Below are 55,341 nucleotides of genomic sequence, written 5' to 3'. Positions count from 1 at the left end.
GACCAGGTGAGCCCGAGCCACTCGAGCGCGGAGCGATGAAAGCGGGCGCGGAGCGATGAGAAAAGGAAGCCGTCGAGGCGTCGCGTGAGTGGCATGGATGACAATCCCCGCCTTCGGACTGGAGAGCACGTCAACGCTTCAGGCGTGTCCGGGCAGGGGGCGCCCGATGGCGTGTCCGGGCAGAGGGTGAGCGATGGCGTGTCCGGGCAGGGGGCGGCAGACGACGTGAGCCGTGCCCACCGGCATGTGTTTCCCCGGGCCGTCAGGTTCGCCGATGTCGACTCGCTGGGCCATGTCAACAATGTCCGGTTCTTCGACTACCTCGAAGACGCGCGCCTGGAGATGTTCCACATCGACCTCCACCGGGAGGGCGGGACTCCCTTCCGGGGGCTCGTCGTCGCCCGGCACGAGATCGACTACAGACGTCCTCTCACCTTCCGCGCCGACCCGGTCCGGGTGGAGTCGTGGGTGACGGAGATCCGTCCGGTGCGGTTCACCCTCGACTACGAGATCCGCGACGGCGAGGAGATCTTCGTACGGGCCCGCTCGGTGATGGTCGCCTACGACGTGGAGCGGGCCGGCCCCCGGCGGTTGAACCCGTACGAGCTCAGCTACCTGCGCAGGTTCACCGCCGGGTAGCGGGCGTCGGCGGTTCCTCGCGGGTCAGCCGGTTTCCGCCGGGCGGATCTCCGGCGGATGCCGCGAGTCCTCCGCCGAACGCGGCGAGCCAGCGCCCACCTGGACGTACGGCGAGCCGCCGTCCGCCGGCCGGTCCCTGCCGGGTGGCCGTGTCCGCGGGCGGCGGCTCGCCATACGGGCGCGGGGGCGGTGCTCCTACGGGGTGTGAAGCCAGGCGGCGGTGTCCGGGGGGAGGAGGTAGCCGTCCACGGGGGCGCTGCCGATCAGGACCCGCTCGTGCGGCGGGAGCTGTACCGAATCGGAGCCGCAGTTGATGACGCAGGTCAGCGGGCCACGGCTGAAGAAGAGCGCACCCTCGGGAGAGTCCAGCCAGGTGATCCCGTCGGTGAACGAGCCGCGCAGCTCGCGGCGGGCGCGCAGGGCCTCCTGGTAGAAGCTCAGGGTCGAGCCCGGGTCGCTCGCCTGGTGTTCGGCGCTCAGCACGGCCCACTCGACCGGCTGGGGCAGCCAGGGACGGGCGCCGTCGGGCGAGAAGCCGTACGGCTCGGCGACGCCGGACCACGGGATGGGCACCCGGCAGCCGTCACGGCCGGGCAGTGTCCCCCGGGAGCGGGCGAAGATGGGGTCCTGCCGCGACTCCGGGGGGAGGTCCGTCACCTCGGGGAGACCGAGCTCCTCCCCCTGGTACAGGTACGCCGATCCCGGCAGGGCGAGCATGGCCAGCAGAGCCGCCCGCGCGCGGGCGAGGCCCGTGGTGGAGTTGATCAGGCCCCCGCCGTACCGGGTGACGTGGCGGACCACGTCGTGGTTGGAGAGCACCCAGGTGGGGGCGGTCACGGCGGCCAGGGTGTCATCGATGACCTTCTGGAACGCCGTCGCCGACCAGGGCGCCTCCAGCCAGGCGAAGTTGAAGCTCTGGTGCAGCTCGTCGGGGCGGACGTAGAGGGCGAGATCCTCGGCGGAGTCGGTCCACACCTCGCCGATGGCCATCCGCTCGTCCGGGTAGGAGTCGAGCACCTTGCGCCATTCGCGGTAGACCTCGTGCACCTCGGGCCGCCCCCAGATCGGTGACTCGGCCTTGAACGCCTGGTCCTCCGGAGGGGTGTCGGGCAGGCCCTCGGCCTTGTAGAGGCCCATCGCCACGTCGATCCTGAACCCGTCCACGCCCCGGTCCAGCCAGAATCTCAGCACGTCGAGGAACTCCGACCGCACCTCGGGGTTGCGCCAGTTGAAGTCAGGCTGTTCGGCGGCGAACAGGTGCAGATACCACTGCCCGTCGGGCGTCCTGGACCAGGCCGGGCCGCTGAAGGTGGACTGCCAGTTGTTGGGCGGCAGTTCCCCGCCGTCGCGGAAGAGGTAGCGGTCGCGCCCCTCGCCCCGCAACGCCGTCTTGAACCACTCGTGCTCGGAGGAGCTGTGGTTGGGCACGATGTCCACGATCACCCGCAGCCCGTGGCCGTGGGCGTCGGCGACGAGCGCGTCGAAGTCGGCCAAGGTGCCGAACAGCGGGTCGACGTCGCGGTAGTCGGCCACGTCGTAGCCGCCGTCGGCCATGGGGGAGCGGTAGAAAGGGGTCAGCCAGATCGCATCCACGCCCAGCTCGGCGAGGTAGGGCAGACGCTGCCGGATGCCGGCCAGGTCGCCGACGCCGTCTCCTGAGGCGTCGGCGAAGCTGCGAACATAGATCTCGTAGACGACGGCATCACGCCACCAGGGGGTTTCCATGTGCATGGATTGCCCCCGCCTGACGGGGTTTATGCGTCAGGGGCGTTGACCATGCTGTGCGCCGCGTAGACGAGGTAGTCCCACAGGCGCTTCTCCAACTCGTCGGGGAGATCCAGCGAGACCACCGCGTCATGCATGTGCTTGAGCCAGGCGTCGCGCTCGGCCGAGCCGATGACGAAGGGGTTGTGGCGCATTCGCAGCCGCGGGTGCCCCCGCTGCGCGCTGTAGGTGTTGGGGCCGCCCCAGTATTGGATCAGGAAGAGGCTCAACCGGTCTTCGGCCCCGGTGAGGTCGTCCTCGGGATAGAGCGGTAGCAGCAGCGGGTCTTTCACGACGCCCTGGTAGAAGCGGTGGACCAGAAGCCGGAAGGTCTCCTCGCCGCCGACGGCGTCGTAGAAGGTCTGGGGTTCCTCGGGGATAGCGGACACGGCTCCAAGCCTAAGTGACGTCAGCCGGCGATCGGGATGGAGGCCCGATCAAGGGCGGACTTGATCCGGATGCGGAGCTCACGGGCGACCTCGGCCTGCCGGGAGGGGATCGTCTTGGCGCTGATCCGGAAGACGATGGCGGTGTCGGAGATCTGCTCGATCCCCCAGACCTGGGGCTCCTCCACCATGACGCTGTCGCGGTAGGTGGTGTCGTTCCACATGTCCTCGACCACGTCCTTGAGCAGGGCGCGGACCGCGGGGATGTCGGAGGCGTACGACACCGGGACGTCAACGGTGGCGCGGGACCAGCCCTGGGACTCGTTGCCGACACGGGTGATGGTGCCGTTGCGGACGTACCAGACCCGGCCGTCGATGTCGCGCAGGCGGGTGATGCGCAGGGTGACCGCCTCGACGGTGCCGATCGCGGCACCCACGTCGATCACGTCGCCCACGCCGTACTGGTCCTCCAGGAGCATGAACATGCCGGCGATGAAGTCCTTGACCAGCTCCTGGGCGCCGAAGCCGACGGCCACGCCGACGATGCCGACGCTGGTCAGCAGGGGGGCGATGGGGACGGAGAGGCGCTCCAGGACGGTCAGGGCCGCGGTGCCGAGGATGACGATCGAGGCGACGGGCCGCAGCACCGAGCCGATGGTCTCCGCGCGCTGCCTGCGCCGTTCGGCGGCGACCGCGTCGAGCCCCTCCAGCGCCACCGACTGCTTTCCGCGGAGGCGCCCGGCGATCGAGCTGCCGTTGGAGGAGGAGGCGCGCTTGACCACCCGCGTGATCAGCCGGTTGGCCACATTGCGCAGGAGCAGTGCGATGACCACGACGAGCATGATCGCGATCGCGCTCGCGATCACGGGAGCCCAGGTGGGGGGCAGGACGGATTGCATGAGGCTGCAGATTACCCCGCCGCCGTTCTCACAGCCCTTGGTTAGGCCCGCGCCCGCCTTGAGAAGGTCATCGACTATCAGCTCACCGGTGGGTTGGGGGGTGGGGGTGGAGGCGGGGACGGGCAGGAACACGGAGCGGATCCCTCTCGGATCGGATCGGTCGGCGAAATGGGCAAGTCGCGTTGCCTACCCATATTGCCTACCGAACCGGCCGCCGTCACATCACGCCGGGGAAGACGGGGACATCCGGACCCCGGGGCCGCGGGGGGCGGGGTACGGACGCTCCGGTGACGGGCGGCTCGGACGGGGCACGCACCCGGAAGCGTGTCCCGTGCCGTTTCCGAGGGGGATCCCTCCGATCACCGTCCGGACGGATCCGGACGGCAGCTCGCGTTTGCCGATCTTCTTGCGTTCGCAGGGCCCGTGTTCACGGGTCTTGGGGTCGGCGGGGTGCCCAGCGTCCGAGGACGCTCCGCACCGGTCACCCCGCCGGCCCCGCAGAGCCGCGTTGGGGACGGTGGTCCGGACGGCTGCGACTCCGTCCGGACCACCGCTCGTCTCACTCCCCCACCGCGGCGAGTACGCGTGCGACCTTGGTCGCGGCACCGGCCGGGTCCTGCGCCGTGTGCATCCGTTCCCCCCAGGACCACCAGTAGTACCAGTCCCGGTGGCTTGGAGCGGCCTGGGCTCGGCAGGTGACGTTCTCCGCCAGGCTGGTTGCGCTAGGGTTGATCACGCGCACGAAGGCGCGACCCGACTGGGTCCGCACCACTCGGGCGTGCAGCCCGCGAGCGTCGAGTTCCGACACCAGCCGCTCCAGGTGCCCGAAGTCGTCTTCCCCCACCTCGTCCCTCCTCTTGGTCGCCCATACCGCACCGAATCGTGTTCGCTTGGTTACGCGAATCAGTGCTGGTTGGCCAAAGATGACTCACCTGGGCCGATGGGTCAACGGAGGGAAACCCAAGATCGGGTTGTGCCTTCTCCCAAGTAGGTTGAAAGAAACAGTCCGGTGGTGGACGATCCTTAGCCGATGGCTCTATTCGCGCGTTCCGGATGAGCCAAAGTTGGTCCATCATTCTCGGTAGGCACAGTGCGACAGCTGAATCACACTGAGTCACGGGAGAGGACCGGTCGGGACTAGTGTGCCAGCCAGCCCCGCTGGCCACGAGAGAGGGGCCGGTATGTCCGGCAGGCAGCACAGGGAGACAGAGTTAGCTCGGCAGATCCGGGCCAGAGGCCTGGCGGCAGGGCGTGGCTCGGCTCAGATCGCCGAGGAGATCCACGACAAGTGCGGTCCCCAGTTCGGGACCACGCGCATCAAGGGTCACCGGCTCGCACATGGCGTCGCCCTCGCCGACGTGATCGAACAGATACGGGCACTGTTCGAGCGCGACGGCAAAGCGGCGCCGGGTATCGGCGAGACGCTCCTGTCCGCTTATGAGAGCGGGCTGAAGCGTCCGGGGCCCGAATACCTCCACTACCTGTGCTCCGCCTACCGGGTCGAACCGGCATCTCTCGGGTACGACGGCCCGTGCATCTGTGGTCACGGCCACAAGACGCCCGGTGCCCTCCGAGGTGATCTCCAGGATGGAAGACCCGACACTTCCCCTGGTCCGCGTGAGCGGCTGATCCAGTCGATCGGCGGCGACCCTTCCGCGGACGGGGGCGAGGAGGACGAGAACGTGCTACGGAGGACGCTTTTACTGCTTCTGGCCGGCACCGGCACCGGCGCCACGCTGGACGGACAGGTGCTTGGATCTGTGGAGAACATTCGCAGGAGGATGGACGAGACCCTGGTGTCGGCCACCGTTTCGCCTGCGATGCTCGATCAGTGGGAGGAGGCCACCGTCGGCTTCGGCCGCCAATACATGAACACGCCGCCGCTGAGGCTGCTCTGCGACGTGTTGCTGGAGTTCAGCGCCGTGCGCAAGGCCATGGAGCGGCGCCAGCCGGTGGACCTGCAGGAACGGCTGTGCCGCATGGCGGCCCAGCTCGCCGGGCTCAGCGGCATGATCATGGTGAACCTCGGCGACCACAGGATGGCCCGGTCCTTCTTCAGGACCGGCAGGACGGCCGCCGACGACACCGGCGACCGGGCGCTCCGCGCCTGGGTCATCGCCAGAGAGGCCCTGGTCCCGCTCTACTACGGCGACCCGCGCGAGGCGCTCAACCTCGCGAGGAAGAGCCGCGATCTGGCCGGCCAGACGCCGTGCGCGGCCCAGGCCATGGCCCCGGTCTTCGAGGCCCGCGCGCTGGCGATGCTGTCGGGTTCGGGGAAGAAGGACGTGGTCGACCAGGCCAAGCGGGCGCTGTCCCGGGCCAGGGCGGCGTTCTCCCAGATGACCGCGGCCGATCAGGAGGACTCGACCTTCGGCTACACCGAGCGCCAGCTCTACTTCCATCAGGGAGACGCGCTGGTGAGGCTGGGGCAGGCGATGGAGGCCGACCTCATCCTGGAACAGGCGCTCACCAAGTACGGCCCAGCGGACTGGCTCGATCCCACGATCATCAAGCTCGACCGGGCCAAGTGCAAGCTCCTTGAGGGCGACCTGGAGGAGGCGCTGACGATAGCCAGGTCCGCGCTCGCCGGGCTGAACCAGGGCGGCAGACCGGACATCCTCATGCAGCGCGCCCACGAGGTGGCCAAGGAGGTGGAGGCCAGGAGTCCCGACCACCCCGAGCTCAAGCTCTATCTGGAGGCACTGCGCCCCGCGCCGGCGGATCCGTCCGGGGGCGATGTATGAGGCTCCGGCGCTATCGCTGGTCCGATCTGGAATCCATCTGGGCGCTCCATCAGATCTGCCTTGCCCAGGTGGGCCTCGCGCCGGGAGACGGCGTCTACTACGAGGACGACTTCCCGAGGATCAACGAGATCTACATCGCCGGCCGGGGGGACTTCTTCGTGGGGGAGATCCCGGGAGGGCGCATCGTCGCGATGGGCGGCCTCCGCCGGATCGACGACGAGACCGCGGAGCTGTGCCGTCTGCGGGTCCATCCGGAGTTCCAGCGGCGAGGCTTCGGCGCCCAGATGAGCATTGCGCTGGAGACGCGGGCGGTCGAGCTGGGTTACGTACGGCTCCGCGGGGACACCACGCTGAACCAGCCGGCCGCGATCGAGCTCTACCGCAAGCACGGTTGGCGTGAGATCAGCCGGGAGGAGCGCGGCGGATGCGTCGTGCTTTATGGCGAGAAAGAGCTAGTTGTCACCATGTCCCATCTTGCTGCATTTAAGTAAATTCAAGACTGTTTTATAGTCAAGTATTGCGATCTAGTGAAGTGGCAGAATACTTGTTCTTCGTACCTGTAGTCATTTTCCCGTGGGGGGTACGATGAAGAAGATCATTGTTCGCAAACCTGGCACCACCAAGCTGAGCGGTGCTTCCAGCGTCATCCACAAGGGGTGAGGGAGCATCTCTGGCTGATCGGGCCGCTCTCCGGTGACCGTGCGGACCCGTCCCCCCTGGTGGTGAACGGGCACCGGCGGTCGCGTGGGCCCTACACGGTCGGCGGCGCCATTTTGCGCGCGATCGTGCCGGAGGTCCTGGAACGGGCTCCCGCGCACGTCGCGTCTCACGACATCGAGATCCGTAGCGTGGCCCCTGATCTGCGAGATCGGGTGGCCGCGCGACGGGAGACCATAGACGCGCGGATCGACGACGACGAGCGGATCCTCGTGCCCGCGCCCCGCCGTACCCTCAGGCTCGCCAACGGGGTGGCGGAGTTTCTCGGCGCGGGCCTGAGCGGGCCGCGCACGCTGGTCGTGGAGAACCTCCACGAGGCCGACCCGACCGACCTCGAACTGCTCGCGGTGCTGGTCAGGCGGCTGGATCCGGCACTGCTGACGATGGTGCTCGCCTCGCGGCAGCCACCGCCGCGATGGTTCCGCGGCCATGTGGCGGACTCCGCCGGGGCCGGGCAGGTTCACGCCGAGCCCGGCCAGGGGTGGCCGCCGCACGCCGGCGGCGCCGCCCATGTGGCCTCCGACTGCACCGACGAGCGATCGCGTGCCGACTACGAGGCGCTGGACCCGGCGGAGCGGGCCAGGCTGCACGACCTGCGGGCCGACGAGCTGGAGGCCGCCGGGGAGTTCTCCCCGCGCCTGGGCGCCGTCCCCTTCCACCGGGAGCATGGCGCCGACCCCCGCGGACGCGGGGCCGAGGCGCTCTGGACGGCCGTCGACCACTGCGTCAGGGAGGGTTTCCTGGACGCGGTGATCGAGCTGGGGCGGCGCGGGCTACGGCTGGCCGGGCCCGGGTCGGACCTCTGGTGGCGCTTCACCCAGCGCACGGCCACCGCCTTGGGAGCCCTCTCCCGCCAGGACGAGGCCCGTGACCTCTATGAGCGCGCCCGCCGCGGCAGCCAGGACCCCGCGGTGCACGCGGCGTCGGCGTACGGCACGGCCATGCTCGACGCCCGTCACCCCGATCCGGACCGGCGGGACCTGGGCCGGGCCAGGGGCTGGATCAACCAGGCCGTCGCCATCTCCACCCTGCTGCCGGACCGGCAGGAGCGTGCCTTCAAGCTGGGCTTCGACCGCAACGGCCAGGCCCTCATCGAGGCGCGGGCGGGCGAGCCGCACAAGGCTCTCTCCCTGGTCGAATCGGCCATCGAGCTGGCGCGGCGGGATCTGCCGCCGGGCCGGCACCCGCTGCACCGGATGGTGCTGTACGCCAACCGGGGCCGGCTCCTCGCCGAGCTGGGCCGTACCAAGGAGGCCCGGGAGGAGTACACCGAGGCGATCGCCGTCGACCCGCTCTTCGCCGACCACTACCTGGACCGGGGCAACCTGCTGTTCCGGCTCGGGCTGACCGATGAGGCGCTGGCCGACTACGAGGCCGCGATCCGGGTGAGCCCGCCGCTGCCCGAGGCCTACTACAACCGGGCCGAGGTCCGGCTCGCGCTGGGGGATCTGGCGGGAGGCCGGGCCGACCTGGATCATGTTCTGGAGCTGGACCCGGACCATCTGGACGCCTACATCAACCGGGCGGGCGTGCTGGCCGTGCTCGGCCTGGCGGCCGAGGCGCGGGCCGACGTCGAGACCGGGCTGGCGCTCATGCCGGGCAATCCCCACCTGCTGACCGTGAAAGGGCAGCTGGACACCGCGTCCGGGCACTTCGAGGAGGCCGCCCGCGCCTTCGACGCGGCCCTGGACAGGGCCCCCGGTCTCGGTACGGCCTGGGCCAACCGGGGCATCCTCCGCTACGAGACCGGTGACGCGGAGGGCGCGGTGGCGGATCTGTCCAGGGCGATCGAGATCGAGGAGGGGCCGGAGCTGTACTTCAACCGGGCTACCGCTCTGCGGGCTCTGGGCAGGGGGGAGGCGGCCACGGATGATCTGCGTCGTGCCCTCGACCTCGATCCCGGTGATCCTGACATCCGGCGAGCTCTGGGACTGCGGTGAGCTCCGTGTCGCGGATCAACGGCTCGCCAAGCCTTTGCCCGCTTTGGTCCCGGTCCGGCCTGAGCGCATATGGCCCGGGGGGGCGTCTCGAGTAGCGTCGGAAGAAGTCGGACAAAATAGACCAAAGTAGGCAGTTATGGACTACGACCGGTTTCTCTCGATCGTCCAGCACGCGGCCGGTGCCGACCGGCAGACCGCCGAGGCCACGGTCCGTGTGACGCTCGAAACACTCGTCAAGCGGCTGACACCGGATCAGGCCCGGGAACTCGCCGAACACCTGCCACGGGAGCCGGCACGGCTGCTGCCGCAGGATCACGTCCAGGAGAACGTCTACGCCGACGAGTTCCTGCGCCGGATCGCCGAGGGTGAGCAGGTCGACCTGCCGGCCGCCGAACGGCGCGCGGGCGCCGTCCTCCTGGCACTGAGCCGGGCCGTGCCCACGGCCGTGTTCACCCGGGTGGTCTCGGAGCTTCCGGAGGACTTCCGACTGCTCATCGAGAGGACCGTCGCGGCGGCCGGTCCGACCCTCACGCTGGAGGAGTTCCTGAACCGGGTCGCCGGCCGGGCGGGACTCGCCGACAAGCAGGGAGCCTGGCGGGCCAGCGAGGCGGTGCTGGAGATGCTGGGGGAGCAGATCAGCGTAGGTGAGATACGCGACCTGATGGAGGCGCTGCCCGCCGAGCTGTCCTCCGCGCTGGAGCGCGGCAACGAGGGGAGCGACAACGCTCCCGGGACGACGCCGCTGGAGGATTTCCTCGCGCTCGTCGCCTTGGAGGAGGGGGTCTCCGTGGACGAGGCGCTCAGGCACGCCCGCGCCGTCCTCGCGACGGTGCGGGACGCGGTGACCAAGAAGGAGTTCCACGACCTCACCTCGCAGCTCGCGCGCTCCTACGTCAAGGAGCTGGTGCCCGCGTGAGGTGACGCCGGGCGGCCTCCCCGAAGAGCGCGGCCGGGGAGGAGGCGGGTGGCTCAATTGTTTTTTCCTCCAGGCACCCCCAGGTGTTGATTTTTCCACCATGGGTGGATTTATCCACACCTTCGCTATCCGAGGTGGATAGCTTTCCCCCGAAGAGGGTGGTGTTTCCGCTCAGGGGGAGATGTCTTGCACTGCGGTAGGGGGCCTTCCGGTGCCTGGCCTTCGGCATGTCCCGGATCCAGACCACGGACGCCCCGCCGAACACCGTAATGATGATCCACGCGAACGGCCGGCGGGGCGCGTTCGGTGATCGGGCCGAGGGGTCCGGTCTCAGCGATGCCGGGCCGCCAGCGCGTAGCCGGCGTCCTCCTGGCCGGACGGCGTCACGTCGCCGCCGAGCAGGATCAGGGCGTGCTCCGAGGGGCTGGCGGGTTCGGCGTGAATGGTGATCAGTTGCTGGCCGGGAGCGCTGCTGACGTCGAACACCTCGCAGGTGAGGAGCAGGTCGCCGGCCTCGTGGTGGCGGAGGGGCGTGGCCGCGTGCGACAGCGGGGACACGTCATGCCGAGCCCATAACCGGCGGAAATCCGCGCTTTTGAAGGAGAGTTCATCGACGAGTTCGGTCAGGCGAGGATCGTCGAGGTCCGCTCCCGCGGCGGCGGCGGCGACGGCGTCGATCCGCCGTGGTGATCGTGACCGGTGTGCCGAGGGCGGACCGGCGGTGCCGGTCTTCGCGCGGGTCTCCCCCTTGCCGGCGCTCCGAGAGGTTCGCCGGCGGCGGGGACCGCCCCCTGGGAGTGACACTCCTACCTTCCTCGGAGGCATCCCGCCTAGCGTGAAATCCAGGCGCCGTGTCGGTGTCCTGCACACCACCGATTCGGTGTTCCGTCAGCCCGGGGCGCGACCGATTCGACATGGAGTGATCTGTCATGATCAAGCTCAGGAGCGCACTCGCGGCCGAAGCGCTGATGGCTTTCGCCCTTATCGCGCCCGCGATGATGCCGGCTGACGGGCCCGGCCCGGCTCGGTGACCGTCCGCCGGATCGCCACGCCGTAGGCGTTTCACCCGGTACGGCACGACCACCGCCGCGATCCGGGACGTGCCCCGCGGCGTGGCATCTCGGTCCGCCAGGGGCGACGGTCGTGTCCCAGGGCGGGGGGCAGGCGTCCGGGATCAGCCCAGCTGGGTGATCCGGGAGACCACCTCCACCAGGTCGGGCGGCTCCAGCACGTCGGGGAGTCCGGCCATCTCGGCCGGGGAGAACCAGCCGGAGCCCAGGTAGGTGTCGTTCTCCTCGGCCGTGAAAGCGCCGGGGCCCACCGCCGGGGTGCCCTCGAACCTGGCCAGATAGAACCGTTCGGTCTTGACGTAGTGAGTGCCCAGCCAGTCGAACTCCCGGCGCACCGGCACCCACCGGTCCAGCACCGCCTCACCCGGCAGCCCGGTCTCCTCGGTCAGCTCCCGCCGCGCGGCCTCGAAGGGCGTCTCACCCGGATCGATCCCGCCGCCCGGCGGTTCCCACAGGGTCACGCCGGCGACCGTGTCGCGCCAGTGCATCAGCAGCACCCGGCCGTCGCCGTCCACGCAGACCACCCGTGCCGCGGCCCGGTCGCTCGCCGGGGAGGCGTCCGTGCCCGCCGGTGGTCCGCCCGCGTCCGTCCGAGGCGCGCCGGCGCCCGTCTGGGAGTCGCTCATAGACCCCGGACGCTATCACCACCTATCGCCCCAAGAGGCCCACAGCGGCTGCCGAAAAGCGCGATGACCTGCGGAGACGCCCTCAACCTGGCAACCTTTACGCGGTCAACCGTGCCGGAGGTCCTCGCGCAGAGCCGGAGTGCCCCGGCCCAGCAAGGAAGGACGTTCATGCGCTTACGCAACGCGGCGGTGGCGACGGCGGTCGCGGTCATGATCCTGATCCCGGCGACGGCGGCCCTGGCCGGACCCGGCACTTCCACGCCTGTGGCCCCCGCTCCGAGCTCCACCCCCGGCAAGGTCCTGAACACCACGGCCGCCCCGGCCGCCCCCGTCCCGGTGCCCGACGTCCCGGACGGCATCAGCACCAGCAAGGTCCTGGTGATCGGGCTGGACGGGCTGCGGCACGACCGCATCGCCGCCGCCGACGCGCCGAACCTCGACTCGCTGATCGCGAACGGCACCTTCGGCACCAGCCTGCTCTACACCGACCCGATGGCCGCCACCTCCAGCGGGCCGGGCTGGTCCACCGTCGCCACCGGCACGTGGCCGGACAAGCACGGGGTCAGGAACAACGTCTTCGCGGGCAAGCGCTACGACCTCTACCCCGACTTCCTCACCCGGCTGGAGAAGGTCGACCCGGCCTACTCCACCTACGCCGCCATGGACTGGAAGTCCCTCGGCGACCAGGGCACCTTCGGCCCCGGCATCGACGCGCGGATCGTCCTCAACGGCGACTCCACCGGATACCCGGCGGAGGACGGGCGGATCGTCGAGGTGTCCGAGAAGGTGCTGCGCGACCGCAACCCGGACGTCGCCTTCGTCTACCTGGGCAACGTCGACGCCACCGGGCACCGCAGCGGCGCCGCCGGCCAGGCGTACCTGAACGCGATCGCCGACGCCGACGCCTCCATCGGCCGCCTGCTGAGCGCGGTCCGGACCCGCTTCACCTTCCACAACGAGCGATGGACCGTGATCGTCACCACCGACCACGGCCACACCGACGCCGGCGGCCACGGCGGCTCCAGTGTCGAGGAGCGCCGTACCTTCGTCCTCGCCGCCGGCCCCGGCATCGCCGCCGGAGCCACCCCGTCCGACACCCGTCTGGTCGACGTGGCCGCCACCGTCTTCGGCCAGTTGGGTCTCCCGCTCCCGGCGGGCCTGGACGGCAGGTCCGTGGTGCTGCGCGCCGCCGACCCCTTCGACCGCCTCTCCCTCAAGGGGAGGGTCGACGAGGGCGGCATCCCGGCCGGGGTCAGGGGGTTCACCCACACCGCGCCCGCCGGCTGGTCGGTGGAGAACAGGGGACTGCCCTCCGGCGGTGTCGAGGAGTGGCGCGGCTGGTCGTTCACCACGGACGAGTTCTGGTCCCGCGCCCAGCGCGACCAGTGGCGGGAGCTGTTCGTCCGTGGCCGCGGCGTGTTCGCCGTGGCCGACTCCGACGAGTGGGACGACCGCTCCCACAGCACCGGCACCTTCAACTCCACCCTGGTCAGCGCGCCGTACCCGGTCGCGGGCCGTCCGTCGGTGCGGCTCGGCTACGTCACCCACTACCGGCAGGAGGGCGACCAGAAGGGCCGGGTGCTGGTCTCCTTCGACCGTGGCCGTTCCAAGATCGTGAAGGTCTACTCCGCCGACGCCGTCGCCAAGGTCGAGTCGGTCCCCGTCACCGTCCCGGCGGGCGCCACCAGGATGACCGTCCGCTTCCGCTACTACGACGCCGACAACAACTGGTACTGGGCCGTCGACGACCTGCGCGTCTCCTGAACCGCCGCGCACGGGCCGTACGGGGGATCCCGTACGGCCCCGCACCCGCTCCCGGAGGCCGGGTGAGGCGTGCGGGGTCAGCGTTTCATCGCCCCGTCGGCGATTGCGTCGGCGGCCTCGCTGATCGCCATGCCGACGATCTCCAGGCGCCGGACCAGCTCACGCTCCTTCATGGTCTCGGCGCTGACCGGTCCGGAGAAGATGCGGGCGATCTCGTACTGGTACATGCGCCGGATGGTGCCGCCGATCTTCTTCGCCTCCAGCGCGTCATGGGTGATCACCGAGGGGCGGGACGCCAGGTCGCGGACCGCGGCCTCCAGGGCCTCGATGCCGACGATCACCTGGTCGAGCATGGGGGCGAAGCGCTGCTGGTCGTGGACGCGGTAGAGATGCGACTCGCGGACGAAGTCGCGCAGGGAGTCCAGCACGTCGTCGATCGAGCGCGACAGCCGGAACAGGTCCTCGCGGTCGATCGGCGTCACCAGGGAGCCGGACAGCTCCTCCACCAGGCGGGCGCGTTCGGTGTCGCCGCGATGCTCGATGGCCCGCATCCGCTCGTGGGCGTCAGTGCGGCCGGTGTCACCGCCGATCATGGCCATGGCCAGCCAGGCGCCCTGCTTCGTGGCCTCCAGCTGCCCGATCAGCGCCTCGGCGAGCGCGCTGTCCATGCGGCCCGCCATCAGATCCCGCACCCGCCGCAGCCGTTTCACGCGATCACCCCTCGGACGATGAGCGCCGTCGCCGCGGCGAGCAGCCCGCTCACCGGCAGCGTCAGCGTCCAGGCTAGGACGATCTTCGTGGCGGCGTGCCAGCGCACCCGGCCGGAGCTCTCGGCCACCCCGGCCCCGATGAGGGCGCCGGCGATCGTCTGGGTCATGCTCACCGGCGCGCCGATCGCCGCGCAGCCGATCACGGCGGCGCCGCTGGCCAGCTCGGCGGTCACCCCGTGCAGCGGGCGCGAGGCGATGATCCCCCGGCTGAGGGTACGGCCGGCACGCGGCAGGCCGTACAGGGCGCCGATCCCGAACAGCGCCGCCACGGCCAGGCAGACGAGGAGTGGAGGGCTGGAGAGGCCGAGGGCGAGCATGAAGACGGCCAGCATCTTCTGGCCGTCGTTGGCGGCGTAGGCCAGGCACTGCAGGGTGAACCCGGCCCGGTGCCACTGCCGCAGCGTGCGGCCGTGCGCCAGCCGCATGAGCAGCCGGATCGTCAGGATCGCCAGCAGCCCTCCCACGAACGGCGAGGCCAGCGCGACCGCGAGCACGAACAGTACGGTGCCGGCCGAGACGGGCAGGCCCCAGCCCAGGCCCGCGCCGGCGAGGGCGCCCACGATGGCGAGGGTCAGGCTGGTGGGCAGCCCCCGGTTGTTGAGGACCGCGACGACGGCCAGGGCGGCGAGCACGGCCACGACCAGCGCGATCTGGCCGTAGGGGCCCTCCATGCTCGCCAGCCGGGTGGTGAAGGTCCTCGCGACCCGGTAGGTCACCAGGGGGACCAGCGCGACCGTGACCATCATCATGATCACACCGGCCAGTGGCGGGATGCTGGGGATCTTCAAGCCGGTCGCCAGGAGCGCGCCGCCGTCGTTGACGCCGGTGACGACCGCGAAGAGTCCGGCGAGCGACGTCAGGGCCACCAGGCTCACGCTTCCACATCCCAACTGAACGGCAGGCGAAGGACCAGGCCGGTTCGGCTGCGACCTCCACAGGCGAATGGCGGCTGCCCTCGCTCGTGATCCATGGGTAGCGTCCCCAGTGCACCGATAAGGACATACCTACCCAGAGGTCGAGCGGATGATGGACGGAGAGCTCATTCTGTTGAACCCCCGACCGGCCTGTACCGCGCAGCGCGCCAAGAACGCCCTGCTCCGCGGGGACCTGTGCCGCCGCGACCCGGAGTCCGTCGAGCCGCTGTCCCGGATCCGCCGGTGACCACGCCTTGGACACGGTGCGGGTGGAGGCGGGCGGGGCGCTGTACTCTGCCCAGGTCGGCGTGAGGGCGCCGTACGATCCGACCTCGTCGAGGGTGAAAGCATGAACGAGCGAGTCAGAAGGCCCGGCGCGGGCTCCGAGCCGCTGGGCGAGGAGGGCGCATGAGCTCCGCCGCCCAGTATGTGCTGACGCTGTCCTGCCCGGACCGGCCCGGCGTGGTGGCCGCGGTCTCCGGCCTGCTGGCCGCCCAGGGCTGCAACATCATCGAGAGCCAGCAGTTCGGTGACCCCGTGGCCGAGCGGTTCTTCATGCGCGTGCAGTTCGCCTGCCCGATCTCCGACGCCGAGCTCCGTACGGCCTTCGCCGCGCTCGCCCCCGACTTCGGGATGGACCTCAAGCTGCGGGACCTGGCCGTCAAGCCGCGCGTGCTGGTGATGGTCAGCAAGTTCGGCCACTGCCTCAACGACCTGCTCTACCGCACACGCTCCGGCCTGCTCGACATCGAGATCGTCGCGGTGGCCTCCAACCACCCCGACATGCGCCCGCTGACCCAGTCCTACGGCATCGACTACCACCACCTGCCGGTCACCTCCGAGACCAAGTCCCGGCAGGAGGCGGAGGTCCTGAGCCTGGTCGACCACTACCAGGCCGACCTGGTGGTGCTCGCGCGCTACATGCAGGTGCTGTCGGAGGACCTCTGCGTCAAGCTCGCCGGAAATGTGATCAACATCCATCACTCGTTCCTGCCGTCGTTCAAGGGGGCCAAGCCGTACCACCAGGCCCACTCCCGCGGGGTGAAGCTGATCGGCGCGACCGCCCACTACGTGACCGCCGACCTCGACGAGGGGCCGATCATCGAGCAGGAGGTCGCCCGGGTCAACCACACCCACTCCGCGGAGGACCTGGCCGCCATCGGCCGCGACGTCGAGTGCCAGGCCCTCGCCCGCGCCGTACGGTGGCACACCGAGCAGCGGGTCCTTCTCGACGGCCACAAGACCATCGTCTTCCCGCGCTAGGCGGGCACCGGCGTGCGGACGAGGACCTGGGCGGGTCACGGGCGGTATGTCCCGAAGAACCACTCGTTGCCCTCCGGGTCCTTGCACGCGTAGTCGCGCGACCCGTAAGGCTGGTCGGCCGGCTCCATGGTGATCTCCGCCCCGGCGTCGACGGCCCGGGCGTGATGGGCGTCCGGATCTTCTACCGCGATGTAGATCCCGGGGCCGCCCGGCTCGCCGGTCCCGGTCATGACCATCCCGGTGCCGACGGTCAGCTCGGCATGGCCGACGCCCCCGTCGCCCGACCCGACGAGCTCGTGGACCTCGAACCCGAACGCCCGGACCAGCCAGTCAACGGCCTTGGCCGGCTCCCGGTAGCGGACCAGCGGATATACCGTTCGCATGGTTTTCTTCCCTCCTGTACGGCCTGTACGGCCTGTACGGCTACCGCCAGGGTGCCCGGCGGCCGGCCGTACCGGCTTGGAGGAATCTGACCTCGCCTCAGCCTGGGGCGGCGGCTGTGCTTGCGGGCCGGGGCGCCGCCACCTCGCGCGGGGTGGCTCCGGTCATGGCCCTGAAATCGCGGTTCATGTGGGCCTGGTCGTAGTAACCGCATCTGACCGCCGTGTCGGCCAGGGGCAGCCCGGCACGCAGGCGGGCGGCGGCGTGCTCGAACCGCAGGACCTTGGCCACCGCCTTCGGGGCCAGGCCGATCTGGTCGTGGAAACGGGAGACCAGGTGCCGATGGCTCCAGCCGAGCTCCTCGGCGAGCGACGCCACGGCGATCGTGCCCCTGGTGGCGACGAGCCGGCCCCAGGCCCATCTGATCCGCCGGTCGGGCTCGGGCGCGGCGTGGATCCGCCGGGTGAGCAGCTCGTCGAGGAGGGCGAGCCGGGCCTGCCGGTCCGGCGCTCCGGCCAACCGCTCGACCGCGCTCTCCGCCCACGGCCCCAGTGCCTCCGCCAGGGAGACCACCCGGTTGGCCAGCTCGCTCATCGGCATCCCGAGCAGCCGCCGGGCCCCGAGCGGCGTGAGGTCGAGCTGCACGCCCTCGGCGAGACCGGTCATGGTGGTGTCGACGTAGGTGTCGTGGAGCCCCCCGGCGAAGGAGACCAGCCGCTGCGGCGCCTCGGCTCCCGGACCGTCCAGCGCGAGCGGCTCCGCGAACCCGAAGATCATCACTGCCCCGGCGAAGGGGGGCTGCCTGCGGGGCAGGGGCCGGGTGTAGCGCTCGGTATAGGCCGACAGATGGGTGACGTACGGCCGTAGGCGACGGCCCGGCCTGCCTTCGAGGAAGACGAGGCCCTCGCTCACCGCGGGGTCTTTCACGCCCTGGACGATAACGACCGGCACCGACAGTCCCGGCCGGCGGGGGAGCCTCCCCGGGACCGCGGCGGCGGCCCCGGGACGAGCGTGCCGTGCCTACGACGTCAGCCCCGTGTGATGGGCCAGGAAGGTGAGCTGGTCGGCGGCGAGCTCGACGGTCTTGCTCACCGCGCGGGCGCCGTGGCCGACCTCGGTCTCGTTGCGGAGCAGGATCGGCCGGTCGGAGGACTGGGCGTGCTGGAGGGCGGCGCACATCTTCCAGGCGTGCAGCGGGTGGACCCGGGTGTCGGACTGGAAGACGGTGAACAGCGTCGCCGGGTACGACACGCCCTCGCGGACGCGGTGGTAGGGCGAGTAGGCGTACAGCCAGGCGAACTCGTCGGGCTTCTCGGCGGAGCCGTACTCGACGTTCCAGGTCGCGCCGAGGCCGAAGAGCTCGTAGCGGACCATGTCGAGCAGCGGGGCCGAGCAGACGACCGCGGCGTACAGGTCGGGGCGCTGGGTCAGGGCCGCGCCGACCAGGAGGCCACCGTTGGAGCCGCCGGAGATGGCCAGCTGGGAGGCGGTGGTGACGCCGGTGGCGATCAGGTGCTCGGCCGCCGCGTGCAGGTCGTCGTAGACGTTCTGCTTGTTGGCGAGCATCCCCGCCCGGTGCCACTCCTCGCCCTGCTCGCCGCCGCCGCGCAGCTGGGCGATGGCGTAGGTGCCGCCCGCCTCGACCCAGCTCAGGATCGACGCCGAGTAGCCGGGGGTCATCGAGATGCCGAAGCCGCCGTAGCCGTACAGGATGGTCGGGCGCGGGCCCTCGACGCCGGGCTTGGAGATCACCAGCATGTGCACCTCGCTGCCGTCGGCCGAGCGGTAGGTCACCTGCTCGGTCTCGACGGCGGGCACCTCGACGGCGCCGGGGGAGGAGGCCCAGAGGGTGGTCTCACCGGTGCGGGCGTCGTAGCGCTGGACGGTCGGCGGGGTGGTGTTGTCGGTGTAGCCGAACCAGGCCTCGTGGCCGCCCTCGGGGCGCTCGCTGATGCCGCCGATCGTGCCCAGTCCGGGCGTCGGCACCTCCCCGACGCGCTCGCCGGTGACCAGGTCGTGGACGGAGATCTCACTGATCGCGTGGCGGGTCCAGGCGACCAGCATGACCGGCCGGTCCAGGTCGTCGAGGATCGCGAAGTCCGACAGCACGGCCTCCGGGTCCTGCGGGATCAGGTCGCGCCAGTGCTCGAACTGGGGGGTGGAGGGGTCGGTCACGCAGATCCGCCCGCGCGGGGCGTCGCGGTCGGTGAACACGTAGAGCCTGCCGTCGCGGCCGAAGTGCACGGCGCTCTGGGCGTCGACGTCCTCCTGGACGACGACGAGCTCCGGCGACTGCGGGGAGGAGGCCACGAGGTCGGCCACCCACAGGTCGTTGCGGGGCGCCGTGCCGCGGGAGGCGGAGATCTGCAGCCAGCGGCCGTCGCGCGAGACCGCGACGCCGTAGTAGTTGGTCTTCTCCATGCCGTCACCGAAGATCAGGACGTCCTCTTCGGTGGAGGTGCCGACCCGGTGCAGGTAGACCCGGCGGTGGAACTGCTCCTCCCCCTCGGGCACCTCGGTGGCGGGCAGCCTGCGCACGTAGTAGAACGCCTCCCCGCCGGGGAGCCAGGCCACGGGGGAGTAGCGGCACCGGTCGATCGGGCCCTCGATCCGCTCGCCCAGCGCGACGTCCATCAGGTAGAGGCTCGACTCCTCGTCGCCGCCCACCGAGATCTGGTAGGCGAGCAGGCGGCCCTCCTTGTCGGGCTGCCAGGAGTCGAGCGTGGTGAGGCCGGTCGAGTCGAGCGCCATCGGGTCCAGCAGCGCCCGCTCGGTGCCGTCGGGGGCGACGGTGTAGAGCACCGCGTGCTCCTGCTCCGGGGTGCGCCGCATGAAGAACCGGCGCCCCCCGCGCCAGACCGGCGCGCCGATCGAGCCGGACCTGAGCAGCTCGGCGATCCGCGCCTTGAACGCCTCCCGCCCCGGAAGCCCCCCCATCTCGGCCGCGAAAAGCGCCTCCTCCTCCGCCAGCCATGATTTGGCCGCCGGATCGTCGGGGTCCTCCAGCCAGCGGTAGGGGTCGGGGACGGGGGTGCCGTGCAGGTCGTCGACGAGTTCATCACGGCTGGCAGGAGGGTATGGCTGTCGCGTCATGGCAGGAACCCTACGACGTCCGGCCGACAACACGGGCCCATTGCGCGAGGGGCGTATCCGATCCGTCACGGGAGGAGTTAAAAACTAGTAATGCGGGCATAAAACGTACCAGGCGTCCCTTCAGTCATTTATGGGTGGCTCATTTATGAGTGGCGGGAACGACGATGCAGAAGCCAAACTTGGTTGAGGACGGTGCCGTGGTGACCATCCGCTGGGCCGTCCGGCGGAGGTCCTCGTGACGGAAGCACCCGGGCCCCAGGAGGGGCCGCCAACCGGGGCACGCGACAGCGTGCCCCCTCAACTGACGCGTCGCGTAGCGGGAAAGGCCCGCTGATGCGCCAAGTCCTGCTGTTGAACGCCACCTACGAACCCCTGACCACCCTCTCCCTGCACCGCGCGGTCGTGCTCGTGCTCAGGGAGAAGGCGGACGTCGTGCACCGCGACGGGCGGGGCGCCGTGTTCCGCTCGGCGAGCCGCACGCTCGACGTGCCGTCGGTGATCAGGCTTCGTCGATATGTCCGTATTCCCTACAGGTCGCGGATCCCGCTGACCCGGACCGCGCTGATGCGCCGGGACGACTACCGGTGCGCCTACTGCGGCCAGCGGGCCGAGACCATCGACCACGTGATCCCGCGCTCGCGGGGCGGTCCCCACACGTGGGAGAACTGCGTGGCCTCGTGCACGTCGTGCAACCACCGCAAGGCGGACCGGATGCTGGAGGAGCTGGGATGGACGCTGAGCGTCGTCCCGGTGGTGCCGCGCGGCGTCCACTGGCGGTTGATCGGCGCGCACAGTGTCGGCGATCCCCTGTGGGCGCCCTATCTCGCGGAGAGCGCGGCCTGACGTCGGCGTGCGATCCGTTCGCCCCGGCCCATCCGTTTCGGCAGAATCGACGTATGGGATGGATGTTCACCTCCGATGTCGAGGTGTATGCCGGGGCGGCGGAGCCGTGGCTGCTGCGGGACCCGGTCCGCAACACCGCCCCGCTCACGGTCCTGCGCGGGATCCGCGCCGGCCTGTGGGGCGACGACGTGCTGCTGGCATGGCTGGAGCGGGACGGCGAGACCGTCGCCGCGGCCAGCCAGACACCGCCGCACCCCCTGCTGCTCGCCGACGTCCCCGTCGACGCCGTCCGCGAGCTCGCCACCCGGCTGATCGAGGCCGAACGGGCGCTCTCCGGCGTCTCCGGGCCCCGCGCGCAGGCCGAGGCGTTCGCCGGCGCCTGGTGGCGGCCCGAGGCCGGGCGCCGCTCCGAACGCCTCCACCGGCTCGGCACGCTCGTCCCGCCGCGCCCCTTCCCCGAGGGGACCTCCCGTACGGCCGTCGCCGACGACCTCCAACTGCTGGTCAGGTGGTCCACCGAGTTCCAGGCCGAGGCCGGCGGGGTCCTCCCCGTCGACCTGACCTCGCTGGTGGCCAGCAGGATCAGCCGCGAGGAGCTGGTGCTGTGGGAGGCGGACGGGCGGCCCGTCGCGTTCGCCGGGCTCTCCTCGCCCATCGCGGGCATGTCCCGGGTCGGCCCGGTCTACACGCCCCCGGAGTCCCGCAGGAGGGGATACGGCGCGGCGGTCACCCACGCCGTGACGGCCAGGGCACTGGCGGGGGACGTCACGGAGGTGCTGCTCTTCACCGACCTGTCCAACCCGACCTCCAACTCGATCTACCAGAAGATCGGCTACCGCCCGGTCGCCGACTACGCCGCCATCCGCTTCACATGAGTAATCTGTGTGTCATGCCGCGCTATGACTTCCGCTGCCGTGCCTGCGGGTCCACCTTCGAGCTCTCCCGTCCGATGGCCCAGTCCGGTGATCCCGCGCTCTGCCCGCAGGGACACGACGACACCGTCAAGCTGCTGTCCACGGTCGCCGTGACCGGCGGATCCGGAGCCGCGGCCCCCCGGCCGGCCGCCGGTGGCGGTGGCGGCGGCTGCTGTGGTGGTGGCGGCTGCTGCGGCTAGACCCGCTCCGCGGGCCTCCGCTCCGTCCCGGGCCCCCCTCTGAGCGCGCCGACCACGAGACGGGCGACGCGCTCGACCGTGGCGATGCCCGTTTCCTTGCCGGGGCTGCGCTCCGACAGCACGGCGACCAGCAGGTCGTGATCGTCGGAGCGGAGCCTGCCGATGCTGTTGACGGTCCACAGGCCGCCGTGCACCCGGGCCGGGAGCCAGCCGTTCTTCAGTGAGACGTGGTCCCCGGCGGACGCGGCGGCGCTCACGCCCCAGGCCTGGCGGGAGACGACCGACGACATCAGCGCCGTCGCGAGGCGCCGGTTCGCCGCGTTGATCGGCCCGGCCGGGGAGCTGAGCGCCCAGAGCACCTTGAGCTGCTCGGACGGCCTGCTCCTGGTCACGCCCCAGTAGGGGCCCGGGCCCGGCCAGGTGTCCCTGGCCCCGAGCGCGCGCATCACCCGGGCCAGGCCGCTCCGGCCGCCGATCGCGGCGTAGAGCTCCTGTGCGGCCCGGTTGTCGCTCCGCCTGATCATCACCTCGGCCAGGGAGCGTTCGCGGCGGGTCAGCGGCCGCCGGGCCGCCTCCGCCTTGAGCAGCAGCGCGGCCAGGATGCCGACCTTGGCCACGCTCGCCAGCAGGAAGTGCCCGCTGTCGCGGTAGGTGTAGCCGGCCCCGGTGGCCCGGTCGAACACCGCCGCCGCCACCCGGCCGGGACGGTCGTCCAGGTAGGCGTCCAGCGTTCTGGTGAGGCGGCGGCGGTCCTCGGCGGTGAGGACCGCCGGAGCCCTGTCCGGCGTGGTGACGGCGGACGACAGCGTCCGCCAGACCTTCCCGGCCGGGACGGACGGCGGTCCGGCGGCCGGATCCGGCGGACGCGCGCAGCCGGAGGCGACCGCGGTCATGGCGACGACGAGCGACGCCCCCCGAACCCTCATGGCCGGAGTCTGTCACCCGGCGTCCCGGATCCAGCCGAGTGACAGGTCAAGATCCGGCTATGCGACGCGCTCGTTCCGCATGGCGCGCCGCCTGCCCTGGAAGGGGAGGAAGTGGTCGGCCGTATGCGGCTGGGCGGGCAGGAAGGTGGGCTCGGTGGCGACGATCCGGTCGAACCGGAAGGCCCTGATCCCGCGCCGCAGGCGGCACATTCCCACGAGGTACCAGTAGTCGCGGTGGACCATGCACGTCACCGGGTCGACATCGCGGACGGTGATCCGTCCGGACACGTCCCGGTAGTGCAGGCGGACCACCAGCTGGGAGGTGATGGCGTTGGCGATGGTCCGGGCCCGGTCGGCGACGGGGGCGGGCATCGGATCGGTGAGGGTCGAGAGCGTGGTGGCGATGACCTCGTCGTCGAGCTGCATGTGCTCGAACACGTGGCGCAGGCCGCTGCGGGCGGTGTTGGCCTGCGGGCCCGAACCCAGGTGCGCCAGGGACAGGGCGAGGGCGGCGATCTCGGCGGTCGTCAGCGGGCTGGTGGAGGGCTTCATGACGTTAGCCATACCCAAATAATACGGGCGAGCACCGACATTTTTCGAAAGTCTTGTCGGGTACGGCAGGCCGTACCCGACACGTGAAAGACGTCAGCGGGAGAGCTGGGACAGGTCCCGTGAGGCTCCGGTGGAGGCCGAGGTGGTCAGCGCGGCGTAGGCCTGCAGCGCGGCGCTCACCGGGCGGTGACGGTCGCGCGGCCGGTAGCCGCCCAGGTCGGCCACGAGCCGCTCGCGGCGGGCGGACAGCTCCTCCTCGGAGACCTTCAGCTCGATCGAACGGCCCGGGATGTCGATCTCGATGAGGTCGCCGTCCTCGACCAGGGCGATGGTGCCGCCCTCGGCCGCCTCAGGGGAGGCGTGGCCGATGGACAGCCCGCTCGTGCCGCCGGAGAAGCGTCCGTCGGTGACCAGCGCGCAGGCCTTGCCCAGGCCCTTGCCCTTCAGGAACGAGGTCGGGTAGAGCATCTCCTGCATGCCAGGCCCGCCCTTGGGGCCCTCGTAGCGGATCACCACGACGTCGCCGGCCTTGACCCTGTTGTTCAGGATGCCCTCGACCGCGTCGTCCTGGGACTCGAAGACCACGGCGGGCCCGGAGAACCTCCAGATCGACTCGTCGACCCCGGCGGTCTTGACGATGCATCCCTCGGTGGCGATGTTGCCGTAGAGGACGGCCAGGCCGCCGTCACGGGTGTAGGCGTGCTCGGAGTCGCGCACGCAGCCCTCGGACCGGTCGAGGTCCAGCGCGTCCCAGCGCGCCTCCTGCGAGTAGGGCTTGACGGTGCGGACGTTGCCCGGGGCGGCGTGCCAGAGCTCCAGCGCCTCGGGCAGCACGGCGGCCGACTGCGGGTCCCAGGCGTCGAGGTAGTCGCCCATCGTGCCGCCGTTGACGGTGTGCGCGTCGCGGTGGAGCAGGCCGGCCCGGTCGAGCTCACCGAGGATGGCGGGGATGCCGCCGGCCCGGTGGACGTCCTCGACGTGGTATTTCGCGGTGGCCGGGGCGACCTTGCACAGGCACGGCACCCGGAGCGAGATCTCGTTGATCTCCTTGAGCCCGAAGTCGACCTCGGCCTCGCGGGCCGCGGCGAGGATGTGCAGGATCGTGTTGGTCGAGCCGCCCATCGCCACGTCCAGCGCCATGGCGTTCTCGAACGCGTCCTTGGTGGCGATGCTGCGCGGCAGGACCGTCTCGTCGTCCTGCTCGTAGTAGCGGCGGGTGATCTCCACGAGCTGGCGCCCGGCGTCCTGGAACAGCTTCTTGCGCGCCTTGTGCGTGGCCAGGGTCGTGCCGTTGCCCGGCAGCGCCAGGCCGATGGCCTCGGCGAGGCAGTTCATCGAGTTGGCGGTGAACATCCCGCTGCACGAACCGCAGGTCGGGCAGGCGTTCTCCTCCATCTCCAGCAGCTCGGCGTCGGAGACGTTGTCGTCGGCCGCGGCGATCATGGGGTCGATCAGGTCGAGCTTGCGGCCCGGCGTCTTGCCGGCCTCCATCGGGCCGCCGGAGACGAAGATCGTGGGGATGTTCAGCCGGAAGGCGGCCAGGAGCATGCCCGGGGTGATCTTGTCGCAGTTGGAGACGCAGATCAGCGCGTCGGCGCAGTGCGCGTTCACCATGTACTCGACCGCGTCGGCGATCAGCTCGCGGCTGGGCAGCGAGTAGAGCATGCCGCCGTGGCCCATCGCGATGCCGTCGTCGACCGCGATCGTGTTGAACTCGCGCGGGATCGCGCCCGCCTCGCGGATCGCCCCGGCGACCACGTCGCCGACCTCGCGGAGGTGGACGTGCCCGGGGACGAACTGGGTGAAGCTGTTGGCCACCGCGATGATGGGCTTGCCGAAGTCGCCACCGGCTACGCCCGTCGCCCGGAGCAGGGCCCGGGCTCCGGCCATGTTCCTGCCGTGAGTGACCGTACGAGACCTGAGGGCGGGCATGAGGCTTCTCCCATCATCGAGACCGTGTCCTCAAATGGTACGGCTACCGCCCGGTGCGTGAGACGCCTGTCCACGGCACGAGACGTGCGGCCCCCGACCGGCCGATGGGGGATCGGGGGAGCGGGAGCCGGTGCCGGACGGAGAACGGAAGACGGGAGCCGCCGGTACGGGGCGGCGCGTGAGGCGCCCCACCGGGGACTCCCGTCAGAGGGGAGGGAGACGGGCCGCGTGGGCCCGGGATGCCGCGGGGATCAGGATTCGGGGTAGCGCGCGGGCAGGACCTGCCCGGCGGCCTCGTAGATCCTGTCGATCTCGGTCTCGGTGAGTGACCGCTCCCGCTTGGTGATCCATTTACGGACGCGACTGCCGTCGAAGACGTCGACCTCGCGGACGTTGAGGATCTTCCAGGGGATCGCCGGGCCGTAGATCGCCAGGGACGGGACGATCGTGACCTCGTGGCCGAGCACCTCGCCGATCAGCTCGGCCGCCCGGGACGCCTCCCAGCGCGCCTCGTCGAGGCGGGGCTTCTGGTTGAACGGCCCGTGGAACAGCTTGCGGTGCGACTGGACGCGGACCGGCAGGCGCTTGTCCCATTTCTCCGAGTCGACGGCGTAGACCCCGGTGGGACCCACGACCAGGTGGTCGATCTGGGCCTCGCTGTCCGGGATCGCACGGGCGTGCAGGGTGCGGTAACCGCCCCGTTCCAGCCTCTTGAGCTGGGCCTCCGTACGCCGCTCCGCGACCGAGGCGCGCCGCCAGGCGGGCACCGTCGAGTTCGTGCGGGCATGCAGCACCGTGTCGACGATCGCGGCCAGGACGGCCGCGGTGACCCCCAGCCGCCAGCTTGAGAGCAGGATGCCCGCGAGCACTCCCACGCCGGCCGCGATGAGAACGCGGCGGCGCAGATGGCGGTACTTGGGATGGTCGAGCAGGCTGCGCAGGGAAGCGCGCTCGACGGGCGCGTACGTAGACGCGGGCGCGGAGGGTCGAGACGTCGGCCTGTCCTCGGCCGGTCGGTCACTGACCCAAATAGGTGACGTAGCGTTACCGTCTTCTGGTACCTGACCGGAATCCACGTAACTCACGGTAGCTGACGTCCATGGGGGTGCCTAGTATTGGGTATCTCATACTTTTGTGACCGCCATCACTCGCTTGGCGTGGTTCTTAACCGGGTATCTACGCATTTCCTCTCTAGATAACCCAGCCTTCTGCGCTTACTGTGCGGGACGTGGCCCACATACATGATCTTACCGCCCTGGAGCAGGCGGCAGCCGTGAAACGCAGGGAGATCTCGCCCGTCGAGATCGCCGAGCACTACCTCGACCGCATCGCGCGGCTGGATCCGGAGGTCGGCGCCTACGTGACCGTCACCCCCGAGCTGGCTCTGGAACAGGCGCACAAGGCCGAGGCCAGGGCGCTGGCGGGGGAGGACTCCTCACCCCTGCTCGGGGTGCCGATCCCGATCAAGGACCTCAACCTGGTCAAGGGCGTGCGGATCCACTTCGGCTCGGCCACCTACGAGGACTTCGTCGCCCCGGTGGACGACAGCGTCGTCGAGCGGCTCAGGGACGCCGGCACGATCATGCTCGGCAAGACCGCGACGCCCGAGTTCGGGCTGCCCTGCTACACCGAGACCTCGCTCTCCCCGCCCACCCGGACTCCCTGGGACCTCTCCCGTTCCGCGGGCGGGTCCAGCGGCGGCGCGGCCGCCGCGGTCGCCGCGGGCCTGGCCCCCGCGGCGCAGGGCAGCGACGGCGCGGGCTCGATCCGGATCCCCGCCTCGGTCTGCGGGCTGTACGGCATCAAGCCGACCCGGGGCCGGATCAGCTTCGCCCCGATCATCCCCGACCTCGCCGGCCTGTCGACCAACGGGCCGATCACCCGGACCGTGGCCGACGCCGCCGCGCTGCTCGACGTGATGACGCACGGCAACCCCGGCGACCTCTACCACGCCCCGCCGCCCGCGCTCGGCTCGTTCGAGGCCTACGCGGGCCGGGACCCGGGCCGCCTGCGGATCGCCCGCTACGCCGAGCCGCTCGTCCCCGGAGCCGAGGTCGACCCCGAGGTGCTCGCCGCCTACGAGCACGCCTCCGCGGAGCTGGCGGCGCTCGGGCACGAGGTGGTGGACATCGCGCCGCCGTTCACCCCGGAGCTGGTGCCGCAGTTCGTGACCCTCTGGTACGCCTTCGCCTGCATGCACCCGGTGGACCTGAGCAAGCAGGACCGGCTCCGGCCGCTTACCGCCTGGCTGCGCGAGCGCGGCTTCGCCACCCTCGCCCCCGACTTCCTGCAGGCCCAGTCGGCGCTGCAGCTCGCCACCCGGTTCGGGCTGATGGTCACCGATCTCTACGACGCGGTGCTCACCCCGACCGTCACCCAGCCGCCTCGGCCGGTGGGGTGGTTCGAGGACGTGGAGGACCCGGAGGAGACCTTCGAGCGGATGAAGCGCTTCGCCGCCTTTCCCGCCATCTACAACGTCAGCGGTCAGCCCGCGGTCAACCTTCCGCTGCACTGGACTCCCGGCGGCCTGCCGATCGGCGTCATGCTGGCCGGGCGGTTCGGCGACGAGGGCACGCTGATCTCGGTCTCGGCGCAGGTCGAGGCGGCCCGCGGCGGCTTCTGGGGAGAGCGCAGGCCGGCTGTCTGGCAGGTCTCGACTTAGCTCTCGTCGCAGGTCTACCGTTGGTCCTGTGGACGCGATCCAGGTCCTCGGGTCTCTCATCGGATCCTCCGCGGTCCTGTTCCTGCTGATCACCTTGCTGGTGACGCTGCCCGGCAAGGTGCGCGCGAGCGCGAGCCGCACCACCTCGGCGGGCGCGGTGTGGTTCGGCGGCCCGTCCGGCAGCGAACGGGGTGGGAGCCCCTCCGGTCCGGTGCTGGTGGACCAGGGGGCTCCCCGGATGCGGGTGCCGGGGGTGGACTGGGTCTCGCTGGCGGAGCTCTCCGAGCCGGGGCGGTACGCCGGCGGGGCGTCGGCGCGATGGTGACGGCGCTGCCGGGTCTGAGCCCGGCGCAGGAGGACGGCGTCCGGGAGGCGCTGCGCGCCGCGGGATGCCGCAGCGGCCTGCGCTTCGCCGCCTACCTCGGCCCGGCCGTCGGCCCGCGCCGTCATTTCTCCGAACGGCTGCACGCCGCGCTGGGGGAGGAGGCCGCCAGGGCCGTGCTCGTCTTCGTGGATCCCGGAGACAGGGCCCTGGAGATCGTCACGGGCCCCCATGCCAGACGTAGGCTTCCTGACAGGGAGTGCCGCCTGGCCGCGATGTCAATGGCGGTCGCCTTCCGCGAGGGAGACCTGGCCAACGGGCTCGTCGCCGGACTGGGGCTGCTCGCGGATCTGGCTTCCCGCCGCAGGTGACCTTCTCTCATAATCGGGTGGTGCTGAAGATCGCGGGTGACACGCCGGCGGGTCACGTCTCGGGGGGAGGCACGGTGCGGCAGGAGCGGGACGAGACCCTCGGCTACATCACGACGGTCCTCGCCGATGTGCGCCACGACATCGGCAGGGCCGACCGCAAGGCCGTCGCCCTGCTGGTGGCGGCCCTCCTCGGCGGGCTGCTGGGCAACGGGTGGCGGCCGGAGGAGCTGCCGAGCCAGGTGGAGTGGCTCTGGTGGACCGGCGTCTTCTTCTGCGCGATGGGAATCCTGATGCTCGCCGGCGCGCTCTACCCCCGTAGCGCGCGGCTCGCCGGGCAGACGGTGGAGCGCCGCCGCTCCTACGCCGTCGCGCATGCCGAGAGCCCGCAGGACGGCGACTCCCCGGTCGAGGACTCCCGCGCCGGCGCCTTCGCCCGCAGCGCGCTCGCGGACCTGAGGGCCCGCATGGCGAGCCAGGACAACCGGGTCCGGGCCGACGAGCTCGTGCTGGGGATCAGGAGGCTCAGCGCCGTCGCCGACGCCAAGAGGCGCTACGTCCGCAGGGGGACGATCCTGCTGGTGGTCTCCGTCGTCTGCTGCGCGCTGTCGGTGATCGTCGGCCAGGCCATCACGTCGTGGGACTTCTTCGGCAGGCCCATGGCCCCGGCGGTCCAGCCGACGCCCGCGGCGGGCCACTGCGCCCCGTCCGCGGCCTGCGGCGGCCCCGCCTGAGCCTCGGCGGACCTTCTCTGAGTCCCGGCGGATCCCCGGCCGGAGTCCTCCCCGGGCCTCGGCGGACCTTCCGCCTCAGAGTCGCAGGAGCTTCACCAGGTGGGTGGTGATGTCGGTCAGCAGCGTCGAAGGGGTCACGGGCGCGGCGGCGATGGCGGAGAACAGGCTGGGCAGGCCCGGCAGGGGGAAGCCGTCCTCCCTGGCGGCCTCGTCGCCCACCTCGTTCTTGCTGAGGATCGCCCGGCTGCGCTGCCAGGCGTCGAGGACCTCCTCGGGGGAGGGCACGCCGAACCCGTGGCCCACCGGGGCCGCGTGGCGCAGCCGTACCAGGGGGGTGTCGGCGAAGGTCAGCGCCACCCGGGCGCGCGTGGAGAGGTCCTCGCGGCGCTCCGGGGCCACCCAGTCCATCGCGGTGCAGGGGGTGCGGCAGCCGGCCACGCAGGTGGCGAGCGCGCCCGCCACCTGGCTGTGCTGCCGGTCGAAGTAGGCCCGCCAGCCCTCGGCCGGCTCCCCGGCCACCCGCAGGGTCCGGTTGACGGCCGACTGCTCCGACTTGGTGTGGTCGCACTCACGGTCGCCGATCACGCCGAACCTGCTGCCCTCCGCGCTGAGGCCCTGAGGCCAGCGCGCCGGGTCGCCGGCGTTGCCCAGCAGCGGCTCGAAGGCGAGCAGCGGCAGATACTCGCTGGCGATGTGGATGGCGGCGACCATGGGGCTCAGCTCGCGCCGGTGCCACCGGACCGCGATCGTCTCCAGCAGCAGCCCGTAGGCGGGCCGCAGCGACTCCAGCGCGCCGCGCGGCTGCTCCCGGGGGGTCTGCGGCATGGTGCACGCCCGGGCCCGGCGCCTCAGATCGTTGGGCACGCCCCGCGCCTCGACGGCGAAGTCCTCCGCGTCGAGCGAGAGCAGCCGCTGCCCGAACTCGCACACCGCCTCGATGTCACCCGTGTCCTCGACGACGTCCGAGGCCAGCGCTCCGAGGTCGGCGAAGGCGTATCTCCGCGCCAGGGAGACGAGTAGATCACGTGCCGATTCCACTTGATCACCTTCTCATGGCGTGCGGATGATGGAGGACATTGTCACGCAAAGGGGGATTTCGATCCGTTCGCGCAGGTAGAGCCTATTTTTACCATCATCTGGCCATGGCAGCCGCATTGATCGTGACGTCCCGGCCGTCCGGTGCCGGGACGCGAGGACGCCCCCCGCCGCGATGGCGAGGGGCGTCCGGGACGGCCGGATCAGGCCGTCGGGGTGTCCTTGGCCTGGGCGCGCAGGGCGCGGCTGACGCCGTCGGCGCCCTCCAGCAGGAGGCGCTTGAGGGCGTGCGGAGGCTGGTCGGCGGAGATGAAGTCCTGGGTCCTGGCGACGGTCTCCGGGGAGATGGCCAGGGCCGGGTAGCAGCCGTTGGCGAAGCTCTGGGCGCTGTCGAAGGTCCAGCTCTTCCAGATCCGGCCGATCTCCTCGAAGTACTTCGCGGCGTACGGCTCCAGCAGCTCCGGGTGCTGGGGGTCCATGAAGCCGATGACCGTCGAGCGGAGCAGGGCGCCGCTCAGCTTGCCCTCGGTGATCGTGTTCCAGGCCTTCGACTTGCCCTCGGCCGTCGGGAGCGAGGCGCGGCAGAGCGCGGCGGAGCGCTCGCCGGTGGCGGTGGCGTCGCGCAGGAGCTCATCGGCGACGTCCTCCTCGCCGAGCACGCCGCCGGAGACCAGGGAGTGGATCAGCGTCCAGCGCAGGTCGGTGTCCACGGTCAGCCCGTCGAGCGCGGCCGAGCCGTCCAGCAGACCCTTGAGGAACGCCAGGTCCTCGGCGGAGGTCGCCACGCCGGACAGGGCGTTGACGTAGGCGAGCTGGTGGTCGGAGCCCGCCTCGGCCCCGGCGACCAGGGAACGCAGGGAGGAGGCCAGCAGGGCCATGCCCTCGGCGCGCCAGGCCGGGTCGGCGTACTGCTGGACCGCCTGGCGGGCCTGGCGGAGCACCGTCTGGGTGACGGTGATGTCCTTGATCGACGCGATGCCGGAGACGACCAGGGCGACGTAGTCGCGGGTGGACATCTCCGCGTCACGGGTCATGTCCCAGGCGGCCGACCAGCACAGGGCGCGCGGCAGCGACTCGGTGAACCTGGAGATGCCGCCGTTCACCAGCGTCTGCAGCGAGCGCTCGTCGAGCCGGACCTTGGCGTAGGTCAGGTCGTCGTCGTTGATCAGGATCAGGTCCGGCTGGACCTCGCCGACCAGCTCCGCCACCGCCGTGCGCGCGCCGACCACGTCGAGCTCGACCCGCTTGGTGCGGACCAGCTCCTCGCCCCGCAGGGAGTACAGGCCGATGGCGACACGGTGCGAGCGCAGCGTCGGATAGTCGGCCGGGGCCTCCTGCAGCACCTCGAAGGAGAGGAAGCGGCCCTCGGGGTCGGTGGTGAACGACGGGCGCAGGGTGTTGACCCAGGAGGTCTCCAGCCACTCCTTGGACCAGGAGGACAGGTCGCGGCCCGAGGTGCGCTCCAGCGCGCCGAGCAGGTCCGCCAGCGTGGTGTTGCCCCACGCGTGCTCGTTGAAGTAGTCGCGGACGCCGGCCAGGAAGTTGTCCAGCCCCACGTAGGCGACGAGCTGCTTGAGCACCGAGGCGCCCTTGGCGTAGGTGATGCCGTCGAAGTTGACCTCGACCGCGTGCATGTCGACGATGTCGGCGGCGATCGGGTGGGTCGAGGGCAGCTGGTCCTGGCGGTAGGCCCAGGCCTTCTCCACATTGGCGAAGGTCGTCCACGCGCCCTGGCCCCAGCGGGTGGCCTCCGCCTGGCAGAGCACCGAGGCGTAGGTGGCGAACGACTCGTTCAGCCACAGGTCGTCCCACCAGCGCATGGTGACCAGGTCGCCGAACCACATGTGCGCCATCTCGTGCAGGATCGTCTCGGCGCGGCGCTCGATGATCGCGTCGGTGACGCGGGAGCGGAAGACGTAGTCCTCCAGGAAGGTCACGCAGCCGGCGTTCTCCATCGCGCCCGCGTTGAACTCGGGCACGAAGAGCTGGTCGTACTTCCCGAACGGGTAGCGGACGCCGAAGACCTTGTGGAAGAAGTCGAACCCCTGCCGGGTGATCTCGAAGAGGTTGTCGGCGTCGAGGTGCTCGGCGAGCGAGGCCCGGCAGTACAGGCCCAGCGGGATGCCGTCGTGCTCGGAGGTCACCTTGTGGTACGGCCCGGCGCACAGGGCGGTGATGTAGGTGGACATCACCGGGGTGGCGGGGAAGTGCCAGCGCCTGGCGGCCTGGAGCGCGCCGTGGCGGCCGTGGTGCTCCTGGAGCTCCTCGGCGGAGTCGGGCGCCGCGTTGGAGATGACCTCCCAGTAGGAGGGCGCGAGCACGGTCAGCTCGAAGGTGGCCTTCAGGTCGGGCTGGTCGAAGCAGGCGTACATCCGGTGGGCGTCGGCCGTCTCGAACTGGCTGTGGAGGTAGACGCTCTTGTCGACCGGGTCGACGAAGCGGTGCAGGCCCTCGCCGGTGCGCGTGTAGGAGCAGTCGGCGTCGACACGCAGCTCGTTGGTCTCGGCCAGGGCGGGCAGCGGGAGCCGCCCGGTCTCCGGGTCGTAGCCGCTCACGTCGAGCTCGGTGCCGTTCAGCACGGCCTTGCGCACCTTCGCGTCGGCCAGGTCGATGAACGTCTCCGCACCCGCCTGGGCGCTGGTGAACCGGACCGTGGTGACGCTCTCGAAACGCTCCTCGCCCTCCGTCAGGTCGAGCTCCACCGCATATGACTGCACACTGAGCAGACGTGCGCGCTCGCGGGCTTCGTCACGGGTCAGATTGCCTGCCACTACCGCTCCCTCGTCACAACTTCCCCCGCTCCGTTGCGTAGGGATCCCTGAATCCTGCCATGTGAGACAGAAGAGCGCCGCCCCGGATGCCGGGGGACGGGCCGCCCGCTCCATCCGAGGATAAAGCCGCTAGTCAACGTAATAATCCCCACGTGGAATAGGAAACTCGGCCCCCCGGGTTGTCGTTATGCGAAGAAGCTTCACGATCAGAAAGCTGAGAGATGACTGAGCGCACCCCGGTGGACCTCTGGTTCGACCCCTTCTGCCCGTACGCGTGGATGACCTCCCGATGGCTGCTGGAAGTGGCGAAGATCCGGCCGATCGAGCCGCGCTGGCACATCATGAGCCTCAACGTGCTCAACGAGGGCAAGGAGGTGCCCGACAAGTACCGCGAGCAGATCGCCAAGGCCATCGGCCCGGTCCGGGTGGTCGCCGCCGTGCAGGGGAAGTACGACTCCGAGACGGTCGGCCGGCTCTACACCGAGCTCGGCACCCGCTTCCACAACCAGGGCAGGCTCAAGGAGCTCGACAGGCTCCGCGAGACCGTCGAGGAGGCGTTGGAGGCCGCGGGGCTCGACCGGGCGTTCGCCGACGCGATGGACTCCGAGGAGTTCGACGAGGCTCTGCGCGCCTCGCACAACGACGGCATCGACCGGGTCGGCCAGGAGGTCGGCACCCCGGTGATCGCGGTGGAGGGCGTCGCCTTCTTCGGCCCGGTCGTCTCGCCCGCGCCCAAGGGCGAGGAGGCGGGCAAGCTCTGGGACGGCGTCCGCCTGGTGGCCGGCATCGACGGCTTCTTCGAGATCAAGCGCTCCCGCACCCGGGGGCCGATCTTCGAGTGACCGGTGGGCCCGCCCTGTCACCTGCGCGTTCGACCGGGGTGGGGCCGGTGTGCGCGGCGTGCGGGGGATCCGGCGGGACCGTCCTCCGCACGCCGTCGTGCGGCCGGGATTCCCGCCGGGCATAACCTCTCCTCGTTTATCCGGATATTACGAGTTTTTAAGTATCTCGGTAATTCGCCGTTTATGGGGGTGCTTCGCCGTACCCTCGTCGCAGAGGACGGCCGAGCGCCCGCCGCGGCGAGGACGGCATGCGGCTAAATTGCGATCTTCATGCGGTTGGGCAGGTATCCCGTGACCTGCCGGGCTCTCGCCTTATGACGGTTCACACGCGAGGATGAGAGCCATGCGTCATCTTTATCTGAACGGAGCATGGCGGGCTTCGGCGTCCGGCGAGAGCGTCGACGTCGTCAACCCCGCGACCGAGGAGACGGTCGACAGGGTGCCCGCCGGGTCGCCCGCCGACGTCGAGATCGCCGTGGCCGCCGCCCGCGCGGCCCTGCCCTCGTGGTCGAGTACGGCCGCCGCAGAGCGAGGCAAGATCCTCTCCGCGGCGGCCGAGCTGATACGAGAACGCTCCGATCAGATAGCCCGGATCATCACCACGGACATGGGCGCGCCCTACAACGTGGCGATGAAGGTGCAGACGCTGATGCCGGCCGGGGTGCTGGCCTCCTACGGCCAGCTCGCCGAGACCTACGACTTCGAGGGCGGCAGGGTCGGCAACTCCCGCATCTTCCGGGAGCCGGTCGGCGTGGTCGCCGCCATCACGCCGTGGAACTACCCCCTCCACCAGATCGTGTGCAAGGTGGGCCCCGCGCTCGCCGCCGGCTGCACGGTGGTGCTCAAGCCCAGCGAGGTGGCGCCGCTGGCGGCCTTCGCGCTGGCCGGGATCCTCGACGAGGTCGGGCTGCCCGCCGGGGTGTTCAACATGGTGAGCGGCTACGGCCCGGTGGTGGGCGAGGCCCTGGTCACCCATCCCGACGTGGACATGGTGTCGTTCACCGGCTCCACCAGGGCGGGGCGGCGGGTCGCCTCGCTCGCCGCCGAGACGGTCAAGCGGGTGGCCCTGGAGCTGGGAGGCAAGTCGGCCAGTGTGGTGCTGCCGGACGCCGATCTGGCCGCGGCGACCAAGGTGACGGTGGCCAACGCCTTCCTCAACTCGGGCCAGACCTGCTCGGCCTGGACCCGCATGATCGTCCACCGCGACCAGTACGACGACGCCGTCGGGCTCGCCGTCGCGGCCGCGAGGAAGTACACCGTCGGCGACCCCTTCGACGAGCTCACCCGCCTCGGCCCGCTGGTCTCCGCGGCCCAGCGCGACCGGGTCGTCCACTACATCAACCGGGGTCAGGAGGAGGGCGCCCGGCTGGTCGCCGGAGGCACCGACCGGCCCCTGGAGCGGGGCTTCTACGTGGAGCCCACGGTGTTCGCCGGGGTGGAGCCGGGGATGGTGATCGAGCAGGAGGAGATCTTCGGCCCGGTCCTGACGATCATCCCCTACACCCGCGGCGAGGACGAGGCCGTCGCCATCGCCAACGGCACGCCGTACGGCCTGGCGGGCGCGGTGTGGGCGGGCGGCGAGGAGCACGCGGTCTCCGTCGCGCGGCGGCTGCGCACCGGCCAGGTGGCCGTCAACGGCGGCCAGTTCAATCCGCGGGCCCCCTTCGGCGGCTACAAGCAGTCCGGGCTGGGACGCGAGCTGGGCGAGTTCGGCCTCGAGGAGTATCTGGAGATCAAGTCGGTCCAGCTCTGACCTCCCGCGGGACGTCTCCCCCGGGAGGTGTCCCGCGGCGCCCGGGGCGCCGGGGACGGGTCCGCGCCCATGGCCGTGTTCCCCGTGATCGCCTGGCCGTGTTCTCCGGAATCACCGCCCGGCGATCACGGAGGTCGTCGGGGCGGCGTTCTGCGAAATCGCCGGTCGTTGTTCTCCGAGATTGCCGATCAGCCCGAAAAGGGTTGTCATCGGGGGATCTTCTGGGTAAACCCGCCTTAAGGGAATCCTCGCCCTTTCGGAAGGCGACGAATGAAACTGGGCACCAAGCGTCTGAGCGCGTTCGACCTGGTGATAGCCGTGGGAGGACTGGCGCTGGTGCTGCTCGCCGCGCAGAACCTCGGATCGGCCCTGGCCGCGCTGCGCGGCGAGGGCACCTGGGGCACGTTCACCGCCCACCGGGTCGAGTGCGTCCAGCATCCCGGCCACGAGCAGTGCACCTGGCTGGGGGAGTTCCGGGCGGGCGGGCAGGTGCGCCCGGAGGTCGCGTTCTACGGCGCGGACCGGGAGGCGTTCGTCCCCGGCCAGACGGCGAGGGCCTTCGACACCGGCCGCCGGGGCCATGTCTACGGCCCCGGCGGCTCCAACGAGTGGATCATGGTCGTGCTGCTCCTCGTGGCCGGTCTCGGCCTGGCCGCCAGGCCGGTGATACGCCTGCGGCGCGGCACGGCCCGGACCGCCGAGGCCGCCGGCGCCCCCCGGGCCCCCGGAGACTGACGGCGCGGAGCCCGGCCGGCTCGATCACGGAGCCTGGAGGAGGACCTTCCTGGCGGCGTCCTTGGCGAGGCGGTCGACGTAGAGCATCCCCTCAAGATGGTCGCTCTCGTGCTGGAAACAGCGCGCGAGCAGGCCGCGGGCCTTGATCTGGACCGGCCGGCCCAGGCGGTCGAGACCGCGGACCGTGACCCCGGCGGCCCGGGGGGTCCTGGCATAGATCGGAGTGCCGGTGTCACGGCCCGGGACCGACAGGCAGCCCTCCTCGTCGAGGACCTCCGCGTCGTCGTCGACCGTCAGCACGGGATTGATCAGATGGCCCTTGCGGTTGCTGCAGTCGTAGACGAAGACCCGCTTCGACACGCCGATCTGCGGACCGGCCAGGCCGACGCCCTGTGCGGCGTACATGGCGTCGAACATCTCGTCGATCAGGCGGCGCAGATCGCGGTCGAAGTCGACGACCGGCTCGGCGGGCGTGCGCAGGACCGGATCCCCGACCACTCGGATGTCACGCATCGGGACTCTCTCTTGTAAGGGTTCGAATAGCAGGGCGGTCGTTACTCTAGTCGGGGTGGGGGTCGAGCCGGCCACCCACACCTGCGAAACTGGGCGGGTGCGCGTCTACATCGGTGCCGACCATGCCGGCTATGAGCTCAAGAACCATGTCGTCTCCTGGCTGAAGGAGCACGGCCACGAGGTCACGGACTGCGGTCCGTTCGTATACGACCCCGAGGACGACTACCCGCCGTTCGTGCTGCGCGCGGCCGAGGGCGTCGCGGAGGACCCAGGGAGCCTGGGGATCGTCATCGGCGGCTCGGGCAACGGCGAGCAGATCGCGGCCAACAAGGTGCGCGGCATCCGCGCCGCCCTGGCCTGGAGCGAGGACACCGCCAAGCTCGCCCGCGAGCACAACAACGCCAACGTGGTCAGCGTCGGCTCGCGGATGCACACCCAGGAGGAGGCGACCCGGTTCGTCGAGCTCTTCCTGGGCACCGCCTACTCGGGCGCCGAGCGGCACAACCGCCGGATCGCGCAGCTCACCTCGTACGAGACCATCGGCCAGCTGCCGTCGCTGCCGTAGACTCCGGCCGGCCGGCCCGGTCCCTCCGGTGGGGACCGGGCGCGCCTGCCCGCACGCCACGGGCGGGCAGGCGCCTCATCGGCGACGCGGCGGTTCCTTGCGCGCCGGCTCTTTGCGCGCCGGTTCCTTGCGTGGCGTCTCGTCGCGCAGAGGCCTCCGGTCCGCGGCCTCCTGCTGCTCCTGCGCGGGCCGGGAGACGTCCCGGGCCCGCATCGCGGTGATCGCGCTGATCTGCAAGCTCTGCAGTGCCATGCGGTCACCCTAACCCGCGCGGCCCGGACCGCTCAGAAGATCAGGCCGGCCCAGGGGGCGGGCTCCCACGACATTGCGACCGACAGCTCCCGTACGGCTCCCGCCCGCGACTCGCGCACCACTCCCGCCGCCTGCAGGGCCGCCAGCGGACGGCCGCCCAGGTAGGCCGCGCCCAGCACGGTGACCGGAAGCGCCAGGTCCGCCGGGTCCTCGGTGGGCACGCACCGGGCGCCGGAGGCGTCGGCCGTCAGCCGCCAGCGGCGGGCGTTCCACGGGCAGACGGCGTCCTCGACCTCGATCACCACGTCCACCGGCGCCGAGTAGCCGCGCGCGGGCAGCGCCCGCTCGACGTCCACCAGGCGGATCCACAGGTCGTCCAGCCACCCCGCGTTGAGCTGGCGCGGCTCGGCCATCAGGTGGATCAACGGGTCGTCGACCGGCCGCTGCCAGGCCGAGACCCGCGTGACCAGGTCCCGCTCCAGAACGTGCCGCCAGAGCAGCGCGTAGGCGGCCGGGTCCAGGCCGAACAGCTCCTTGAGCCGCAGCTCGCCGTCCGGCACGTCGTGCTGGGTGAAGTTCGGCTTGATCCGGAAGAGCGCGTAGCCGCGAGGGCCCCCGTCGTCCTCGACGACCACGGCGCGCAGCGGCCCGGCGCCCCCCTGATCGGCCTCGTGGTCGGACAGCACCGCGTCCCAGCGTGCGGGCGTGCGGGCGTAGAGCCCCGGGCGGCTGTCGAGCACGGCCTCGAAGACCTTCTCGAAGACGGCCCTGGCCTCGGCGGGGGGGACGACGCGCAGCCGCAGCGCGGGGTCGGCCGGGGCGTGCCCGGCCAGGGCCGGACCGCGCTTGGTGATGTTGAAGAAGAGGTTGTCGGCGGCCCTGCCGTACCCGAAGCGTCCGTAGATCGCCGCCTCCGAGGCGTACAGCGCGGCGACCGCCTCGCCCCGCTCGCGGAGGTCGGTGAGCTGGCGGGTCATCAGCGCGGACAGGATGCCCCTGCGGCGGTGCGAGGGCAGCACGCCGACCGAGGTGACGCCGCCGACCGGGATCGGCCCGCCGGGCACCGTCATGGTGAAACTGCACACGGAGGTGACGCCCACGAGCAGGTCGCCCTCGAAGGCGCCCAGTGAGCGGTCGAACTCGGCGTTCCTCCGGAACAGCTCTGCCCGGTGCGGAGGGATGGCGTTGCCGAACGCCTCCTCGTCGAGCGTGATCCAGGCGGACCATTCTTTCTCGGCTATCGGACGCAGGCTAAGACTCATTTTTCCTACGGTAGAGGGGGCAAACCGTTCCGGCCATTCAATATCCGCCCTTAATGATCAAGGCCATTGGTCAAGTGGGCTGCCCAAACGGGGGACGGGCAGATACAGTCGAACGCATCATGAGTTCTCGCCCGGTGCCGCTGATCCCTCCGGGGCTCCGCGCGTTTCTGGTGCGGGTGCCCCTTCTCGTGCCCATCGTGCGGTTCCTGCGCCGTGGGCCGCTGGGGCGCGACCGCAACCTGCTCATCACGCTGATCGTGCTGACCGTGGTGCTCGCCGGCCTGGCCGCCCGGGTCTCCATGGAGTGGTTCTCCCCGGCGCTCATGATTCCGATCACTCTCGTCGGCGGGCTCCAGCTCCGGCTGCGGAGCCTGGCCAAGCTGCTGTGCGCGGTCGCGGCGGCCCTGCTCTACGTCGGCATCGCGCGCGGGGTGGGGCACATAGGGCCGGGCCTGCTGGTCACCTTCGGCTTCACCACCGTGCTGGCGGCGCTGATGGCCCGCACCCGGGGCAAGCTCGGCGTGCAGGGCCTGCGCGGCGACGCGATGCTGCTGGAGCTGCGCGACCGCCTCAAGAACCAGAGCGAGCTGCCCTCGCTGCCCAAGGACTGGGACTCCCGGGTGGTGCTCAAGCAGGCCGGCGGCTCCTCCTTCGGCGGTGACTTCCTGGTCTCCATGCGCGAGGGCGACACGGTGGAGCTCGCCCTCGTCGACGTGTCCGGCAAGGGCGTGGACGCGGGCACCAGGGCGCTGATGCTGTCGGGGACCTTCGGCGGCCTGCTCGGCTCGGTCGACGACTTCCTGCCCGCCTGCAACACCTACCTGCACCGCCAGCGTGAGGCTGAGGGCTTCGTCACGGCAGTCCACGTCCGGCTCAACCTCGTCACGGGCGAATACGTGATCACATCGGCCGGTCATCCGCCGGTGGTCAAGTTCGAGGCGGGCACCGGCACCTGGCGCGTCTCCCCGGCCAAGGGCGTGGTCCTGGGCATCGTCCCCGACCTGCACTGTGAGCCGGACCGGGGGACGCTCCGCAAGGGTGAGGCGCTCATGCTCTACACCGACGGGCTGATAGAGCAGCCCGGCCGCGACATCGACGCGGGCCTCGACCGGCTGCTCGGGGAGGCCGAGCGGCTGCTGCCCTCCGGGTTCCGCGACGGCGCCCGCAACCTGGTCACCTCGATGTCGGCGGGGCACAACGACGACTGCGCCCTGATCCTCATCTGGCGCCCCTGACGGCCCGGCACCCCGACGATGTCACAGCCACCCGGAGTCGCTGGCGATCCGCACGGCGTCGAGGCGGTTGCGGGCATGGGTCTTGCACATGATCCTCGACATGTGGTTTCGGACCGTTCCCACAGACAGGAACAGCTGGTCGGCGATCTCGTCGGAGCGCGCCCCCTGGGCGGCCAGCCGGAGCACGTCCAGCTCCCGGCGGGTCAGCGGGTTCTCGGCCGACTCCAGGGCCGCCACCGCGAGCTCGGAGTCCACCGCCCGTCCGCCGGCCGCGACCCGCCGGACGCCGTCGGCCAGCTGCTCGGGCCCCACGTCCAGGCTCATGAACCCCAGCGCCTGGACGGCGAAGGCGCGGCGCACCTGACCGGGGTTGGGGTGGCGGGACAGCAGGAGGATCCGGCAGTCGGGAGTGTTCTCACGCAGCCGGAGTGCCGCGGTGAACCCGTCGACGTCGGGAAGATCCACGTCGATGACCGCCGTGTCGGGGCTGTGCCTCAGGACGGAGGGGACGACCTCTTCTCCGCTGCCCACGTCGGCGACGACCTTCAGGTCGGCCTCACAGTCCAGCGATGCCACCAGGCCTCGCCGGACCAGAGGGAGATGCTCGGCCACCAGGATCCCGATCAAAACTCTCCTCTCACTCTTCTTCTCGAAGGGTGATCGAATGATTGCTTACCGTCAACAAAGTGTCTCCATTCGACAAAGCTCGCGCAAGTGGCTTGACCTGGAAGGCCTGTTTTCAGGGGATCCTGACTCCGGATACTTGGGCTAATCTCTTATGGGGCATTGTCGGTAAATCCGTGACCGGGGGTATGAACCTTGAGCTGGCTCTTCGTGATCGGGATCATCGTCTTCCTCCTGGGACTGATGGTGTCGATCGGGCTGCACGAGATCGGTCACCTGCTTCCGGCGAAGCGGTTCGGCGTCAAGGTCACCCAGTACATGATCGGCTTCGGCCCGACCATGTGGTCGTGGCGCAGGGGCGAGACCGAGTACGGCGTGAAATGGATCCCGTTCGGCGGCTACATCCGGATGATCGGCATGCTGCCGCCCCGGCCCACCGACGACCCCACCAAGGTGCGTTCGGCCGCCACCGGGCCGTGGCAGGGGCTGATCGAGAACGCCCGCGAGGTCGCGCTGGAGGAGGTCCGGCCGGGAGACGAGAACCGGGTCTTCTACCGCAAGCCCTGGTGGCAGAAGGTCATCATCATGAGCGGCGGCCCGGCGATGAACTTCGTGCTGGCCTTCGTCCTCTTCGCCATCGTCATCATGGGCTTCGGCATCCCGGTGCTCAAGCCGGTCGTGTCGGGGATGACCAAGTGCGTCATCCCCTACAGCGAGTCGCTGAAGCCGGGCCGCACGTGCACCGAGGCCGACCCGCCGACGCCGGCGGCGCAGGCGGGCATCAAGCCCGGTGACAAGATCGTCGCGTTCGGCGGCGTGCCGGTCTCCACCTGGGAGGAGGCCACCAAGAAGATCCGGGCCAACGGCGCCGGCCCCGTCACCATCGGCATCGTGCGGGACGGGAGGCCGCAGACGCTGAACGTCACCCTGATCTCCCAGGACCGCCCCGCGGTCGACGACCCGAAGAAGATCGAGAAGAATGTCGGCTTCCTCGGCGTCGCGCCCACGCAGGTCATGGAGAAGCAGAGCTTCGGCTACGTGGTCGGCCACATGGTGGATCTCACCGGCAGGGTCGCCGAGTCGCTGGTCAACCTGCCGGAAAAGATGATCGGCGTCTGGAACGCCGCCTTCTCCGGTGAGGAACGCGACCCCAACGGCCCGGTCGGCGTGGTCGGCGCGGGCCGGATCGGCGGCGAGATCGCCGCCTCCGCCGCCCCCACCGAGAACAAGTTCGTCGCCCTGCTGAGCCTGCTCGCCGGGTTCAACCTGGCCATCGGCGTGTTCAACCTGATCCCGCTGCTGCCGCTCGACGGCGGTCACATCGCGGGCGGCCTCTGGGAGGGGCTCAAACGGGCCTTCGCCCGGGTGACCCGCAGGCCCGAGCCGGCGCACGTGGACATCGCCAAGGTGCTCCCGCTGACCTACGCCCTGGCCTTCACGATGATCATCCTGTTCGGCCTGCTCCTGTACGCGGACCTGGTGAACCCGGTCCGCCTCACCGGCTGACCCGCCGGACCACGACGGGCGCCGGGGGTGGCCGTACCCGCCGATAGGGTTGTTCCGTGAGGGACGGGACGCCAGGGGCGGCGATCGATGTGGCGCTGTTCCGGCTGCGCCGGATCTGGGCGCGGCCGCTGCGCTCGCGCAAGATCGCAGACCCGCAACGGCCGGTGCAGCTGTCGAACGTGATGGTCGTGCACGCCGTGCACAAACTGAGCCTGGACGTGCCCGAGGTGACCGTCGGCGCCGTCGCCGAGCAGCTGGACGTGGATCCCTCCACGGCCAGCAGGCTCGTCAACGACGCGATCGGCGCGGGGTTCGTGGAGCGCGAGGAGTCCGAGGTGGACGCCCGGCGGGCCCGGCTGGTGCTCAGCGGGCGGGGGCGCCGGGTGCTGGAGGTGGTCGTCCACCACCGGCGGACCTACCTCGACGGGCTGATCGCCGACTGGGACGAGGCGGACCGTGAGACCTTCGCCCGGCTGCTCACCCGCTTCGCCGAGGCGGCCATGGCCCACCCCGCGGACCTGGTCAACCTCGACCAGGTGATCGCCGAGGCGGTCCAGGAGCCGACTACTCTCCGGTGACGCCGTCGAGCTGCTCGCGGATGATGTCGGCGTGGCCGTTGTGCCGGGCGTACTCCGCGTTCATGTGGATGAGGATCCAGCGCAGCGAGACGTCCTCCCCCCTGCGCCGCTGCTTGCCCAGGGTGTCCGGAGGCAGCCCCGCGGAGACCTCGCGGGCGTGGTCGATCTCGCCCTGCCAGCGGGCGAACGCCTCCTCGGCCGAGGCGGTGTCCACCAGGTCGAACTCCGCGTCGGGATGCAGGTCGGACCAGTAGATCCCCGGAGTGTTCTCGCCGTTGAGGATGTTGCGGAACCAGTAGCGCTCGACGTCGGTCATGTGGCGGACCAGACCCAGCAGGGAGAGCGTGGACGGCGCGACCACGCGCAGGCGGAGCTGCTCCTCCGACAGCCCGGCGCACTTCACGGCCAGGGTCTCCCGGTGCCAGTCCAGCCACGACCGGAGCATGGGGGTCTCGTCGGCGATATACGGGGGGTCGACACGGTTATCGGTCATGGGGTCACATCTTGCCAGTCCACCATGTCGCGTCGGCGACGGTGTCGAACCCGAGGGAGTCGTAGAGCGGCTTGCCGGCCGTCGCCGAGGTCAGGGTGACGGGACCCCGCAGGTGTCCCAGGACCGCGTGCATGAGTGCCCGTCCGACCCCGCGGGAGCGGTGCTCGGGCAGGGTGGTCACCCAGTAGACCCCGCCGACCGCGTCATCGGTGACCGTCATGCAGGCTCCGGCGGGCACCCCGTCCCGGATGGCGAGGAACAGGTCGACCCCCTGACGCTCCAGCAGGCTCCGGGGGAACACCTCGCCCGGGTGGTACGGCTGGAAGCCCGGCAGCGGAAATCCGTCGACCACGATCCGTTCCGCGGTCTCCAGCCGCCCGCCCGGCTCCAGCCGGTCGACCTCCACGGCCGGCGGCGCGGGGACCGGACCGGGGCGGCGGATCATGACGGGGAGCCGCCGGGGGCTCAGCCCCAGATCGCCGAGGCCGACCGAGCTGAACGGATCCTCGACGACCACCCCGCCGGTTGATCGGCGCCGGACCAGCTCCGTCAGTTCGGCGAGATCGCCCGCGTCCGGCTCCGGAGCGAGAAGCAGGACGCGCAGGCCACCGCGCTCGCCTCCGTCGACACCGACGAAACCGGGGCGGGTGAGCAGTCCGTGGCCGCGGGTCTGCGCGAGAGCCGTCCAGAAGGCGGCGGCGTTCCGGGTGGCCAGGTGGAGCGAGGCCATGCGCGCGGCGGGGACGGCGTGTGCCGGTTCAGCGGTCATGACGGCAACCCTACGAGGCGGCCGGACCCGCGCCGAGGTCCGACACCGCGCCGCTGGATCGGGCCACTTCAGGCGGCCCGTATCCGAGCCGCGAGCATGTCCGCGCCGCCGGTGCCGGACAGCGCATCAGCCGGTGCGGGCATGCTTTTCGGCACGTCTTTCAGTACATCGAGATGTGGACGTGGTCGAAGTGGTTGGCGGTGATGCCGCCGCGGTTGGACATCGGGCGCCAGCCGGAGCCGGTGTCGATGCGCTGGCGCCAGATGACGTATTTGACGCCGAGGGCGGCCTTGTTCTTGATGGCCCAGGCGGCGATCTCGTCGCCGAGTTTGACGTGGGCGGCCGAGGGCATCGAGCCGCCGGTGCTCATCATGAAGTCGCAGGCGCGGCCGAGCGGGTGTTCGCCGCCGTCGTTCGCGGACCGGTAACAGCCGACCTGGTAGGGCAGGGGGAAGCGCTTCTTGATGGCTTCGCGCATGATCTGGGTGCGGTCGGTGATGTTGTCGGCTCCGGTGGGGAGCTGGGGGGCCCAGCTGCCGTCGGCGCGGCGGCCGGAGCCGGTGGGGACGAGCGCGTCGAGCTTCTTCTCGATGTCGTCGATCACCTGCTCGGCCTCCTCACGCTGGTTCTCCACTGCCGTCGCCTCCTCGCCGATCGTCTTGGTGAGCTGGGCGGCCTTGTCCGCCGCCTGCTTCCTGAGGTCCCGGCTCAGGGCGAAGCCCTGCAGGTAGGTGCTCTGCTGGACGCTGAGCTGCTCCATGATGGCGGCACCGCTGAGGTTGGTGGAGAACAGCATGGAGGGCAGGTCACCGGAGTTGCTCTGGTAGCGGAGCTGGGCGAGGGCGTCGACCTGCTTCTCGGCCTCGGCGTAGCTCTCCTCGGCCTTGCGCAGGTCCGCCTTGGCGACGTTCTCGGCGGCCCGGGCCTTCTTGAGGGATTCGCGCTTGGCCGCGTAGGCCTCGATGAGCTTGTCGACCTTCTTGTTGAGCTGGGCCAGCTCGGCACGGAGCTGGGACTCCTTCGGTTTGGGGGCCGCGTTGCCCGCGGTCGCCGTGCCGAGGGTGAACGCTAGGGCCGAAACCATGGAAATGGTCAAAGCCGCATGGCGACGGAACGTGGGGGATAGAGCCGCCACGACTCTCCTCTCCTTCCGCCTACCGGGTTAGCTGACGGGTTCGGGCTGGAGGAAGCCCTTCCACCGAAGTGGTTCACCCCAAGTGCGGTGGGTCCCCGGCTCCCGGGCGACGCGCCCGGAATTAGGCATATCGGACATTGAGTCCGATGTGTGAGGATAGTAGTGGTAAACCCAGGGTAACGCGACCCCAATCTGAGACTAATAAGTGATCATTCTGTGACAAGAGAACGTAAAAGGCGGGCCGTCTCCTCGGGCAGGACATCGTTCACGAAGGCCCCCATGGCCGACTCCGATCCGGCGAGATACTTCAGCTTGTCCGGCGCCCGGCGGATGCTGAACAGCTCCAGGTGCGCGTACGACAGCTCCCGGCCGACGTTCACCGGCGCCTGGTGCCAGGCCGCGACGTACGGCATGGGCACGCCGAAGAGCCCGTCCAGGCGGCGGAGCACCTCCGTGTAGAGCGGTCCGAACGCCGTGCGCTCGGCGGGTTGCAGCCCGCCCAGGTCGGGGACCTGGCGGTGCGGGTAGAGGTGGACCTCCACAGGCCAGCGCGCCGCGGCGGGGACGAAGGCCGTCCAGTGCTCGTTCGAGGCGACCACGCGGATCCCGGCCTCCCGCTCGGCGGCCAGCACGTCGGCGAACAGGTTGCCCCCGGTCCGCTCCCGATGGCGCTCGGCCGCGCCCAGGGAGAGCCGGGTGCGCGGGGTCACGTAGGGGTAGGCGTAGATCTGGCCGTGCGGGTGGGCCAGGGTGATGCCGATCTCCGCTCCCCGGTTCTCGAAGCAGAACACCTGCTCCACGCCGGGCATCGCGGACAGCTCCGCCGTACGGTCGATCCAGGCCTCCATGACCAGCTCGACCTGGCCGGCGGAGAGCTCGGAGAAGGACGAGCCGTGGTCGGAGGTGAAGCAGACCACCTCGCACCGCCCGACCCCCGGGCGGACCTCGCTCAGCCCTCCCACCTGGGGGTGCTCGCCCGTCTGGGTGGAGAAGGAGGGGAAGCGGTTCTCGAAGACGACGACGTCGTAGGCGCTCGACGGGACCTCGGTCAGGTTGCCGGGGGTCGACGGGCACAGCGGGCACTCGCTGGCCGGCGGCAGGAAGGTGCGCCCCTGACGGTGCCCGGCCACCGCGATCCACTCCTCGGTCAGCGGGTCGTATCGCAGCTCGGAGGCCGGGGGGCGGGGCGGCAGGTCGCGCGCGTCGGTCGCGCCGCGGTCGGCGTCGTCGCGCCGGTCGAAGTAGAACAGCTCCCGGCCGTCGGCCAGGTGGGTGATCGTGCGCTTCATCGGCCCAGCGCCTCGCTCGTCGGCCGCGCCTCGGCGACGATCAGTTCGCCGACCTGGGCGGTGAGCTCGTCGCGGGCCTCGTCCGGCAGGCCGGAGTCGGTGATCACGACGTGGGCCTGGGACAGCTCGGCGATCGTGCTGATCCCGACCGTCCCCCACTTGGTGTGATCGGCGGGCACCACCAGGCGGTGCGCGGAGGCGACCAGCTCGCGGTTGGTCTCCGCCTCCAGCAGGTTGGGCGTGGTGAACCCGGCGCGGGCGTCCATCCCGTGCACGCCGAGGAACAGGGTGTCCACGTGGAGCCCGCGGACGGCCGCCACGGCGACCGGGCCGACCAGCGCGTCCGAGGGGGTCCGGACGCCGCCGGTCAGCACGACGGTGCGGTCGGCGCGGGGGGAGCGGTGGAAGACGTCGGCGATCCGGATCGAGTTGGTGATCACGGTCAGGTCGGGCACGTCGACCACGCAGTGGGCCAGCGTCCAGGTCGTGGTGCCGGCGGACAGCGCGATGGCCGTGCCGGGCCGGACGAGCTGGGCGGCGTACTGGGCGATCGCCTCCTTCTCCGGCTGCTGGCGCATCGACTTGGCGGCGAATCCGGGCTCCTCGGTCGAGCCGGGGCCGGCGGCGGTGGCCCCGCCGTGGACCTTCTCCACCAGCCCGCGCTCGGCCAGCACTTCGAGGTCCCTGCGGATCGTCATGTCGGACACCCCGAGCTCGCGGACGAGGTCGGCGACCCTGACCCCGCCGCTGCCGCGCACCCGCTCCAGAATCGCCTGCTGCCGCTGTTGGGCGAGCATTGACCCACTCCTTAATCAAACAGATTCCACCAAATTATCACAGGAGATTTGGGTGATCGCTGTTGGATCCTGGTGAATAGCGGCTCACAGCCGCTCAAGCTCGGCGTGGATGTTCGCCCTGGCCGCCGCCTCCAGATCGGCGATCCGGAAGATCGTCGGCAGGTCGAGCAGCGAGCGCAGCACGGCCGCCCGGCCGGCCCGGAAGGCGTCGTCCGGGACGAAGGAGTACTCCTGGCGCACGGCCGCCGCGTAGGCCGAGTAGATCTCGGACGGGGCGGCCAGGATCGCCAGGTCGGCGTCGCACAGCACGGCGCCGTCCACGTCGTCCGGCGCGGGGTCGTGCGTCAGGGTGAGCCGCACCAGGCGGGCCACCGTGGCCACCGCCGCGGCGGGCAGTCCCATCTCGGGCAGCATCCGCTCGGCCAGCCGGGCGCTGCGTTCCTCGTTGTCGCCGCGCCGCGGGTCGTAGACGGCGTCGTGGAACCAGGCCGCGAGCCGTACGAGGTCGGGGGCCGCCGCGTTCTCCGCCAGCGTGTCGATGTGGGCCAGTACGGCCTCCAGGTGGTCGGCCGTGTGATACCTGCGGTGCGGCTCGCCGTACCGGGTGATCAGATCCCGCCCGAGGCTCTCGGCCTCGGGCCCGGCCAGCGACCGCCAGCGGTCCATCAGATTCGCGCTCATGCGGGGAGCCTAAAACCATGGCCGCCCGCCGTGCCGGCCGCCGCCGGACGGCTCGTCCCCCATGCCCCGTACGGCGCGCCTCAGGTCTTGTACGGCGCGCGTTCGAGGAGGAACGTGAAGGCCGGACCCGACGGAAGGGGTGCGGCATGGGCAGACGCGCGCGCAAGAGCCGGTCACGCAGGAAGCGCAGGGCCAACCACGGCAAACGGCCGACGGCCCGCTAGCTGCGGCGCCCCCACGAGGCGAGCAGCCTGGTCTGGGAATCGGTGTCCGAGGGCACCGGCTGCTGCTCTCCTATCACTCCCGCCTGGCGATAACCCTCCTCCGCGCCGGCGAACCAGGCCGCGCAGGCCTCGACCAGCTCGGGGTCGAGCCGCTCGTCGGCGCCGATCGCACGGGCCAGGTCCCAGGTGTGGATGAGCGCGTCGGCGAACAGCTCGGTGATGTACTCCTCGCCGGGTACGTCGCCGAACGACAGATGGACGACGCATGTCAGGGAACGCTCACCACCCGCCGCCTGGGCGGCGGCCACCGCCGACGTGTCGAACGCCTTCAACGGGTCGTCGCCGAGCAGGTCGCCGTCAAGGCTGTCGCCGAGGTCCGGGACGCTCCGTCCGGCGAGCAGTTCCGGGGCCCAGCGGTTCTCCCCGACCACGTGGTTGACCAGGGCGCGCACGTCCCAGTCCACACACGGCGTCTTGTTCTCCCACTGTTCCGGCCGGATCTGGTGCACAAGAGCACCGAAGTCATCCAGGGTGCGTCGGTAGGCCTCACGTATGTCGATAGTCATCATGTCCTCCCGAGTCGTCATTTCGACCGTAACTCCTGAGGGGCACCCCGTCATCGGGCCCGTGAGGCATGACCGGCCGGGGCGCGGCACCCGCTTGAAGAGGGCGGGTCCGCCGAAGGGGGCCGGGGCCGTCGGGGAGGCGACGCTGCGGCGCGGTTGACGCTCTCGGTGAACATGTCGCGCCATAGTGTCACCCATGGCCGAAGCGTCCGGACCCGCGAGATCGTCGAGTGGCTTCAGGCTGTTGCTCGGGCTGGCCGCCGCGGTGGTGGCGCTGGCCGGGATCAGAGCGGTGGCCGGCATCGCCGGCCCGGCCTTCCTGGCGCTCACCCTCACCATCGCGGTGAGCCCGCTCAGGGTCTGGCTGCGCCGTCGCGGCGCGGCGCCGTGGGTGCTGGTCGCGGTCCCGCTTCTCACCGTCCTGCTGCTGCTCGTCGCGCTGGTCGGCGCGCTGGTCGTCTCGGTGGCGCAGCTCGTGGCCCTGCTGCCCACCTACGCCGCGCAGTACCAGCGGCTGCTGTCCTCGATCGCCCAGGGCATCGACCACCTCGGCATCACCCAGGAACAGGTCAGGTCGGCGCTGAGCAAGCTCGATCCCAGCTCGCTCATCGGAGTGGTGCAGGGTTTCCTGGGAGGGCTGCTCAGCGTCGGCTCGGCCCTCATCCTGATCACGCTGCTGCTGTTCGGGATGAGCCTGGACGCCACCGTGACGCACGACGCGATCAGGTCGCTGAGGGCCTCGCGGCCCCACACGGTCCAGGCGCTGAGCGAGTTCGCCCGGGGGACGTGCAACTATCTGATCGTCTCCACGATCTTCGGGCTGATCGTGGCGGTGCTCGACGCCATCGCCCTGTGGATCATGGGTGTGCCGCTGCCGCTGCTCTGGGGGCTGCTGGCGTTCATCACCAACTACATCCCCAACGTCGGGTTCGTCATCGGGGTCGTCCCGCCCGCGCTGCTGGCGCTGCTGGACTCCGGGCCGAGCACGATGATCGCCGTGGTGGTCGTCTACTCGGTGCTGAACTTCGTCATCCAGTCGGTGATCCAGCCCAAGTTCGTAGGGGAGTCGGCCGGTCTGTCCACCACGGTCACCATCCTGTCCCTGCTCGTGTGGGCCTACGTGCTCGGCGCCCTCGGGGCGATTCTGGCGGTGCCGCTCAGCGCCTTCGCCCGCGCGCTGCTGCTCGACTCCGACCCCGCGGCCCGCTGGGCCGCCCCGCTGATCAGCGGCCGGCTCCCCGGCCGCCCCTGACGGCCGCCGGAGCTCACCGGCCCGCCGGAGTGACACAACAGGTGGCGTCGCCGGCGGGCAGGGCGCCGTCGATCGGACCGCGGTTGACGGCCTCGTCGGCGCAGGCGTCCCCGCCCGGGGCGCGAGGCTCCTGACCTCGGGCCCCGGGCCCGCGGGCCTCACGGCAGGCTCTGCTCCACCCAGACGACCTTGCCCTTGGGCGTCAGCCGGGAGCCCCACCGATGCGCGAGCCAGTTGATGAGGTGCAGCCCGCGGCCGGTGTCGTCCTCGCTGCCGGCCTCGCGCATGACCGGCATCGCGAGGGAGCGGTCGGCCACCTCGCACACCAGCGTGGGACCGCGCAGCAGGCGCAGGCCGACCGTGCCCGAGCCGTGCTTGATGGCGTTGCTGACCAGCTCGCTGATCATGAGCTCGGTGGCGTCGGCGATCGAGTCCAGCCGCCACTCGGTCAGCGTGGCCCGGACGAAACGGCGCGCCTTGGAGGCGGAGCGGGGGTCCGACGGGAAGTCGATCTCGACGATGTCGTCCTCGTCCAGCTCGCGCACCCTGGCCAGCAGGAGCGCGATGTCGTCGCGCTCGTGTCCCGGACGCTGCGCGCTGATCGTGAGATCGCACACCTCCTCCAGGTTCCGGTTCTGGCCGGCGAGCAGATCGCAGACCATGCCGATGCCCTCGTCGATGTCCCGCTCGCGGCTCTCCACCAGGCCGTCGGTGTAGAAGGCGAGGACGGCGTCGTGCGGAAGGACGAGCTCGCGCATCTCGACCGGCTCGTTGCCGATGCCCAGGGGGAGCCCCGGCGGCAGCTCCAGCAGCTCGGGCTTGCCGCCCGGCCGTACCAGGATCGGCGGCACGTGCCCCGCGGAGGCGAGCGCGCAGATCCGGGTGACCGGGTCGTAGGTGGCGTAGACGCACGTCGCGATCTGGGTGGCGTCAAGGTCCTGGCTCATCCGGTTGAGCCGGAACAGCACCTCGGCCGGACTGAGGTCGAGGCTGGCCAGCGTGCGGGCGGCCGTGCGCAGCTGGCCCATCGTGGCCGCCGCCCTGATGCCGTGCCCCATGACGTCGCCGACCACGAGGGCGACGCGGCAGCCGGGCAGCGGGATCACGTCGTACCAGTCGCCGCCCACCCCCACCAGATCGCTCGCGGGCAGGTAGCGGGAGGCGATCGTCAGGCCCAGCGGCTGGTAGAGGTCGGCCGGGAGCAGGCTGCTCTGCAGGGTCAGCGCGGTACGGCGCTCGCGGTTGTAGAGCCTGGCGTTGTCCAGGCAGACCGCGGTCCTGGCCGCCAGCTCCTCGGCGAGGCCGATGTCCTGCTCCTCGAAGGGCTCGCTGTCGGGCCTGCGGGTGAAGATGACGAAGCCCAGCACTCGGCCGCGCGCCTTGAGCGGGACCACCAGGAAGGAGCTGTCCTCCAGCACCTTGGACACCGAGTCGCGCTGCCAGAACCGTCCGATCTCCTCGGCGGTCCGGCGCCCCAGGCGGGGATAGAGGATCGGGTTGCCGGTGGCCATGCACCTGGCGTAGGGCGTCCACGCCTCGTAGACCACGACCTCGTCCACCGGGAACGCCCTGGCGTACTCACCGGGTGCGGGATCGGACACGCCGACCGCGATCCGCCGCACCAGCGCCGTGCCGTCGGTGTTGCGCTGCGGGAACTCCCCGTCGGTCATGAGCCGGTCCTGCACCAGGATGCCCGCCGCGTCCGCGAAGCGCGGCACGGCGACGTCCATCAGCTCCCTGCCGGTCTCGAACATGTCCAGGGTGCTGCCGATCCGCTTGCTCGCCGCGTTGAGCAGCGAGAGCTGCTCGTTCATGGTGGCGGGGCTGCTCATCCGCGGTGCGGCCGCCGCGGGGTCCTTGGCGACGAACCGGCGGTTCACGCGCTCCACCGGGGGGCCGGGACCGGGGTCCACCAGGTGCTGAGGCCGAGGTCCTCGGCGATGGCGTTGGCGCCGTTGTAGCCGGGGGCTGCGGAGACCGAGCCGCCGGGATGGCTGCTCGCGCCGCAGAGGTAGAGACCGGTGATCGGGGTGCGATACTGCCCGAGCTCGGGGACGGGCCGGTTGCCGCCCAGCTGAGCGGGCTCGTAGGCGCCGACGTGATGACTGCCGCGGACCATGTTGACGCAGTGCCGTTCTATGTCGAGTGGAGAGAAGACCCGTTTGCCGAGTACGGCGCCCCGGGCCAGGTTGGGGGCGTATTCCGACCACTCGGCGAGCAGCCGCTCGCCGACCTCCTCACGCTGCCGGTCCCAGTTCCCCGCGTCGCCGCCGAGGTCGTAGGGGGCCCACGGCCACCAGAAGGCCACGTGCTTGCCGTCCGGGGCGTAGGAGGGGTCGAACAGCGAGGGACAGGCGCCGTTGCCCGCCAGCCGGTCGGGCAGCCGCCCCTGGTGGATCTGGTCGAAGGTACGGCCGAGCTGCTCGCTGTCGTCGGCGCCCAGGACGACCAGGAAGGCCCGGTCCACATCGGGCTCGAACTCGGCCGCCAGGTAACGCGGTGCCTCCTCCAGCGCCAGGTGCAGGGTGACCAGGCTGTGCCCGGCCCACTTGTAGTTCTCGACCTTGGCCGCGACGTCGGCGCCGAAGTTCTCCGGGCCCGCCAGCCGTACCGTCTGGGGGGCGTCCACCGCGCTGGCCACGAACCGCCGCGCGCTCAGGACGTCGCCGGTGGCGAGCTTGACCCCGACGGCCCGGCCGTCGTCGACCAGGATCCGCTCGGCGTGCGCGCCGGTGACCACGATGCCGCCGTGCTCCTCGATGACGCCGCGCAGCGCGTTCGCGACGTTGACGGCGCCGCCCACGGGGACGCCGAGCCTGGCGATGCGGGAGAGCAGGCGCGGCAGGAAGCCGCCGGTCCCGGGCACGTTCTCGATCGAGATCGCGTGCAGGAAGGACTTGAACAGCACCCTGACCTGCTCGCTCTCGAAGTTCCTGTCCACCGCCTCGTACAGCGACAGCGGCATGTAGCTCAGCAGGTCCCGGCCCAGGTCGCCCTGGAGCCGTTCGGCGAGCACAGGTGGCGGCAGCGGTCTGGAATACAGGAAGCCGTTCATCAGGTCCCTGGCCGCCTCGGCGTAGCGCTCGTACAGCTCCAGCCACCGGTCGGCGTCGGCGCGGGAGAAGCGCGCGAAGGACTCGGCGGTGCGCTTGGGATCGGTGTAGACCGTGATCGCGCGGCCGTCCCGGAAGATCGTGGAGTGCTGGGTCTCGGGGTAGACGTAGCGCAGGCCGTACCGCTGGAGTTCGAGGTCGGCCGGGACCGGGCCCTCTTCCAGGAAGTGGTAGCTGCTGTGGGTGTTGTGCCGGAACCCGGGGAGGGTGAGCTCCTGGGTGCTGCAGCCTCCGCCCGCCTCGTCGTTGCGCTCGACGACCGCTATGGACAGGCCCGCCCTGGCGAGATAGGCGGCGCACGTGAGCCCATTGTGACCGCCACCGATGATCACGCCGTCGAACCCCGTCACGTTCTCCTCCAGTGCGACTTGACTGCCGTTCAGGAGAATCGTAAAGAATGATCTACGCCTGGGTCCGCGTTTGACGGAGATTTATAGATATTTCTTGATCTCAACCACATGGTCCCGATATGTGGCGTCACAGTCAAGATCGACCCGCCGATGCCCGTCTGGCGCCTCCCGCGGCCGCACGACCCCGCCGGAGGTCCGTCCCGGGGAGCGGGAACCCCCCCGCGCGATCTTCCGGAACGTCGCGCAGGATGGTGATCGTGACTTCTCGAAGGCTTTATCAGGGCACCGGACCAGGGCCGATCACGCCGGACGGCTGCGCGGTCGACCACTACGCCACGCTCACCCCCAAGGGTGAGCCGGAACACATCCACGCGGCGATCCCCGAGGGGGCGTCCATCCTGGAGCTCGGCTCGGGCACGGGCCGGATCACCCACAGCCTGCTGGCACTCGGGCACGAGGTGGTCGCCGTGGACGAGTCACCGGAGATGCTCGTGCACATCAGGGGGGCCGAGACGGTCTGCTCGTCCATCCAGACGCTGGCGCTCCACAGGAAGTTCGACGTCGTCCTGCTCATGTCGTTCGTGATCGAGACGGCCGACGACGGACTCCGCCGGGCGTTCCTGCGCACCTGCCGCGAGCACGTCGCCGCCGACGGGTGCGTGATCCTGCAACGACAGCCCCCCGAGTGGTACGACACGATCCAGCCCTTCGAACGGGACGGCGGCGACGGCCGTGTCGTCCGCCTGGCCGAGGTCGTCCGGCCGGAGCCCCATCTCCTCGACCTCACCATGGAATACACGGTGGGGGAGCGGAAATGGACCCACTCCTACCTCAGCAGGCGCCTTGACGACGACTTCCTTGAGGCGGAACTCGGCGAGGCGGGCCTGACGATGTCCGGATTCCTGAACGGGGACCGGGGATGGGTGCGCGCGGTGCCACGCTGACGGCTCACCGCCCGGGAGGGCGTCGTCCCACCGGCACGCGAGCAAGGATCGGGACGAGGCCGTCGCGTGGGCAAGCCGTCACAAAGGCGCGAGGCGACGGGCGCGAAAGCCATCGGGCACGCCACGGGCACAGAAGATCGTAAAGTTTTGAGAAAAGCAGAAGGCCAGATCTCCCGATAACGGTTGACCTGGCCTTCTGTCATCTGAGCGGACGACGGGAATCGAACCCGCGTAGCCAGTTTGGAAGACTGGGGCTCTACCATTGAGCTACGTCCGCGCGAGCCGGTGTCAGTCTGGTCTAGACTTCATCCGGTCGTCAGGGCGTAATCGTACCGGAGTTCCGGAGCGAGCGCGTACCCGGCGGACCGGGGTGTGGCGCAGTTTGGTAGCGCACCTGCTTTGGGAGCAGGGGGCCGCAGGTTCAAATCCTGTCACCCCGACCGCAGGTCAGGGGCCGTTTCTCGTTGAGGAACGGCCCCTTTCCATGAGATCAAAACCCCGTTTTGGGAGCAGAATGGGAGTGGATCTTCGACGGTGCGCCCACCGCCGACCCGCCGCCCGCTCACAAGCCGGCCGCCGATCGTCGATCCCGCATCGGCTGCGGACGCGACCGCAACCGCAGCGGCCGGATCGGAGCCACCGACTCTCGGAACGGCGCCAGTGACTCATCCAAGAGCGGCAGGGCCGAGCCCGGCGTGCCAGCCTCCAGACTCCAGTG

At 70.7% G+C, this 55,341-nt stretch carries 54 protein-coding genes, 2 tRNA genes and 1 riboswitch; of the genes, 25 read left to right on the top strand and 31 right to left on the bottom strand.

What is annotated here, in order from left to right:
- Nucleotides 1–225: 225 nt before the first annotated feature.
- Entirely contained in the window at nt 226–639 is a 414-nt protein-coding gene (locus tag BM085_RS24010; protein ID WP_093889272.1) for an acyl-CoA thioesterase, read from the top strand.
- Nucleotides 640–834: 195 nt separating this feature from the next.
- Here the strand turns inward: BM085_RS24010 and BM085_RS24005 are convergent, their stop codons facing one another.
- The 4 genes from BM085_RS24005 to BM085_RS23990 all read right to left on the bottom strand — a co-directional run bounded on the left by BM085_RS24005 (nt 835) and on the right by BM085_RS23990 (nt 4,532).
- Nucleotides 835–2,370: a glycoside hydrolase family 13 protein gene (locus BM085_RS24005; protein ID WP_093889181.1), complete on the bottom strand. Its 1,536-nt coding sequence runs from the start codon at nt 2,368–2,370 to the stop codon at nt 835–837.
- 23 nt (nt 2,371–2,393) lie between these two features.
- Complete coding sequence (locus tag BM085_RS24000) at nt 2,394–2,792, bottom strand: globin (RefSeq protein ID WP_093889180.1); 399 nt, start codon at nt 2,790–2,792, stop codon at nt 2,394–2,396.
- 20 nt (nt 2,793–2,812) lie between these two features.
- Nucleotides 2,813–3,688 carry a mechanosensitive ion channel family protein gene (locus tag BM085_RS23995; RefSeq protein ID WP_245789616.1) on the bottom strand — a complete coding sequence of 292 codons (876 nt, stop codon included), beginning with the start codon at nt 3,686–3,688 and terminating at the stop codon, nt 2,813–2,815.
- Nucleotides 3,689–4,247: 559 nt separating this feature from the next.
- Nucleotides 4,248–4,532, bottom strand: a complete 285-nt coding sequence (locus tag BM085_RS23990; protein ID WP_093889178.1) for a hypothetical protein — start codon at nt 4,530–4,532, stop codon at nt 4,248–4,250.
- 337 nt (nt 4,533–4,869) lie between these two features.
- On the opposite strand from BM085_RS23990, the gene BM085_RS23985 reads away from it, so the two are divergent.
- The 4 genes from BM085_RS23985 (at nt 4,870) to BM085_RS23970 (ending at nt 10,005) form a co-directional block, all read left to right on the top strand.
- Nucleotides 4,870–6,432: an NsdA family TPR-like regulatory protein gene (locus BM085_RS23985; protein ID WP_093889177.1), complete on the top strand. Its 1,563-nt coding sequence runs from the start codon at nt 4,870–4,872 to the stop codon at nt 6,430–6,432.
- Nucleotides 6,429–6,923: a GNAT family N-acetyltransferase gene (locus tag BM085_RS23980; protein ID WP_093889176.1), complete on the top strand. Its 495-nt coding sequence runs from the start codon at nt 6,429–6,431 to the stop codon at nt 6,921–6,923. The genes BM085_RS23985 and BM085_RS23980 overlap by 4 nt, the downstream gene beginning before the upstream one ends.
- A gap of 165 nt (nt 6,924–7,088) precedes the next feature.
- Nucleotides 7,089–9,089, top strand: a complete 2,001-nt coding sequence (locus BM085_RS23975) for a tetratricopeptide repeat protein (protein ID WP_093889175.1) — start codon at nt 7,089–7,091, stop codon at nt 9,087–9,089.
- A gap of 136 nt (nt 9,090–9,225) precedes the next feature.
- Nucleotides 9,226–10,005, top strand: coding sequence for a DUF2267 domain-containing protein (locus BM085_RS23970; protein ID WP_093889174.1), 780 nt, complete (start codon nt 9,226–9,228; stop codon nt 10,003–10,005).
- A gap of 330 nt (nt 10,006–10,335) precedes the next feature.
- On the opposite strand, the gene BM085_RS23965 is transcribed toward BM085_RS23970, so the two are convergent.
- Both BM085_RS23965 and BM085_RS23960 read right to left on the bottom strand, forming a co-directional pair.
- Nucleotides 10,336–10,830, bottom strand: coding sequence for an MmyB family transcriptional regulator (locus BM085_RS23965; protein WP_245789615.1), 495 nt, complete (start codon nt 10,828–10,830; stop codon nt 10,336–10,338).
- Between the two features lie 349 nt (nt 10,831–11,179).
- Nucleotides 11,180–11,701 carry an NUDIX hydrolase gene (locus tag BM085_RS23960; RefSeq protein WP_093889173.1) on the bottom strand — a complete coding sequence of 174 codons (522 nt, stop codon included), beginning with the start codon at nt 11,699–11,701 and terminating at the stop codon, nt 11,180–11,182.
- Nucleotides 11,702–11,869: 168 nt separating this feature from the next.
- Here BM085_RS23960 and BM085_RS23955 point away from each other — a divergent pair, with 168 nt between their 5' ends.
- On the top strand, nt 11,870–13,465 hold the full coding sequence (locus BM085_RS23955) for an alkaline phosphatase family protein (protein WP_093889172.1): 1,596 nt from the start codon (nt 11,870–11,872) through the stop codon (nt 13,463–13,465).
- A 77-nt stretch (nt 13,466–13,542) separates the two neighbouring features.
- Here the strand turns inward: BM085_RS23955 and BM085_RS23950 are convergent, their stop codons facing one another.
- Nucleotides 13,543–14,175, bottom strand: a complete 633-nt coding sequence (locus tag BM085_RS23950) for a DUF47 domain-containing protein (protein ID WP_093889171.1) — start codon at nt 14,173–14,175, stop codon at nt 13,543–13,545.
- Complete coding sequence (locus BM085_RS23945) at nt 14,172–15,110, bottom strand: inorganic phosphate transporter (protein ID WP_093889170.1); 939 nt, start codon at nt 15,108–15,110, stop codon at nt 14,172–14,174. Before BM085_RS23945 ends, BM085_RS23950 begins: the two co-directional genes overlap by 4 nt.
- Before the next feature lie 447 nt (nt 15,111–15,557).
- On the opposite strand from BM085_RS23945, the gene purU reads away from it, so the two are divergent.
- A complete protein-coding gene (gene purU, locus BM085_RS23940; RefSeq protein ID WP_093889169.1) occupies nt 15,558–16,412 on the top strand; it encodes a formyltetrahydrofolate deformylase in 855 nt (284 codons plus the stop codon).
- 35 nt (nt 16,413–16,447) lie between these two features.
- Here the strand turns inward: purU and BM085_RS23935 are convergent, their stop codons facing one another.
- From BM085_RS23935 to BM085_RS23925, 3 genes are all read right to left on the bottom strand, one after another.
- The gene (locus BM085_RS23935; protein ID WP_093889168.1) at nt 16,448–16,795 is read right to left on the bottom strand and encodes a VOC family protein; all 348 of its coding nucleotides are present in this window, start codon (nt 16,793–16,795) and stop codon (nt 16,448–16,450) included.
- Nucleotides 16,796–16,892: 97 nt separating this feature from the next.
- Nucleotides 16,893–17,720 carry a helix-turn-helix domain-containing protein gene (locus BM085_RS23930; RefSeq protein ID WP_143121050.1) on the bottom strand — a complete coding sequence of 276 codons (828 nt, stop codon included), beginning with the start codon at nt 17,718–17,720 and terminating at the stop codon, nt 16,893–16,895.
- Nucleotides 17,721–17,813: 93 nt separating this feature from the next.
- The gene (locus tag BM085_RS23925) at nt 17,814–19,886 is read right to left on the bottom strand and encodes a prolyl oligopeptidase family serine peptidase (RefSeq protein WP_093889166.1); all 2,073 of its coding nucleotides are present in this window, start codon (nt 19,884–19,886) and stop codon (nt 17,814–17,816) included.
- A gap of 333 nt (nt 19,887–20,219) precedes the next feature.
- On the opposite strand from BM085_RS23925, the gene BM085_RS23920 reads away from it, so the two are divergent.
- From BM085_RS23920 to BM085_RS23910, 3 genes are read left to right on the top strand one after another with little or no spacing between them, the layout of a single operon-like run.
- Entirely contained in the window at nt 20,220–20,729 is a 510-nt protein-coding gene (locus BM085_RS23920) for an HNH endonuclease (protein ID WP_012893753.1), read from the top strand.
- Nucleotides 20,730–20,782: 53 nt separating this feature from the next.
- Nucleotides 20,783–21,604: a GNAT family N-acetyltransferase gene (locus BM085_RS23915; protein ID WP_093889165.1), complete on the top strand. Its 822-nt coding sequence runs from the start codon at nt 20,783–20,785 to the stop codon at nt 21,602–21,604.
- A gap of 14 nt (nt 21,605–21,618) precedes the next feature.
- Nucleotides 21,619–21,843, top strand: a complete 225-nt coding sequence (locus BM085_RS23910) for an FmdB family zinc ribbon protein (protein ID WP_093889164.1) — start codon at nt 21,619–21,621, stop codon at nt 21,841–21,843.
- Here BM085_RS23910 and BM085_RS23905 read toward each other — a convergent pair.
- The 4 genes from BM085_RS23905 to BM085_RS23890 all read right to left on the bottom strand — a co-directional run bounded on the left by BM085_RS23905 (nt 21,840) and on the right by BM085_RS23890 (nt 26,128).
- Entirely contained in the window at nt 21,840–22,769 is a 930-nt protein-coding gene (locus BM085_RS23905; protein WP_143121049.1) for a serine hydrolase, read from the bottom strand. The two genes, BM085_RS23910 and BM085_RS23905, sit on opposite strands and share 4 nt — an antisense overlap.
- 57 nt (nt 22,770–22,826) lie before the next feature.
- A complete protein-coding gene (locus BM085_RS23900) occupies nt 22,827–23,333 on the bottom strand; it encodes a helix-turn-helix transcriptional regulator (RefSeq protein ID WP_093889162.1) in 507 nt (168 codons plus the stop codon).
- 81 nt (nt 23,334–23,414) lie between these two features.
- Nucleotides 23,415–25,253, bottom strand: coding sequence for a dihydroxy-acid dehydratase (gene ilvD, locus BM085_RS23895; RefSeq protein WP_093889161.1), 1,839 nt, complete (start codon nt 25,251–25,253; stop codon nt 23,415–23,417).
- 251 nt (nt 25,254–25,504) lie between these two features.
- Nucleotides 25,505–26,128: a nuclease-related domain-containing protein gene (locus BM085_RS23890; RefSeq protein ID WP_231509856.1), complete on the bottom strand. Its 624-nt coding sequence runs from the start codon at nt 26,126–26,128 to the stop codon at nt 25,505–25,507.
- 353 nt (nt 26,129–26,481) lie between these two features.
- Between BM085_RS23890 and BM085_RS23885 the strand changes: the two genes are divergently transcribed.
- Genes BM085_RS23885 through BM085_RS23870 form a run of 4 tightly spaced genes read left to right on the top strand, consistent with a single transcriptional unit; the run spans nt 26,482 to nt 29,339 of the window.
- Nucleotides 26,482–27,915, top strand: coding sequence for an amidase (locus tag BM085_RS23885; protein WP_093889271.1), 1,434 nt, complete (start codon nt 26,482–26,484; stop codon nt 27,913–27,915).
- 28 nt (nt 27,916–27,943) lie between these two features.
- On the top strand, nt 27,944–28,240 hold the full coding sequence (locus BM085_RS23880) for a hypothetical protein (protein WP_093889160.1): 297 nt from the start codon (nt 27,944–27,946) through the stop codon (nt 28,238–28,240).
- Nucleotides 28,234–28,608, top strand: a complete 375-nt coding sequence (locus tag BM085_RS23875; protein WP_093889159.1) for a DUF5130 family protein — start codon at nt 28,234–28,236, stop codon at nt 28,606–28,608. Before BM085_RS23880 ends, BM085_RS23875 begins: the two co-directional genes overlap by 7 nt.
- Before the next feature lie 20 nt (nt 28,609–28,628).
- The gene (locus BM085_RS23870; protein WP_143121048.1) at nt 28,629–29,339 is read left to right on the top strand and encodes a Pycsar system effector family protein; all 711 of its coding nucleotides are present in this window, start codon (nt 28,629–28,631) and stop codon (nt 29,337–29,339) included.
- A 75-nt stretch (nt 29,340–29,414) separates the two neighbouring features.
- On the opposite strand, the gene BM085_RS23865 is transcribed toward BM085_RS23870, so the two are convergent.
- Complete coding sequence (locus BM085_RS23865; protein ID WP_093889157.1) at nt 29,415–30,377, bottom strand: hypothetical protein; 963 nt, start codon at nt 30,375–30,377, stop codon at nt 29,415–29,417.
- 200 nt (nt 30,378–30,577) lie between these two features.
- Nucleotides 30,578–33,145: an aminopeptidase N gene (gene pepN, locus BM085_RS23860; RefSeq protein ID WP_093889156.1), complete on the bottom strand. Its 2,568-nt coding sequence runs from the start codon at nt 33,143–33,145 to the stop codon at nt 30,578–30,580.
- Nucleotides 33,146–33,366: 221 nt separating this feature from the next.
- Here pepN and BM085_RS23855 point away from each other — a divergent pair, with 221 nt between their 5' ends.
- The 3 genes from BM085_RS23855 to BM085_RS23845 all read left to right on the top strand — a co-directional run bounded on the left by BM085_RS23855 (nt 33,367) and on the right by BM085_RS23845 (nt 36,475).
- The gene (locus BM085_RS23855) at nt 33,367–33,987 is read left to right on the top strand and encodes a mycothiol-dependent nitroreductase Rv2466c family protein (protein ID WP_093889155.1); all 621 of its coding nucleotides are present in this window, start codon (nt 33,367–33,369) and stop codon (nt 33,985–33,987) included.
- A gap of 343 nt (nt 33,988–34,330) precedes the next feature.
- Nucleotides 34,331–35,740, top strand: a complete 1,410-nt coding sequence (locus BM085_RS23850) for an aldehyde dehydrogenase family protein (RefSeq protein ID WP_093889154.1) — start codon at nt 34,331–34,333, stop codon at nt 35,738–35,740.
- Between the two features lie 270 nt (nt 35,741–36,010).
- Complete coding sequence (locus tag BM085_RS23845) at nt 36,011–36,475, top strand: hypothetical protein (protein WP_093889153.1); 465 nt, start codon at nt 36,011–36,013, stop codon at nt 36,473–36,475.
- A 24-nt stretch (nt 36,476–36,499) separates the two neighbouring features.
- Here the strand turns inward: BM085_RS23845 and def are convergent, their stop codons facing one another.
- Nucleotides 36,500–36,988, bottom strand: coding sequence for a peptide deformylase (gene def, locus BM085_RS23840; protein ID WP_093889152.1), 489 nt, complete (start codon nt 36,986–36,988; stop codon nt 36,500–36,502).
- Between the two features lie 97 nt (nt 36,989–37,085).
- Between def and BM085_RS23835 the strand changes: the two genes are divergently transcribed.
- Complete coding sequence (locus tag BM085_RS23835; protein WP_093889151.1) at nt 37,086–37,553, top strand: ribose-5-phosphate isomerase; 468 nt, start codon at nt 37,086–37,088, stop codon at nt 37,551–37,553.
- Between the two features lie 75 nt (nt 37,554–37,628).
- On the opposite strand, the gene BM085_RS44600 is transcribed toward BM085_RS23835, so the two are convergent.
- Entirely contained in the window at nt 37,629–37,805 is a 177-nt protein-coding gene (locus tag BM085_RS44600) for a hypothetical protein (protein WP_177245243.1), read from the bottom strand.
- A 32-nt stretch (nt 37,806–37,837) separates the two neighbouring features.
- Entirely contained in the window at nt 37,838–39,067 is a 1,230-nt protein-coding gene (locus BM085_RS23830) for a GNAT family N-acetyltransferase (protein ID WP_093889150.1), read from the bottom strand.
- A 119-nt stretch (nt 39,068–39,186) separates the two neighbouring features.
- On the opposite strand from BM085_RS23830, the gene BM085_RS23825 reads away from it, so the two are divergent.
- Nucleotides 39,187–40,302 carry a PP2C family protein-serine/threonine phosphatase gene (locus tag BM085_RS23825; RefSeq protein ID WP_031166414.1) on the top strand — a complete coding sequence of 372 codons (1,116 nt, stop codon included), beginning with the start codon at nt 39,187–39,189 and terminating at the stop codon, nt 40,300–40,302.
- A gap of 21 nt (nt 40,303–40,323) precedes the next feature.
- Here the strand turns inward: BM085_RS23825 and BM085_RS23820 are convergent, their stop codons facing one another.
- Complete coding sequence (locus BM085_RS23820) at nt 40,324–40,929, bottom strand: response regulator transcription factor (protein WP_093889149.1); 606 nt, start codon at nt 40,927–40,929, stop codon at nt 40,324–40,326.
- A 192-nt stretch (nt 40,930–41,121) separates the two neighbouring features.
- On the opposite strand from BM085_RS23820, the gene BM085_RS23815 reads away from it, so the two are divergent.
- A complete protein-coding gene (locus BM085_RS23815; protein WP_177245242.1) occupies nt 41,122–42,432 on the top strand; it encodes a M50 family metallopeptidase in 1,311 nt (436 codons plus the stop codon).
- Between the two features lie 56 nt (nt 42,433–42,488).
- On the top strand, nt 42,489–43,010 hold the full coding sequence (locus tag BM085_RS23810) for a MarR family winged helix-turn-helix transcriptional regulator (RefSeq protein ID WP_051864952.1): 522 nt from the start codon (nt 42,489–42,491) through the stop codon (nt 43,008–43,010).
- On the opposite strand, the gene BM085_RS23805 is transcribed toward BM085_RS23810, so the two are convergent.
- The 6 genes from BM085_RS23805 to BM085_RS23780 all read right to left on the bottom strand — a co-directional run bounded on the left by BM085_RS23805 (nt 42,997) and on the right by BM085_RS23780 (nt 48,174).
- Nucleotides 42,997–43,503 carry a DinB family protein gene (locus tag BM085_RS23805; protein ID WP_093889147.1) on the bottom strand — a complete coding sequence of 169 codons (507 nt, stop codon included), beginning with the start codon at nt 43,501–43,503 and terminating at the stop codon, nt 42,997–42,999. The two genes, BM085_RS23810 and BM085_RS23805, sit on opposite strands and share 14 nt — an antisense overlap.
- 4 nt (nt 43,504–43,507) lie before the next feature.
- The gene (locus BM085_RS23800; RefSeq protein WP_218158812.1) at nt 43,508–44,272 is read right to left on the bottom strand and encodes a GNAT family N-acetyltransferase; all 765 of its coding nucleotides are present in this window, start codon (nt 44,270–44,272) and stop codon (nt 43,508–43,510) included.
- 160 nt (nt 44,273–44,432) lie between these two features.
- Nucleotides 44,433–45,356, bottom strand: coding sequence for a coiled-coil domain-containing protein (locus tag BM085_RS23795; protein WP_245789613.1), 924 nt, complete (start codon nt 45,354–45,356; stop codon nt 44,433–44,435).
- Nucleotides 45,357–45,409: 53 nt separating this feature from the next.
- Nucleotides 45,410–45,545, bottom strand: a riboswitch (cyclic di-AMP (ydaO/yuaA leader).
- 71 nt (nt 45,546–45,616) lie between these two features.
- Nucleotides 45,617–46,696 (bottom strand): galactose-1-phosphate uridylyltransferase, encoded by a 1,080-nt coding sequence (galT, locus tag BM085_RS23790; protein WP_093889144.1) that lies wholly within the window; start codon nt 46,694–46,696, stop codon nt 45,617–45,619.
- Nucleotides 46,693–47,493, bottom strand: coding sequence for a DeoR/GlpR family DNA-binding transcription regulator (locus BM085_RS23785; RefSeq protein ID WP_093889143.1), 801 nt, complete (start codon nt 47,491–47,493; stop codon nt 46,693–46,695). Before BM085_RS23785 ends, galT begins: the two co-directional genes overlap by 4 nt.
- Before the next feature lie 84 nt (nt 47,494–47,577).
- Nucleotides 47,578–48,174, bottom strand: coding sequence for an HD domain-containing protein (locus BM085_RS23780; protein WP_093889142.1), 597 nt, complete (start codon nt 48,172–48,174; stop codon nt 47,578–47,580).
- 17 nt (nt 48,175–48,191) lie between these two features.
- Between BM085_RS23780 and BM085_RS47465 the strand changes: the two genes are divergently transcribed.
- On the top strand, nt 48,192–48,398 hold the full coding sequence (locus BM085_RS47465) for a 50S ribosomal protein bL37 (RefSeq protein WP_143121047.1): 207 nt from the start codon (nt 48,192–48,194) through the stop codon (nt 48,396–48,398).
- Here the strand turns inward: BM085_RS47465 and BM085_RS23775 are convergent.
- Nucleotides 48,395–48,964 (bottom strand): TIGR03086 family metal-binding protein, encoded by a 570-nt coding sequence (locus BM085_RS23775; RefSeq protein ID WP_031166434.1) that lies wholly within the window; start codon nt 48,962–48,964, stop codon nt 48,395–48,397. The genes BM085_RS47465 and BM085_RS23775 overlap by 4 nt on opposite strands.
- Before the next feature lie 196 nt (nt 48,965–49,160).
- On the opposite strand from BM085_RS23775, the gene BM085_RS23770 reads away from it, so the two are divergent.
- A complete protein-coding gene (locus BM085_RS23770) occupies nt 49,161–50,216 on the top strand; it encodes an AI-2E family transporter (protein WP_093889141.1) in 1,056 nt (351 codons plus the stop codon).
- Between the two features lie 158 nt (nt 50,217–50,374).
- Here the strand turns inward: BM085_RS23770 and BM085_RS23765 are convergent, their stop codons facing one another.
- Nucleotides 50,375–52,096, bottom strand: coding sequence for an ATP-binding SpoIIE family protein phosphatase (locus tag BM085_RS23765; protein ID WP_093889269.1), 1,722 nt, complete (start codon nt 52,094–52,096; stop codon nt 50,375–50,377).
- A complete protein-coding gene (locus BM085_RS23760; protein ID WP_177245241.1) occupies nt 52,093–53,679 on the bottom strand; it encodes a phytoene desaturase family protein in 1,587 nt (528 codons plus the stop codon). Before BM085_RS23760 ends, BM085_RS23765 begins: the two co-directional genes overlap by 4 nt.
- 257 nt (nt 53,680–53,936) lie before the next feature.
- On the opposite strand from BM085_RS23760, the gene BM085_RS23755 reads away from it, so the two are divergent.
- A complete protein-coding gene (locus tag BM085_RS23755; RefSeq protein ID WP_177245240.1) occupies nt 53,937–54,623 on the top strand; it encodes a class I SAM-dependent methyltransferase in 687 nt (228 codons plus the stop codon).
- 206 nt (nt 54,624–54,829) lie between these two features.
- On the opposite strand, the gene BM085_RS23750 is transcribed toward BM085_RS23755, so the two are convergent.
- Nucleotides 54,830–54,900 (bottom strand) — tRNA-Gly (locus BM085_RS23750).
- A gap of 89 nt (nt 54,901–54,989) precedes the next feature.
- Between BM085_RS23750 and BM085_RS23745 the strand changes: the two genes are divergently transcribed.
- Nucleotides 54,990–55,063, top strand: a tRNA-Pro gene (locus tag BM085_RS23745).
- Nucleotides 55,064–55,341 lie beyond the last annotated feature (278 nt).

Source organism: Streptosporangium canum, from assembly GCF_900113865.1.
GTDB lineage: Bacteria > Actinomycetota > Actinomycetes > Streptosporangiales > Streptosporangiaceae > Streptosporangium > Streptosporangium canum.
Note: the sequence above shows the minus strand (reverse complement) of the source record. Positions and strands in the feature narration are given on the sequence as shown.

Excerpts from the sequence above, each read along its gene's own strand:
- BM085_RS23770 (WP_093889141.1), top strand. The coding sequence starts at position 49,161 with ATGGCCGAAGCGTCCGGACCCGCGAGATCGTCGAGTGGCTTCAGGCTG.
- BM085_RS23920 (WP_012893753.1), top strand. The coding sequence starts at position 20,220 with ATGCGCCAAGTCCTGCTGTTGAACGCCACCTACGAACCCCTGACCACC.
- BM085_RS23775 (WP_031166434.1), bottom strand. The coding sequence starts at position 48,964 with ATGACTATCGACATACGTGAGGCCTACCGACGCACCCTGGATGACTTC.
- BM085_RS23875 (WP_093889159.1), top strand. The coding sequence starts at position 28,234 with ATGGTGACGGCGCTGCCGGGTCTGAGCCCGGCGCAGGAGGACGGCGTC.
- BM085_RS23935 (WP_093889168.1), bottom strand. The coding sequence starts at position 16,795 with ATGCGAACGGTATATCCGCTGGTCCGCTACCGGGAGCCGGCCAAGGCC.
- BM085_RS23830 (WP_093889150.1), bottom strand. The coding sequence starts at position 39,067 with ATGAGTCTTAGCCTGCGTCCGATAGCCGAGAAAGAATGGTCCGCCTGG.
- BM085_RS23855 (WP_093889155.1), top strand. The coding sequence starts at position 33,367 with ATGACTGAGCGCACCCCGGTGGACCTCTGGTTCGACCCCTTCTGCCCG.
- BM085_RS23800 (WP_218158812.1), bottom strand. The coding sequence starts at position 44,272 with ATGACCGCTGAACCGGCACACGCCGTCCCCGCCGCGCGCATGGCCTCG.
- BM085_RS24005 (WP_093889181.1), bottom strand. The coding sequence starts at position 2,370 with ATGCACATGGAAACCCCCTGGTGGCGTGATGCCGTCGTCTACGAGATC.
- BM085_RS23995 (WP_245789616.1), bottom strand. The coding sequence starts at position 3,688 with ATGCAATCCGTCCTGCCCCCCACCTGGGCTCCCGTGATCGCGAGCGCG.
- BM085_RS23985 (WP_093889177.1), top strand. The coding sequence starts at position 4,870 with ATGTCCGGCAGGCAGCACAGGGAGACAGAGTTAGCTCGGCAGATCCGG.
- def (WP_093889152.1), bottom strand. The coding sequence starts at position 36,988 with ATGCGTGACATCCGAGTGGTCGGGGATCCGGTCCTGCGCACGCCCGCC.
- BM085_RS23910 (WP_093889164.1), top strand. The coding sequence starts at position 21,619 with ATGCCGCGCTATGACTTCCGCTGCCGTGCCTGCGGGTCCACCTTCGAG.
- BM085_RS23925 (WP_093889166.1), bottom strand. The coding sequence starts at position 19,886 with ATGACGCGACAGCCATACCCTCCTGCCAGCCGTGATGAACTCGTCGAC.
- BM085_RS23965 (WP_245789615.1), bottom strand. The coding sequence starts at position 10,830 with ATGCCTCCGAGGAAGGTAGGAGTGTCACTCCCAGGGGGCGGTCCCCGC.
- BM085_RS23905 (WP_143121049.1), bottom strand. The coding sequence starts at position 22,769 with ATGAGGGTTCGGGGGGCGTCGCTCGTCGTCGCCATGACCGCGGTCGCC.
- ilvD (WP_093889161.1), bottom strand. The coding sequence starts at position 25,253 with ATGCCCGCCCTCAGGTCTCGTACGGTCACTCACGGCAGGAACATGGCC.
- BM085_RS23915 (WP_093889165.1), top strand. The coding sequence starts at position 20,783 with ATGGGATGGATGTTCACCTCCGATGTCGAGGTGTATGCCGGGGCGGCG.
- purU (WP_093889169.1), top strand. The coding sequence starts at position 15,558 with ATGAGCTCCGCCGCCCAGTATGTGCTGACGCTGTCCTGCCCGGACCGG.
- BM085_RS23785 (WP_093889143.1), bottom strand. The coding sequence starts at position 47,493 with ATGCTCGCCCAACAGCGGCAGCAGGCGATTCTGGAGCGGGTGCGCGGC.
- galT (WP_093889144.1), bottom strand. The coding sequence starts at position 46,696 with ATGAAGCGCACGATCACCCACCTGGCCGACGGCCGGGAGCTGTTCTAC.
- BM085_RS47465 (WP_143121047.1), top strand. The coding sequence starts at position 48,192 with ATGGCCGCCCGCCGTGCCGGCCGCCGCCGGACGGCTCGTCCCCCATGC.
- BM085_RS23980 (WP_093889176.1), top strand. The coding sequence starts at position 6,429 with ATGAGGCTCCGGCGCTATCGCTGGTCCGATCTGGAATCCATCTGGGCG.
- BM085_RS23805 (WP_093889147.1), bottom strand. The coding sequence starts at position 43,503 with ATGACCGATAACCGTGTCGACCCCCCGTATATCGCCGACGAGACCCCC.
- BM085_RS23900 (WP_093889162.1), bottom strand. The coding sequence starts at position 23,333 with ATGGCTAACGTCATGAAGCCCTCCACCAGCCCGCTGACGACCGCCGAG.
- BM085_RS23795 (WP_245789613.1), bottom strand. The coding sequence starts at position 45,356 with ATGGTTTCGGCCCTAGCGTTCACCCTCGGCACGGCGACCGCGGGCAAC.
- BM085_RS23955 (WP_093889172.1), top strand. The coding sequence starts at position 11,870 with ATGCGCTTACGCAACGCGGCGGTGGCGACGGCGGTCGCGGTCATGATC.
- BM085_RS44600 (WP_177245243.1), bottom strand. The coding sequence starts at position 37,805 with ATGGCACTGCAGAGCTTGCAGATCAGCGCGATCACCGCGATGCGGGCC.
- BM085_RS23850 (WP_093889154.1), top strand. The coding sequence starts at position 34,331 with ATGCGTCATCTTTATCTGAACGGAGCATGGCGGGCTTCGGCGTCCGGC.
- BM085_RS23780 (WP_093889142.1), bottom strand. The coding sequence starts at position 48,174 with ATGAGCGCGAATCTGATGGACCGCTGGCGGTCGCTGGCCGGGCCCGAG.
- BM085_RS23845 (WP_093889153.1), top strand. The coding sequence starts at position 36,011 with ATGAAACTGGGCACCAAGCGTCTGAGCGCGTTCGACCTGGTGATAGCC.
- BM085_RS23960 (WP_093889173.1), bottom strand. The coding sequence starts at position 11,701 with ATGAGCGACTCCCAGACGGGCGCCGGCGCGCCTCGGACGGACGCGGGC.
- BM085_RS23970 (WP_093889174.1), top strand. The coding sequence starts at position 9,226 with ATGGACTACGACCGGTTTCTCTCGATCGTCCAGCACGCGGCCGGTGCC.
- BM085_RS23825 (WP_031166414.1), top strand. The coding sequence starts at position 39,187 with ATGAGTTCTCGCCCGGTGCCGCTGATCCCTCCGGGGCTCCGCGCGTTT.